Origin of the sequence: Burkholderia sp. AU18528 (assembly GCF_002223215.2) — a bacterium.
GTDB lineage: Bacteria > Pseudomonadota > Gammaproteobacteria > Burkholderiales > Burkholderiaceae > Burkholderia > Burkholderia semiarida.
Genome location: NZ_NKFC02000002.1, coordinates 113,417 through 170,712, shown reverse-complemented (window position 1 = coordinate 170,712; position 57,296 = coordinate 113,417). Strand labels below are relative to the sequence as shown.

General features: G+C 69.0%; 47 protein-coding genes, 1 tRNA gene and 2 riboswitches (2 of these 50 running past the window's edge). Of the genes, 25 read left to right on the top strand and 23 right to left on the bottom strand.

The features are described 5' to 3' along the window. The 3 genes from CFB52_RS00900 to CFB52_RS00885 form a co-directional block, all read right to left on the bottom strand. Window positions 1-2,205: the 5' portion of a tetratricopeptide repeat protein gene (locus tag CFB52_RS00900; RefSeq protein WP_099315943.1), read on the bottom strand. 282 nt of this gene lie to the left of the window's left edge; only the first 2,205 of its 2,487 coding nucleotides appear in the window; it begins with the start codon at window positions 2,203-2,205; the stop codon falls past the left edge of the window. Then, window positions 2,202-4,400: a glycosyltransferase family 41 protein gene (locus CFB52_RS00895; RefSeq protein WP_099315942.1), complete on the bottom strand. Its 2,199-nt coding sequence runs from the start codon at window positions 4,398-4,400 to the stop codon at window positions 2,202-2,204. Before CFB52_RS00895 ends, CFB52_RS00900 begins: the two co-directional genes overlap by 4 nt. A 241-nt stretch (window positions 4,401-4,641) precedes the next feature. Further along, window positions 4,642-6,429: a tetratricopeptide repeat protein gene (locus tag CFB52_RS00885; RefSeq protein ID WP_099315940.1), complete on the bottom strand. Its 1,788-nt coding sequence runs from the start codon at window positions 6,427-6,429 to the stop codon at window positions 4,642-4,644. 405 nt (window positions 6,430-6,834) lie between these two features. On the opposite strand from CFB52_RS00885, the gene CFB52_RS00880 reads away from it, so the two are divergent. The 6 genes from CFB52_RS00880 to CFB52_RS00855 are packed head-to-tail and all read left to right on the top strand — an operon-like array spanning window position 6,835 to window position 14,966. Then, complete coding sequence (locus CFB52_RS00880) at window positions 6,835-7,620, top strand: class I SAM-dependent methyltransferase (RefSeq protein ID WP_059580641.1); 786 nt, start codon at window positions 6,835-6,837, stop codon at window positions 7,618-7,620. After that, window positions 7,617-9,002, top strand: a complete 1,386-nt coding sequence (locus CFB52_RS00875; RefSeq protein ID WP_059580638.1) for an FAD-binding oxidoreductase — start codon at window positions 7,617-7,619, stop codon at window positions 9,000-9,002. Before CFB52_RS00880 ends, CFB52_RS00875 begins: the two co-directional genes overlap by 4 nt. Beyond that, entirely contained in the window at window positions 8,999-9,721 is a 723-nt protein-coding gene (locus tag CFB52_RS00870) for a WbqC family protein (protein ID WP_089464449.1), read from the top strand. The genes CFB52_RS00875 and CFB52_RS00870 overlap by 4 nt, the downstream gene beginning before the upstream one ends. Window positions 9,722-9,731: 10 nt before the next feature. After that, the gene (locus CFB52_RS00865; protein ID WP_099315939.1) at window positions 9,732-10,379 is read left to right on the top strand and encodes a class I SAM-dependent methyltransferase; all 648 of its coding nucleotides are present in this window, start codon (window positions 9,732-9,734) and stop codon (window positions 10,377-10,379) included. Window positions 10,380-10,437: 58 nt separating this feature from the next. Then, window positions 10,438-11,595, top strand: coding sequence for a dTDP-4-amino-4,6-dideoxygalactose transaminase (gene rffA, locus CFB52_RS00860; RefSeq protein ID WP_059580631.1), 1,158 nt, complete (start codon window positions 10,438-10,440; stop codon window positions 11,593-11,595). Window positions 11,596-11,597: 2 nt separating this feature from the next. Beyond that, on the top strand, window positions 11,598-14,966 hold the full coding sequence (locus tag CFB52_RS00855; RefSeq protein ID WP_099315938.1) for a glycosyltransferase: 3,369 nt from the start codon (window positions 11,598-11,600) through the stop codon (window positions 14,964-14,966). Window positions 14,967-15,036: 70 nt separating this feature from the next. On the opposite strand, the gene CFB52_RS00850 is transcribed toward CFB52_RS00855, so the two are convergent. Beyond that, the gene (locus tag CFB52_RS00850) at window positions 15,037-16,581 is read right to left on the bottom strand and encodes a TIGR04222 domain-containing membrane protein (protein WP_060008835.1); all 1,545 of its coding nucleotides are present in this window, start codon (window positions 16,579-16,581) and stop codon (window positions 15,037-15,039) included. A gap of 154 nt (window positions 16,582-16,735) precedes the next feature. Next, window positions 16,736-17,014, bottom strand: coding sequence for a helix-turn-helix transcriptional regulator (locus CFB52_RS00845; protein WP_373680904.1), 279 nt, complete (start codon window positions 17,012-17,014; stop codon window positions 16,736-16,738). 531 nt (window positions 17,015-17,545) lie between these two features. Between CFB52_RS00845 and CFB52_RS00835 the strand changes: the two genes are divergently transcribed. The 3 genes from CFB52_RS00835 to CFB52_RS00825 all read left to right on the top strand — a co-directional run bounded on the left by CFB52_RS00835 (window position 17,546) and on the right by CFB52_RS00825 (window position 18,585). After that, a complete protein-coding gene (locus CFB52_RS00835) occupies window positions 17,546-17,767 on the top strand; it encodes a hypothetical protein (protein WP_099315936.1) in 222 nt (73 codons plus the stop codon). Between the two features lie 226 nt (window positions 17,768-17,993). Then, the gene (locus CFB52_RS00830; protein ID WP_060008842.1) at window positions 17,994-18,308 is read left to right on the top strand and encodes a hypothetical protein; all 315 of its coding nucleotides are present in this window, start codon (window positions 17,994-17,996) and stop codon (window positions 18,306-18,308) included. Then, entirely contained in the window at window positions 18,301-18,585 is a 285-nt protein-coding gene (locus CFB52_RS00825; RefSeq protein WP_039351314.1) for a DNA-binding transcriptional regulator, read from the top strand. The genes CFB52_RS00830 and CFB52_RS00825 overlap by 8 nt, the downstream gene beginning before the upstream one ends. Window positions 18,586-18,688: 103 nt before the next feature. Here CFB52_RS00825 and CFB52_RS00820 read toward each other — a convergent pair. After that, window positions 18,689-18,764 (bottom strand) — tRNA-Arg (locus CFB52_RS00820). A gap of 251 nt (window positions 18,765-19,015) precedes the next feature. On the opposite strand from CFB52_RS00820, the gene CFB52_RS00815 reads away from it, so the two are divergent. After that, window positions 19,016-19,903 carry a cytochrome c5 family protein gene (locus tag CFB52_RS00815; protein WP_059580617.1) on the top strand — a complete coding sequence of 296 codons (888 nt, stop codon included), beginning with the start codon at window positions 19,016-19,018 and terminating at the stop codon, window positions 19,901-19,903. Window positions 19,904-20,014: 111 nt separating this feature from the next. On the opposite strand, the gene CFB52_RS00810 is transcribed toward CFB52_RS00815, so the two are convergent. Next, window positions 20,015-22,102, bottom strand: coding sequence for a UvrD-helicase domain-containing protein (locus CFB52_RS00810; protein ID WP_060008845.1), 2,088 nt, complete (start codon window positions 22,100-22,102; stop codon window positions 20,015-20,017). Window positions 22,103-22,415: 313 nt separating this feature from the next. Here CFB52_RS00810 and CFB52_RS00805 point away from each other — a divergent pair, with 313 nt between their 5' ends. The 8 genes from CFB52_RS00805 to CFB52_RS00770 all read left to right on the top strand — a co-directional run bounded on the left by CFB52_RS00805 (window position 22,416) and on the right by CFB52_RS00770 (window position 32,885). Further along, the gene (locus CFB52_RS00805) at window positions 22,416-23,123 is read left to right on the top strand and encodes an SGNH/GDSL hydrolase family protein (RefSeq protein ID WP_060008848.1); all 708 of its coding nucleotides are present in this window, start codon (window positions 22,416-22,418) and stop codon (window positions 23,121-23,123) included. A gap of 339 nt (window positions 23,124-23,462) precedes the next feature. Next, entirely contained in the window at window positions 23,463-24,515 is a 1,053-nt protein-coding gene (locus tag CFB52_RS00800) for an oxidoreductase (RefSeq protein WP_059580610.1), read from the top strand. A gap of 208 nt (window positions 24,516-24,723) precedes the next feature. After that, entirely contained in the window at window positions 24,724-25,089 is a 366-nt protein-coding gene (locus CFB52_RS00795; RefSeq protein ID WP_027811833.1) for a hypothetical protein, read from the top strand. A gap of 114 nt (window positions 25,090-25,203) precedes the next feature. Further along, window positions 25,204-25,306: riboswitch (glycine riboswitch) on the top strand. 33 nt (window positions 25,307-25,339) lie between these two features. Further along, window positions 25,340-25,473, top strand: a riboswitch (glycine riboswitch). Between the two features lie 83 nt (window positions 25,474-25,556). Next, complete coding sequence (gcvT, locus tag CFB52_RS00790) at window positions 25,557-26,675, top strand: glycine cleavage system aminomethyltransferase GcvT (RefSeq protein ID WP_059638437.1); 1,119 nt, start codon at window positions 25,557-25,559, stop codon at window positions 26,673-26,675. 127 nt (window positions 26,676-26,802) lie between these two features. Further along, a complete protein-coding gene (gcvH, locus tag CFB52_RS00785) occupies window positions 26,803-27,183 on the top strand; it encodes a glycine cleavage system protein GcvH (RefSeq protein ID WP_099315935.1) in 381 nt (126 codons plus the stop codon). Between the two features lie 58 nt (window positions 27,184-27,241). After that, a complete protein-coding gene (gene gcvP, locus CFB52_RS00780) occupies window positions 27,242-30,169 on the top strand; it encodes an aminomethyl-transferring glycine dehydrogenase (protein ID WP_099315934.1) in 2,928 nt (975 codons plus the stop codon). A 154-nt stretch (window positions 30,170-30,323) separates the two neighbouring features. Further along, window positions 30,324-31,466: an alginate lyase family protein gene (locus tag CFB52_RS00775; RefSeq protein WP_059580711.1), complete on the top strand. Its 1,143-nt coding sequence runs from the start codon at window positions 30,324-30,326 to the stop codon at window positions 31,464-31,466. Between the two features lie 30 nt (window positions 31,467-31,496). Then, the gene (locus CFB52_RS00770) at window positions 31,497-32,885 is read left to right on the top strand and encodes an L-serine ammonia-lyase (protein WP_059638442.1); all 1,389 of its coding nucleotides are present in this window, start codon (window positions 31,497-31,499) and stop codon (window positions 32,883-32,885) included. 66 nt (window positions 32,886-32,951) lie between these two features. On the opposite strand, the gene CFB52_RS00765 is transcribed toward CFB52_RS00770, so the two are convergent. From CFB52_RS00765 to CFB52_RS00750, 4 genes are all read right to left on the bottom strand, one after another. After that, window positions 32,952-33,353: a type II toxin-antitoxin system VapC family toxin gene (locus CFB52_RS00765; RefSeq protein ID WP_059580596.1), complete on the bottom strand. Its 402-nt coding sequence runs from the start codon at window positions 33,351-33,353 to the stop codon at window positions 32,952-32,954. Further along, window positions 33,353-33,589, bottom strand: a complete 237-nt coding sequence (gene vapB / locus CFB52_RS00760; RefSeq protein ID WP_059580709.1) for a type II toxin-antitoxin system VapB family antitoxin — start codon at window positions 33,587-33,589, stop codon at window positions 33,353-33,355. The genes CFB52_RS00765 and vapB overlap by 1 nt, the downstream gene beginning before the upstream one ends. 119 nt (window positions 33,590-33,708) lie before the next feature. Then, on the bottom strand, window positions 33,709-33,993 hold the full coding sequence (locus CFB52_RS00755) for a type II toxin-antitoxin system RelE/ParE family toxin (protein WP_060310219.1): 285 nt from the start codon (window positions 33,991-33,993) through the stop codon (window positions 33,709-33,711). Beyond that, window positions 33,990-34,451 (bottom strand): hypothetical protein, encoded by a 462-nt coding sequence (locus tag CFB52_RS00750; protein WP_099315933.1) that lies wholly within the window; start codon window positions 34,449-34,451, stop codon window positions 33,990-33,992. The genes CFB52_RS00755 and CFB52_RS00750 overlap by 4 nt, the downstream gene beginning before the upstream one ends. Before the next feature lie 294 nt (window positions 34,452-34,745). On the opposite strand from CFB52_RS00750, the gene CFB52_RS00745 reads away from it, so the two are divergent. Both CFB52_RS00745 and CFB52_RS00740 read left to right on the top strand, forming a co-directional pair. Beyond that, the gene (locus tag CFB52_RS00745) at window positions 34,746-36,449 is read left to right on the top strand and encodes a thiamine pyrophosphate-binding protein (protein ID WP_059580588.1); all 1,704 of its coding nucleotides are present in this window, start codon (window positions 34,746-34,748) and stop codon (window positions 36,447-36,449) included. After that, complete coding sequence (locus CFB52_RS00740; RefSeq protein WP_099315932.1) at window positions 36,446-37,543, top strand: ADP-heptose--LPS heptosyltransferase; 1,098 nt, start codon at window positions 36,446-36,448, stop codon at window positions 37,541-37,543. The genes CFB52_RS00745 and CFB52_RS00740 overlap by 4 nt, the downstream gene beginning before the upstream one ends. A gap of 230 nt (window positions 37,544-37,773) precedes the next feature. Here the strand turns inward: CFB52_RS00740 and CFB52_RS00735 are convergent, their stop codons facing one another. From CFB52_RS00735 to CFB52_RS00725, 3 genes are all read right to left on the bottom strand, one after another. Further along, window positions 37,774-38,790 (bottom strand): helix-turn-helix domain-containing protein, encoded by a 1,017-nt coding sequence (locus CFB52_RS00735; protein WP_059580707.1) that lies wholly within the window; start codon window positions 38,788-38,790, stop codon window positions 37,774-37,776. 216 nt (window positions 38,791-39,006) lie between these two features. Continuing rightward, the gene (locus CFB52_RS00730; RefSeq protein WP_089464440.1) at window positions 39,007-39,555 is read right to left on the bottom strand and encodes a hypothetical protein; all 549 of its coding nucleotides are present in this window, start codon (window positions 39,553-39,555) and stop codon (window positions 39,007-39,009) included. 178 nt (window positions 39,556-39,733) lie between these two features. Then, window positions 39,734-41,260, bottom strand: coding sequence for an aldehyde dehydrogenase family protein (locus CFB52_RS00725; RefSeq protein ID WP_059580582.1), 1,527 nt, complete (start codon window positions 41,258-41,260; stop codon window positions 39,734-39,736). Window positions 41,261-41,580: 320 nt separating this feature from the next. Between CFB52_RS00725 and CFB52_RS00720 the strand changes: the two genes are divergently transcribed. After that, window positions 41,581-42,009, top strand: coding sequence for a pyridoxamine 5'-phosphate oxidase family protein (locus CFB52_RS00720; protein WP_060966428.1), 429 nt, complete (start codon window positions 41,581-41,583; stop codon window positions 42,007-42,009). Between the two features lie 145 nt (window positions 42,010-42,154). Here the strand turns inward: CFB52_RS00720 and CFB52_RS00715 are convergent, their stop codons facing one another. Then, window positions 42,155-43,768 carry an MFS transporter gene (locus tag CFB52_RS00715; protein WP_099315989.1) on the bottom strand — a complete coding sequence of 538 codons (1,614 nt, stop codon included), beginning with the start codon at window positions 43,766-43,768 and terminating at the stop codon, window positions 42,155-42,157. 154 nt (window positions 43,769-43,922) lie between these two features. On the opposite strand from CFB52_RS00715, the gene CFB52_RS00710 reads away from it, so the two are divergent. Then, a complete protein-coding gene (locus CFB52_RS00710; RefSeq protein ID WP_099315931.1) occupies window positions 43,923-44,807 on the top strand; it encodes a LysR family transcriptional regulator in 885 nt (294 codons plus the stop codon). On the opposite strand, the gene eutC is transcribed toward CFB52_RS00710, so the two are convergent. The 4 genes from eutC to CFB52_RS00690 form a co-directional block, all read right to left on the bottom strand. After that, window positions 44,800-45,597 (bottom strand): ethanolamine ammonia-lyase subunit EutC, encoded by a 798-nt coding sequence (eutC, locus tag CFB52_RS00705; RefSeq protein ID WP_099315930.1) that lies wholly within the window; start codon window positions 45,595-45,597, stop codon window positions 44,800-44,802. The two genes, CFB52_RS00710 and eutC, sit on opposite strands and share 8 nt — an antisense overlap. Next, complete coding sequence (locus tag CFB52_RS00700) at window positions 45,594-46,991, bottom strand: ethanolamine ammonia-lyase subunit EutB (protein WP_099315929.1); 1,398 nt, start codon at window positions 46,989-46,991, stop codon at window positions 45,594-45,596. Before CFB52_RS00700 ends, eutC begins: the two co-directional genes overlap by 4 nt. 100 nt (window positions 46,992-47,091) lie before the next feature. Beyond that, the gene (eat, locus tag CFB52_RS00695) at window positions 47,092-48,504 is read right to left on the bottom strand and encodes an ethanolamine permease (protein WP_099315928.1); all 1,413 of its coding nucleotides are present in this window, start codon (window positions 48,502-48,504) and stop codon (window positions 47,092-47,094) included. A gap of 257 nt (window positions 48,505-48,761) precedes the next feature. Continuing rightward, window positions 48,762-50,225 carry a mechanosensitive ion channel gene (locus tag CFB52_RS00690; RefSeq protein ID WP_099315927.1) on the bottom strand — a complete coding sequence of 488 codons (1,464 nt, stop codon included), beginning with the start codon at window positions 50,223-50,225 and terminating at the stop codon, window positions 48,762-48,764. Between the two features lie 276 nt (window positions 50,226-50,501). Between CFB52_RS00690 and CFB52_RS00685 the strand changes: the two genes are divergently transcribed. Further along, complete coding sequence (locus CFB52_RS00685; RefSeq protein WP_099315926.1) at window positions 50,502-51,383, top strand: GyrI-like domain-containing protein; 882 nt, start codon at window positions 50,502-50,504, stop codon at window positions 51,381-51,383. Between the two features lie 157 nt (window positions 51,384-51,540). On the opposite strand, the gene CFB52_RS00680 is transcribed toward CFB52_RS00685, so the two are convergent. Then, the gene (locus CFB52_RS00680) at window positions 51,541-51,906 is read right to left on the bottom strand and encodes a zinc ribbon domain-containing protein (protein ID WP_099315925.1); all 366 of its coding nucleotides are present in this window, start codon (window positions 51,904-51,906) and stop codon (window positions 51,541-51,543) included. 10 nt (window positions 51,907-51,916) lie between these two features. Continuing rightward, complete coding sequence (locus tag CFB52_RS00675; protein WP_099315924.1) at window positions 51,917-54,469, bottom strand: heavy metal translocating P-type ATPase; 2,553 nt, start codon at window positions 54,467-54,469, stop codon at window positions 51,917-51,919. An 81-nt stretch (window positions 54,470-54,550) separates the two neighbouring features. Between CFB52_RS00675 and cadR the strand changes: the two genes are divergently transcribed. After that, on the top strand, window positions 54,551-54,982 hold the full coding sequence (gene cadR, locus CFB52_RS00670; protein ID WP_059580548.1) for a Cd(II)/Pb(II)-responsive transcriptional regulator: 432 nt from the start codon (window positions 54,551-54,553) through the stop codon (window positions 54,980-54,982). A gap of 68 nt (window positions 54,983-55,050) precedes the next feature. After that, a complete protein-coding gene (locus tag CFB52_RS00665; RefSeq protein ID WP_060966435.1) occupies window positions 55,051-55,623 on the top strand; it encodes a PadR family transcriptional regulator in 573 nt (190 codons plus the stop codon). Between the two features lie 52 nt (window positions 55,624-55,675). Here CFB52_RS00665 and CFB52_RS00660 read toward each other — a convergent pair whose 3' ends face one another. Together CFB52_RS00660 and CFB52_RS00655 are read right to left on the bottom strand one after the other, a co-directional pair. Then, on the bottom strand, window positions 55,676-57,106 hold the full coding sequence (locus tag CFB52_RS00660; RefSeq protein ID WP_099315988.1) for an FAD-binding oxidoreductase: 1,431 nt from the start codon (window positions 57,104-57,106) through the stop codon (window positions 55,676-55,678). A gap of 14 nt (window positions 57,107-57,120) precedes the next feature. Then, window positions 57,121-57,296, bottom strand: the 3' portion of a protein-coding gene (locus CFB52_RS00655; RefSeq protein WP_099315923.1) for an ABC transporter substrate-binding protein. 613 nt of this gene lie beyond the right edge of the window; the window shows 176 of its 789 coding nt (coding positions 614-789); its start codon lies off the right edge, out of view; it ends in the stop codon at window positions 57,121-57,123.

The following is a 57,296-nucleotide window of genomic DNA, read 5'->3' as shown; positions in this document are numbered from 1 at the left end:
GAGCACCGGCACGCCCATCCACAGCGCTTCGGCCGTGGTCGTGCCGCCCGGGTACGGGAACGGGCTCAGCGCGATGTCGATGCGGTTGTATGCGGCGAAGTATTCCGCACGCGGCGAGCCGCCTTCGAGGATCAGCCGGTCCGCGCCGATGCCGTGCCGCGCGAAGCGGTCGAGCGTCGCCTGGTTCACGTCGCCGGCGCCGAGCTCATGCGCCTTCAGCAGCAGGCGCGCGTCCGGCAACGCGTGCAGGATGCGCGACCACAGCGCGACGACCTGGTCGCTGATCTTGATCAGCTTGCCGAAGCAGCCGAACGTGATGCCGCCATGAGCCGCCATCGGCAGCGGGCCGACCGCGACATCGTACGGCGGCGGCGTGAAGCACAGGTAGCTGTCCGGCAGTCGCCACGGCCGTTCGGTGAAGTGATGCGCCTCGTCGGCCGGCAGCGTATACGCATCGCCGATGAAATAGTCGATCGCGCGGCACCCGGTCGTCGCGAAGAAACCGAGCCAGCTCGCCTGCACCGGCGCGGGCTTGTGCCCGAAGATCGGCAGGCCGCTCCAGTTGGTATGGCCCGCCATGTCGATCAGGATGTCGATGCCGTCGTCGCGAATCAGTTGCGCGGCTTCCTCGCGGCCCAGACTGACCACCTTCTTCCAGCTCGCGAAGTTCGGCCTGAGCCGCGCCGTCACATCGTCCTCGCCGACGAACGTCACATAGGCATGCGGCTCGATGCGCGACCGGTCGATCCGCGCGAGCACGCTTTCAAGGAAGATGCCGACCGGGTGCTGCCGCAGGTCGCCCGACACGAAGCCGACGCGCAGCGGGCGCCCCTGCGCCTGCGCGACGCGCTGCGCGCGGTCGTGCTCGAACGGACGCGCGTCGCGCTCGAGATGCTCGCCGTAGCGGCGCGCTTCGGCGACCCACTCCTGCGGCTCGAACGCGGGCGAACTCGACATGTTGAACAGCATCCGCGAGTACGCGCGATGCAGGTCGTGCCGGATCGCCGAGCGGAACGCATCCAGCGCGCCGGCGAGATCCCCTTTCGCCCACAGGATGTCGCCGAGCGTCATCTGCACCTTCAGCGGATCGATGCCGAGCTTCCGCGCGATCTCGGTATGCTTCATCGCCTCGTCGAGCTTCTCGAGCCGAAACAGCGCGGCGGCGAGGTTGTGATGCGCGTCGGCATCGTCCGGGTTCAGGTCGATCGCATGCCGGTGGCTCAACTCCGCGGCGGCCAGCAAGTTGAGGTTGTGATACGCGAAGCCAAGGAAGTTGTATGCGTCGGCCAGTTCGGGATCAAGCTCGATCGCGTGCCGGCACACCTGCACCGCCTGCCCGTATTCGCCCTGCTGGTTGCGCAAATCGCCGAGCCATGCCCATGCCCGTGCATGCGCGGGGTCGATCGCGACCGCTTGCTCGAGCAGTTCGAGCGCCTTGTCGAAATCGCCGATGCGCTGCAGCAGCCTTGCCAGTACGCAGTGCGCGTCCGCGTCGCCCGGATCGAGTCCCTCGCGCGCATGGTCGACCGCCCCCCGCAGATCGCCTGCCGCGCGCAGCGTCGCGCTCAACCCCTGGTGCGCGACGCGCAGGCCCGGTTGCAGTGCGATGGCGCGACGATAGGCATCCGCGGCCTCGTCGAATTTCTCCTGCGCATGCAGCGCGTTGCCGAGATTGCAGTACGCCTCCGCGTATTGCGGCTGGTGCGCGACCGCCTTGGCGTAGCTCGCCGCCGCCGCCTCGTGCTCGCCCAGATCCTGCAGCGCGTTGCCGAGGTTGTTGTACGCCTGCGCGTAGCCGGGGCGCAGCTCGATCGCGCGCGCGCAGCTTTCCATCGCGGCCGTCGGTTCGCGCGCGTCGCGCAACGCGTTGCCGAGGTTGTTGTGCGCTTCCGGATAGTCCGGCCGCAGCGCCACCGCGCGCCGATAGTGCGCGATGGCGTCGTCGAGCCGCCCGCTTTCGCGCAGCATGTTGCCCAGATTGTTGAAGTACGACGCGTCCGGCCGCTCGACGAGCGATTGCTCCATCAGTGCGAGCCCCGCGTCGTACTGCTTCAACTGGCACGCCAGCAGTCCGAGGAAATGCAGCGCGTCCGGCTGGCCGGGCTGCGCGGTGAGGATCGCGTCGTACAGCGTCTTCGCTTCCGCGAGACGCCCCGCCTGATGATGCGCCAGCGCGGACTGCAGCGTGTCGTGGATATCGTTCATGCTTCCTGCTCCGAGTTCGTATAGCGTTGCCACATGGCGACGAACGCCGCTTCGAGATGCGCGGCGAACCGGCGCGCGTCGCACAACGGCGATGCGAGCAACTGCGCGCGCAGCCCGGCGCGCAGCGCCGCGAGCTGCTCGCGATCGCGCATCGCCGCGATCGCCTTCGCGACATAGGCGTCCTCGCCGTCAGCGACCCATTCGCCCATGCCCGCCGCGTGCAGCACGCTTTCGCAAATGTGCGTGACGAACCGGCTGCCCTTCATCCCGAGCACCGGCACGCCCATCCACAGCGCTTCGGCCGTGGTCGTGCCGCCCGGATACGGGAACGGGCTCAGCGCGACGTCGATGCGGTTGTATGCGCCGAAGTATTCCGCGCGCGGCGAACCGCCCTCGAGGATCAGCCGGTCCGCGTCGATGCCATGCCGCGCGAAGCGCGCGACGGTCGCATCGCGCACGCCGTCGCGGCCGAGCTCGTGCGCCTTGAGCAGCAGCCGCGCGTCCGGCAGCGTGTGCAGGATCCGCGACCACGCGCGCACGACGTCGTCGCCGATCTTCACGAGCTGGCCGAAGCAGCCGAACGTCGGATGGCCGCTCGCCGCCATCGGCAGCGGGCCGACCTCGACGTCGCAGGCCGGCGGCGTGAAGCACAGGAAGCTGTCCGGCAGCCGCCACGGCTTCTCGACGAAGTGATGCGCTTCGGCATCCGGCAGCGTGTAGCGGTCGCCGATGAAGTAGTCGATCGCGTCGCAGCCGGTCGACGCGAAGAAGCCGAGCCAGCTCGCCTGCACCGGCGCGGGTTTCCAGCCGAACACGGGAAGCCCGCTCGACTGCGTATGGCCCGCGAGGTCGACGAGGACGTCGATCTCGTCGTCGTGAATCATCCGCGCGGCCGCCTCCGGACCCAGCGCGGCGATCGAGCGCCAGCCGTTCGCGTGCGGCTTCAGTTTCGCGGTGATCGCGTCCTCGTCGTCCGTGGTCACGTACACGCGCAGGTCGATGCGCGTGCGCTCGAGGTGCGCAAGCACGCTTTCCAGGAAGATCCCGACCGGGTGCAGGCGCAGGTCGCCGGACACGAAGCCGACGCGCAGCGGCCGCCCTTGCGCGCGCGCGGCCCGCTCGCGCGGATCGTGCGCATGGCGCGTCGAACGCGCGGCCAGGTGCCGGCCGTAGCGCCGCGCGTCGGCCAGATAGTCGGCGGGGTTCACGCAAGCGGACGCCGCCGCGCTGAACAGCAGCCGGTTCAGCACGGTCGCCGCGACGTCGTCGGCGTCGTCGCGCACCAGCGCAAGCGCATCGCGATACGCGTGGACCGCGGCATCGACGTTGCCCTGCGCGCGCAGGATGTCGCCGAGATTGACGTGCATCAACACGGCCGGCGGGCCGGCCTGCAACGCCTGCCGGCAATACACGAGCGCCTCGTCGAGCCGCTGCAGCTTCAGCAGCACGACGGACAGGTTGTGGCACGCGCCGGCGTCCGCCGGATTCAGCGCGACCGCCGTGCGATGGCACGCTTGCGCGTCGTCGAGCCGGTTCAGTCCGTGGTACGCGTTGCCCGCGTGGTTGTGTGCGTCGCCGAGGTTCGGCGCGAGCCGGATCGCGTCCAGCGCATGCGCGAGCGCCTCCGCGCAGCGCAATTGCTTGTGACGCACGGCGCTCAGGTTCGCGTGGGCCATCGCCATCGACGCGTCCAGCTCGATCGCGCGGCCGTAATGCGTGGCGGCGCCGTCGAGGTCGCCCAGATCCTGCAGCGCGTTGCCGAGGTTGTTGTACGCCTGCGCGTAACCGGGGCGCAGCTCGATCGCGCGCACGCAGCTCTGCATCGCGGCCGTCGGTTCGCGCGCGTCGCGCAACGCGTTGCCGAGGTTGTTGTGCGCTTCCGGATAGTCCGGCCGCAGCGCCACCGCGCGCCGATAGTGCGCGATGGCGTCGTCGAGCCGCCCGCTTTCGCGCAGCATGTTGCCCAGATTGTTGAAGTACGACGCGTCCGGCCGCTCGACGAGCGATTGCTCCATCAGTGCGAGCCCCGCGTCGTACTGCTTCAACTGGCACGCCAGCAGCCCGAGGAAATGCAGCGCGTCCGGCTGGCCCGGCTGCGCGGTGAGGATCGCGTCGTACAGCGTCTTCGCTTCCGCGAGACGCCCCGCCTGATGATGCGTGAGCGCCGCCTGCAATGCCTGTCCTGTTCCGTCCATCTCGTCTGCTCTGCTCAATAGGGATGCGGTGCGCGTCCGAAGTCGATCAGCCTGCCGCCGTGCCCGATCGTCACGGCCGGCGCCGCCATCCCGTCGCGCGCCATCCCGACGACGGCGTCGCGCACGCGCCGCCAGTCGGAACGACGATCACGCCGGCCGACGCGATGTTCGGCGCGACGGGTACCATGTTCCGCTTGCCGCCGGCGTGGAAATGACCCCGCACGTCACGTCGTGCGCGGCCTCACACGGATGCGCCCGCCGCAGCTTCGACGTGCTGCGCCCACATGCCGTGCAGTGCGTCCTCGAAGTGGCGCGCGAAGCGGGGCGCGTCGCACAGCGGCGACGCGAGCACCTGCGCGCGCAGCGTCGTGCGCAGCGCCGCCAGCCCGGCGGGCTGGCCGACCTGCACGACCGCCTTCGCGACATACGCGTCGTCGTCGTCCGCGATCCACTCGGGCAGCCGCGCCGAATGCAGCAGGCTCTCGGCGATGTGCGACAGGAAGCGCTCGCCGCGCCGGCAAAGAACGGGCACGCCCATCCACAGCGCTTCGGCGGTCGTCGTGCCGCCCGGATACGGGAACGGGCTCAGCATCAGGTCGACGCGCCGGTAGGCGGCCAGGTATTCGGCGCGCGGCGAGCGGCCTTCGAGGATCAGGCGCCGCGCATCGATGCCGTGCGCCGCGAAACGTGCGGCAAGCGCCTGCTGCTCGCGCAGATCGTCGAGATGCTCCGCCTTCACGAACAGCTTCGCGCCCGCGACCGATTGCAGCACGCGCGACCAGACCGCGACGACGTGAGCGGTGATCTTCGCGAGCTTGCCGAAATAGCCGAAGGTCGGATGGCCGTTCGCGAGCATCGGCAGCGCGCCGACGTCGACAGGCTCGGCCGGCGGCGTGAAGCACAGATAGCTGTCCGGCAGATGCCACGGCCGCTCGGTGAAGTGCGCGGCCTCGGCGGGCGGCAGCACGTGACGGTCGCCGATCACGTAGTCGATCGCGCGCACGCCGGTGCTCGCGAAATAACCGGGCCAGCTCGCCTGCAGCGGCGCCGGCTTCCACGCGAACAGCGGCAGGCGGTTGTAGACCGTGTGGCCCGCCGCGTCGAGCAGCACGTCGATGCGGTCCGCACGGATGCGCGCGGCCGCCGCTTCGTCGCTCAGGCCGGCAATGCAGGTCCACGTCGCGAAGGCCGGCTTGATGCGGGCGGTCACGTCGTCCTCGACGTCGCGCGTCGGGTACGCATGCATCTCGATCCGGTTCGCGTCGAGATGCTTGAGCATGCTCTCGATGAAATAGCCGACCGGATGCGCCTTCAGGTCGCCAGACACGATGCCGACCTTGAGCGGCCGCCCGGCGCGCGGGGTCAGGTCGACGAGCCAGTCCGTCCACGGCGTCGCGCAGCGCGTGACGACTTCGTCGTAGCGCGCGGCCTCGGCGAGATAGGCGTCGTGGTCGAACGCTTCGCTGCAGTGGCTCGCGAACAGCAGGTTGCTGCGCGGCTCCGGCAGCTCGGGGCGCAGCGCCACCGCGTGCCGGTAAGCCTCGAGCGCGGCCGGAATCTCGTTCACGTCGAACAGCGCATTCGCAAGGTTGTTGTAGGCCTGGCCGTTGTCCGGCTTCAGCGAGATCGCGTGGCAGAACGCATCGACGGCCGCGCGGGCGTCGCCGGCGAGCCGCAGCGCGTTGCCGAGGTTGTTGTACGCATCGACGTAGTCGGGCCGCAGCTCGATTGCGAGACGGAAGCACTCGGCGGCGGCGGCGTGACGATTGTCCGCCTGCATGACGTTGCCGAGGTTGTAGTAGTACATCGCGTCCGGCCTGATCTCGATCGCCGCCATGATCAGGTCGGATGCCTCCTGATAGCGCCCGTACCGATGGCCGATCAGGCCGAGCAGGTGAAGCGCGTCCGCGTGCCGGGGATCGGTGTCGAGGATCTGCCGGTACAGCGTCTCGGCCTCTTCCAGCCGATCGGCCTGATGGTGTGCCAGCGCCTGTTCGATCGTGGCGGCGGCGGGGGAGGTGGGCATCATGAGCTATGTCGTCCTGGTAGCCAATACGGATTCGAATCGCGGCCGGCTCCGCTGCGTCGGCGCACGCCTTCGCCCGCGGACGCACGCACCGACGGTCTCCGACGTGTCCGAATTCTCCTCGCGCACGCCGCGTTCCAATCTGGCGAGCAAGTGCTGGAATTGGTCGCTATTCCCGCTACTGCGAGCCACGCCCGCGGGTGCCCCGAATTCGCGCCGGACAGCCGCGAATCCATCGAAATGCGGGGTGAAACCACCCGCTAATCCGACATTCGATCCTGGCGGCGCTCGCTAGACTTGATCGCAGAAAGATGTCCGACCTGCGACGCTCGGACGGCTGCGCATTCCGATGCCGCCGCGCCGACGCGCGCTCGTCCGGTCACACCCTTTGTGCCTGGAGCCCTGTGTATGCACGAATCAGCGATCATCACCAACGCAGATGGCGATCAGCTCGCGGCGCGCCGCGAACTGTTCGACCTGATGCAGACCTACCCCGCGACGCGCGAGGAACTGGAACGGTCGCTCGGCCTGTTCGTGCGCGGCTCGCTCCTCGCACGCATTCTCGCGACCTTCGAGATCTATCAAAAAATCGTGCCGCTGCCGGGCGCGATCCTCGATCTCGGCACGTGGCGCGGACAGACCGCCGTGCTGTGCGAGAACTTCCGCGCGATTCTCGAACCGCTGAACTTCCAGCGCCGCATCCACGCATTCGATACGTTCACGGGCTACACGGGCTTCGCCGAGCACGACACGCGCGACCGCAAGCTGTTCTCCGACGGCACGTACTCGCTGTCCGGCGAGTACGCGGACCTGCTGCGCAAGCTGCTGAACCTGCACGAGCGCAGCAACGCGATGGGGCACGTGCATGACAAGCACCACGTGTGGGAAGGCGATTGCCGCGACACGCTGGCGGCGTTCGACGAAGCGCATCCCGGCGAGATGGTCGCGCTCGCGTGGTTCGACCTGAACGTGATCGAGCCGACCCGGCACGCGTTCGACGCGGTGATGGAGCGGCTGGTGCCCGGCGGCGTCGTCGCGTTCTGGCAGCTTACCCGCGGCGGCCAGCTGCCTGCGGAAGGTATCCATTACCTGCGCGACCTGCTCGGCAACCGTCCGCACCAGATCCACAAGGCGGCGGCCTATCCGTCGCTCTGCTACCTGTCATTCCCCGAAGGCGGGGGCGCACGCAAATGAAGATCGCGATCCTCGGCAACGGCATTCTTGGCCTGATGACGGCCCGCGCATGGCAGCAGGCCGACCCGGGCGTCGAGCTCGTGATCGTCGGCCACGCGCATCGGCCCGGCTCGGCCACGCGCGCCGCGGCGGCGATGCTCAATTCGTTCACCGAACTGGAAGGCGATTCGCTCGGCACGCCGATCGACCGCTTCAAGTTCGAACTGAGCCGCGGTGCGACGGCAGCCTGGCCCGCCGTATTCGCCGAAATCTGCACGCCGGAGCGCGCGATCGCGTACGGCTTCGGCACTTTCGTGCTGAACAACGCGGCGACCGACGCACTCGACGACGAGAACTTCGCGGCCATGCAGCGGTTCTGCCGCGAATTCGAGGAGCCCTGCGAGGCGGTCGATCCGTCAGGCATCCCGAACTATCATCCGGACCCGCGCTATCGCGCGCTGAAGGCGGTCTTCCTGAAGCGCGAGGGCTGGGTCAATCCGAAACAGTTTCTCGACGCGCTGACCGAGTCGGTCGCGCGAGCCGGCAACGTGCGCTTCATCGACGCCGAGGTCGAGCGGCTCGAGACCGCGGCCGGACGCGTCACCGGGGCGCGCCTGTCCGATGGTGGCGTGCTCGGCGCGGACCGCTTCATCCTCTGCAACGGCGCCAACGTGACGCGCGTGCTGCAGGCGAGCCTGCCCGAGTTGCCGGTGCAGCGGATGTTCTATGGCATCGGCATGTCGATCGAACTGCAGAGCGCGGAGAACGTGCACACGCACTGCGTGCGCACGACCAACCGCGGCCTCGCGTGCGGCGTGTATTCGGCGCCGTACGGGCCCGACCGGACCCTCGTCGGCGCCAGCAACTACATCAGCCCGGTGCCGCACGAGCACGGCCACGCCGGCAGCGCGTACACGCTGCTCAAGTCGGCGATGGACCAGATCAACACCCGCTTCTCGCGCGCGAACCTGGTCAACGTCAACGTCGGCTGGCGGCCGACGACGTCCGACCTGTATCCGCTGTTCGGCGAAACCAGCGTGCGCGACCTGTGGATTCTCGGCGGCACCAAGCGCGACGGCTTCCACCTGTCGCCGGTACTGTGCCGCGATCTCGTCGCGGCGATGCGCGGCGAGCCGATCGATCCGCGCTACGCGGAACTGGCGCCCGAACGCCCGCTGATCCGCAACATGACGCGCGAGGCCGCGATCGCGAAGACGGTGCGCCATCAGATCAATGCCGCGTACCAGCACGACTTCGTGCCGGCGCGCAACCGCATGGTCGACCAGCTCCGGAACGCGATGCGCGCGGACCTGGAGGCGCTGCACGACAAGCTGGGCGCAACGGACTGGGGCATTCCGCCCGAGCTCGTCGACATGTACCGGTACGGCCACATTCCGGCATGAGCGGTGCGACCATGAACCGCGACGCGAAGCGGGTGGCGATCGTCCAGTCCAACTACATTCCGTGGAAGGGCTACTTCGACCTGATCGCCGCCAGCGACGAGTTCATCCTCTACGACGACGCGCAGTACACGCGCCGCGACTGGCGCAACCGCAACCAGATCAAGACGCCGCAGGGCGTGCAATGGCTGAGCGTGCCGGTGAAGGTGAAGGGCAAGTATCACCAGTCGATCCGCGAAACCGAGATCGACGGCGCCGACTGGGCGCCGCTGCACTGGAAGGCCCTGCAGCAGAACTACGCGCGCGCGCCGCACTTCGCGCGCTATGCGGACGAGCTCGAGGCACTCTACACCGGCCGCACCTACGGGATGCTGAGCGAGCTGAATGTCGCGATGCTGACGTGGGTCCTCCGGCAACTGGAGATCGGCACGCGCGTGTCGTCGACGTCGGACTATGCGCTGCACGGCGACCGCACCGAGAAGCTGCTGAACCTGTGCGTGCAGGCGGGCGCGACCGAGTACCTGTCCGGCCCGGCCGCGCGCAGCTACCTCGACGAGAACCTGTTCGCCGATGCCGGCATCGCGGTGCGCTGGTTCGACTATCCGGCCTATCCCGAGTATCCGCAGCAGTGGGGCGATTTCGTCCACGGCGTGACGGTGCTCGACGTGCTGTTCAACTGCGGTCCCGAAGCGCGCCGGTACGCGCTGACCTCGAAAGATTGAGGTGATGTCCATGAGCGAATCCCGGCATGCGAGCCTGCTGGAAGAAGTGGCCGCGTACTACAGCGCGCGGCTGGCGGAGCACGGCGCGACCGCGCGTGGGGTCGACTGGAACGGCGAATCCGGCCAGTTCCTGCGCTTCGAACAACTGACCAGAATCCTGCCCGCGTCCGGCGGACACTCGGTGAACGATATCGGCTGCGGCTACGGCGCGCTGGTCGATTTCCTGAAGGCGCGCGCGCTGCCGGACGGCTTCGCGTATGCGGGCTACGACATCTCGTCCGACATGGTCGACGCCGCGCGGCAGCGCTACCGCGACGACGCGAACGTCACGTTTCATGTCGGCGCGCAGCCGCAGGCCCCGTCGGACTACGGGATCGCATCCGGCATCTTCAACGTCAGGCGCGGTCACGGCGACGACGCGTGGCTCGACTACATCCACGCGACGCTCGACACGCTGCACGCGACGAGCCGGCTGGGTTTCGCGTTCAACTGCCTGACGTCGTATTCCGATCCGCCGTTCATGCGCCCGGACCTCCTGTACTACGCGGACCCGTGCGCGCTGTTCGATCGCTGCAAGCGCCGCTTTTCGCGCCACGTCGCGCTGCTGCACGACTACGGCCTGTACGAATTCACGATTCTCGTCCGCAAGGACATCTGAGCGGTGCCGCGCGCAAGCTGCGCGGCCGAACGTCCCACCCTTACCGCGGAGCCTGACCATGTTCGGCCCACCCAATCTCGACAGCATTCCGTTCGGCCGCCCGTTCGTGGTCGGCAAGGAGCTCTACTACATCGCGAAAGCGGTCGAGCAGGGCGGCCTCGCCGGCGACCAGGCGTTCACGAAGCTCTGCCACCGCTGGCTGGAAGCGCGCATCGGCTGCCAGCGCGCGCTGCTCACGCACTCGTGCACGGCCGCGCTCGAGATGGCCGCGATCCTCGCCGACGTGCAGCCCGGCGACGAAGTGATCATGCCGTCCTACACGTTCGTGTCGACCGCCAACGCGTTCGTGCTGCGCGGCGCGACGCCGGTGTTCGTCGACATTCGCCGCGACACGCTGAACCTTGACGAGACGCAGATCGCCGCCGCGATCACCAAGCGCACGCGCGCGATCGTGCCGGTGCACTACGCGGGCGTCGCATGCGACATGGACGTGATCGGGCAGCTCGCGGCGGACCATGACCTGTGGGTGATCGAGGACGCCGCTCAGGCGCTGCAGTCGACGTGGAACGGCAAGCCGCTCGGCGGCCTCGGCCACCTCGCGTGCCTCAGCTTCCACGAGACCAAGAACGTGATTTCGGGCGAAGGCGGCGCGCTGCTGGTCAACGACCCGCGCCTCGTCGAGCGCGCGGAGATCATCCGCGAGAAGGGCACCAACCGTAGTCAGTTCTTCCGCGGGCAGGTGGACAAGTACACCTGGGTCGACGTCGGCTCGTCGTTCCTGCCGGGCGAGCTGATCGCGGCGTTCCTGTACGCGCAGTTCGAGCACGCGGACGTGATCACCGCGCAGCGGCGCACGACCGTGCAGCGCTACCAGGACGCGCTGCAGCCGCTGCACGCGGACGGGCTGATCGAGCTGCCCGCGATTTCGCTCGCCGAGCGCGGCAACGGCCACATGTTCTATTTCCTCGCACGCGACCTCGCCGAACGCACCGCGCTGCTGCAGCAGATCCGCGCGGTGGGCGTGAACGCCGTGTTCCACTACGTGCCGCTGCACAGTTCGCCGGCCGGCCAGCGCTACGGGCGCTGCGGGTCCGGCATGGCGGTGACGGACCTCGTCGCCGACCGGCTCGTCCGGCTGCCGCTGTACCACGACATGACCGAAGCCGAACAGGATCGCATCCTCGACGTGGTCTTCGATTTCTACCGCACCCGATAACGATGACGATTCCCCAATCTGGCCTGGCGCACGGCGGTTCGCGCATCTTTACGCGACTCGACCACCCGTACTACATACTCGCGCCGAATTTCCGGCAAACCTCCGGCGGGATCCGCGCGATGCACTACCTGTGCCACGTGCTGAACCTGCTCGGCCACGAAGCGTACGTCTGCACGCCGGTCGTGCATCCCGACCTGCGCACGCCGCCGCTGACCAACGACATCGTACAGGCGCACGCCCGCGCGAATCGCAGCCCGATCGTCGTCTACCCGGACGTCGTCACCGGCAATCCGTTCAACGCGCGCTGCGTCGTGCGCTACCTGCTGGCCGAGCCCGGCCGCATCAACGGCGAACCGATCGCCCTGCAGCCGGACGACCTCATCTTCACGTTCGGGCCGTCGCTGGTGCCCGAAGAATGGAACGCGGACCTGCTGCGCATGCCGCTGGTCGACACGCGCATCTTCAACAGCGACGGTGTCGACGACGCCCGCCGCAACGGCACGGCCGTCTTCATCAATCGCCACCTGCGGCGCGGCGGCACGCTGCATCCGGTCACCGCCGAGTCGATCGAAATCTCGACCCGCGTGCCGGAACGTTCGGCGCACGAACTCGCGGCGCTGTTCCGACAGGTCGAGTGCTTGTACACGTACGAATGGTCCACCGCCGTGTTCGAAGCGCTGCTGTGCGGCTGCCCGGTCGTGTGCATCATGAATGACGCGTCGCTGTCGGAGCCGACCCGGTGGGTGATGGACGGCAAGGGCATCGCGTGGGGGCTCGACGAACACGAGATCGCCCATGCGAAGGCCACGGTTCACGAAGCGCGCAGCGTCTACCTGAAGGAAGAGGAGACGTTCTGGCAGCAGTTGCAGAACTTCGTCGAGCGAACCCAGGCCCACGCGGACAAGCTCGATGCGCGGGCCGTCGCGCCGGGCGCCGCCGCCCGGGAACAGGCCGCGTCCGCGCCGCGCTCGTGCATCGCGGTCGTCACCGCGGAACCGGCCGACCACGCGCGCGCCAGCCTGCGCTTCGCGCAGCCGTTCGCGCGGCTGGACCGCGAATGGGCACTGACGTTCCCTGTCACGCCAGCCGGCATCGATCCCGACGCGCTGCAGCGCGCGGACCTGATCGTGCTGCAGGGCGACACGCCGGGCCTGCTGTCCGCCGCCACGCTGGAACACCTGTTCTCGCTCGGCAAGCCGGTCGTCCTCGAGATCGACGCGCCGCTCGACACGCTGCTCGCCGACATCCCCGGCGCGGCCGACAACGCGCGCCGCAAGGCGGGCATCCGCAGCGCCGTGCAGCGCGCGCATGCGCTCGTCGTGCCGTCGGAAACGCTGGTGCGGGAATACCGTCACGTCAACGCATCGGTCCACGTGCTGCCGACCGGCGTCGATCTCGAGCGTCTGCACCGCGCGGCGCCCGGCGTGCGCGACCACGTGAACCTCGCGGTTTCCGGCACCGGTCTCGACGGCGAGCGTCTCGAGCAGGTCCGCCTGGCGCTGGCCGAGCTACGCCGCCGATTTCCGGGGAAGCTCCGGGTGTCGTTCGTCGGCGCGGCGCTGCCGGCCGGCTGGGACGGTGAACCGGACGTCACGCTGATCGTGGAGCCTGCCCCTTACGACAGCTACGCCGACGCGCTGAAGCGCGCGGACCTCGACATCGCGCTGGTCGCGGCGCCGGTCACGTTGCGCGACGATGCGCCGCCGCGCGCATGGCTCGAATGTTCGGCGGCCGGCGCGGCCACGGTGCTCGTCGCCACGCCGGCCGAAGGCTGCCCGGTTGTCCACGGCCGCACGGGCTGGCTCGTCGCCGACACCGCCGACGCGTGGGTCGACGCGATCGCGCACCTGATCGAGCATCCGCACACCCGCTCGCAACTCGCCGCGGCCGCGCAGGATGCAATCCGCGCGCAGCACGACATCGGCCGCAACGCCGCGCGCCACGGTGCGCTGTACGCGCGGCTGCTGGCGGAGAACCGCACGCTGGCGCCCGTCGCCGCGACCGCGGACGCCGCACCGCGCCGCAAGCGCCTGATCGTGTATTCGATCGATCCGGACGCATGCGCGTCGTCGCGAATTCGCCTCACGCTGCCGTTCGGTCTGCTGAGCGACGAATGGGAACTCGTTCCGGGCATCCGGGACGGCCAGATCGACAGCAGCGTGCTGGCCACGGCCGACGCCGTCCTGCTGCACCGGCTAACGCCCGGCCTGCTGACGGGCAACGACCTGTACACGATCTTCAAGCATGAAAAGCCGGTGATCTACGAGACCGACGACCTGCTGACCGACCTGCCGCCCGCGCATCCGCTCGCCGCCCAAGGCGGGATGGCCCGCGCGGGGATCGAGCTCATGCTGCGCAACGCAGACGCCGTGATCGTATCCACGCCGTTCATCGCCAGCCGCTACCGGCTGTCTCATCCGCGCGTTCACGTGCTGCCCGACAGCGTGGACTTCGACCGGTTCTACCGCCCCGTGACGGCGCGCGACGACGACTGCGTGACGATCGGCATCGCCGGTGCGTCGCTGCGCGCCGACAACTTCGCGCTCGTCGACGCGGCGCTGCACGCGATCTGCGCACGCCATCCCGGCAAGGTCAGGGTGAGTTTCGTCGGCGCGGACGTCCCGCCGGGCTGGGCCGGCCACCCGGCCGCCGGGTGCGAGCCCGAGCTTCACGACTACGACGCGCACGCACGACGCCTGCCGGAGCGGCGCTGGGACATCGCGCTGCTGCCGCTCGCCGACCATGACTACAACGCCTGCACGAGCACGATCCAGTGGCAGGAATACGCGGCGGCCGGCATCGCGTCGATCGTCAGCGACCGGCCAGCCTATCGCTTCGCGCTGCACGACGGCTGCGACGGCCTGCTGGTCCCGGATGCGCCGCAGGCCTGGGTCGACGCGCTCGACCGGCTGATCGCGAATCCGGCACTGCGCCGCGGGCTCGCGCGCACGGCACAGGCGAAGGTCCGCAAGCATCACGCGCTGCAGCAGGCGCTGCCGCGCTATCGCCATGTGTATCAGCAGTGCATCGACAAAGGCGCGGTCGGCAACCCGCCCGGCCGGCCGGATGCGCCGATCGCCGGCGCGCTGATTCTGGACGCCGAAGGCGACCTCGACAAGGTCCGGCTGAGCCTGCTGGAAATCGCGAGGCGGCCGGAACAGGATCTGCTGGCGGTCGTGCTGACGACGTCGCAGGCGCCGCTTCCCGAATGGACCGACAAGGTGCGCTATCTGCACGCGCCCTTGCACGAGTACACGGCCACCGTCGAGCACCTCTGCGCACTGCCGGCGTTCGACTGGACGCTGATCGTCGAGGCGGGGGACGGGCGCGCTGAGCAGGCACGAACGTCTGCGGATGCCGCGATCGCGTAGTTCGGCGCGCGCCGTGCCGCTTGCCCGATGCTGGCGGCCCGGCGCGCTGCCCCGGCAGTGCGCCCTGTGCTCAGTTGCTCGAACAGCCGCCGCAACTGCTCGAGCTGCATGAGCTCGACGAACTGCAAGAACTCGAACTGCTGTCCCCGGCGCCCGAGTCGAACGAACCGCTCGACCCGCCGGTTTTCACCGCGACGGGCGGCGGCGCCATCAGCACTTTCGAATGCGCGGCCCACACGGTGTCGGCCAGCGCGCCGGCGCCGAACAGCGCGGCCGTCCACAAGAGCCCGTCCGGAGTCGCGCGCTCGCCCCGGCGTTCGTCGCGGTGCGCGTCGAGCGCCGCCTCGCCGCCGCGCGTCATGCCGCCGCGCCCCAAGCCGGGCAGGCGTCCGACCATGCAGTGGTACGCGACGATGAACGCCGTCATGAAAATCATCAGCAGCAGCACGGGTCGGCCCCGGGTGAGGCCGACCGCGAGCTTCGCCGCGCCCGCGCCCAACACGAGCAGCAGGATCGCGCGCGCGGCCATCCGCGTCGCCCGCATCTCGCCCGGCGCCCAGAGCAAGCCTTTGCGCTGCAACGCTGCGACGCAGTCGGCTTCGCGCCACGCGAGACGCTGATGAAACGCGTGGCAGCTCGTCTCGCCACCGGGTTGCCTCCTCAGCCATTCCCAGTCGGCGCCATAAGCGCCTGCGTGTCGCGGATCGTCGATCCGCACCCGCGCGCCGTGGACCTTGCTCATCCGCAGTTCGATCGCACCGGCATGCGCGAGCGACAGCATCGCGACCTGCGCCATCCGCGCACCGCCGCCCGCGAGATACGCCGCCTCCTCCGCGCTCAGGTCGGGCGACGATTCGGGGGCGCGCGTTCCCCATGCACGATGGCGGTATTCGAGCCACTGCAGGCCGGCGATCAGCAGCAGCGCGGCGATGCAGAGCGGCACGTAGAACAATCCGAGAAAGTCCGGCCCCGAGAAGTCCAGCACATTGAAATCGCTCGCGCTCGCGCAGGTCGCCGCGACGCTGATCGCCGCCGTCGGCCACGCGAACTTCGCGAAGCGCCGCCAGCGTCGCGGGCGCGCGGCCGGCCCGCTCGACGGGTCGTCGCGCGGTTCTGCGCGCTGCACCGGGGCATCGGCGGGCACAGCCGGCTCGGCCACGGGGCGCGGCCAGATCGCTTCGGGCGGCTCGCAGCCGAACAGCCTGCGGTAGCTGTCGAGCGTCTGCCGGTAGTGCCGCGCGTACTGCGCGGCCTCGTCGGGCGCGCCCGCGCCCGGCACGTGATGCAGCGGCGCGCGCAGCACGTCGGCGCAGAACACGTCCCAGTATTCGCGCGTGTATTGCAGGTGCAGGTGCCAGGCGGCGTCGACGGCATGCGACGGCGTGACCGGATGGCCGGCTTCCTGCGCGAGGAACGCGAAGCGCTTGTATTCGTCGATCACGGCCAGCGCGTGCGCATGCGACCAGCGCTCGGCTTCGGCAAGGCGCCGGCTGTACGGCAGCGGCGCGGTCGGGTTGTCGGGGGAATACGTGTGCAGACGCGCGAGCAGCGCCTGCTGTGCATCGGTCAGCGCGCGGGCATCGACTGCGGTCGAGGTAGACAGGATGGCAGCCATCGGAAGTCGGCGCGATGCGCGGACGGCCGCCGCGATCGTCGCTTGGAGTGGTCGTTGCGGGCGATTCTCGCACAACGGCGAGGCAACACGACATCGGCACACCGGCTGCGGCCCGGGGCGCTCGGCATGCGCGGCGCGCTCGCCGCCCCGTGCGTCAGAAGTCGAGTTGCGCCAGCGTGATGCCCAGCGCTGCCGCGATCTTCCGGCGCAGCGGCTTGCGCAGCTTCTCGCGCGTCTCGCGCGTCTCGCGTTTTGCGTAGTCCGGGCGACCGATGCCGAGCCGCTGCGCGACCTCGGCCCGCGTCAGCCCGAGATATTCGCGCCACGCACGTGCGGGCGAACTGCCGTCGAACACGGCGCGCGTCACGACTTCATGCGGAACCGGAGCGGGCGTGACCCGCTGCTGCGCGACATAGTCGGCGTGCGGAACCACGACGAAGGCCGGTGTGGCATCCGGCCCATTGATGAACTGAATGGGGGAGTGATTTGCTCATGCGGTGATCGCCGCCCATGGCGCGACGCGGCGATTTGCCGTTTCGGTCGACACTGTTACTCAGTGTTTTCAGATGGGTTTCGCGCACCTTGAACCGGATCGATAAACGACTGAGCCGGATCGGATGCCACGCGATCCAAAGCCGCCAACCGGCCGGGATATTACTGCACACGGGAAAACGACGAGGCGGCGCAACCGCGGAGTACCTGAACAGGCATGTTTTGGCGCGCCCGGCTGGGATCGAACCAGCAACCCCTGCCTTCGGAGCTTTATCGACACCCCACGATCCCTTATAAATCAATTCCTTGCGCGGCTCGCAAACTGCAAAACCAAGGCTAGCCGAGGTCAATCAAGGCTATCCAAGCCGGCCAAAACTGAAATTTCACTGTAGTTGCTGCGCTAGGAAAACGTCTACGCTCCCGTGAAAAATTGCCCGCTACGATCGCTGCTCCACTCATTCAAGGAACACGCATGCCAGCGAAATCCCTCCGCCTCCCCGGCCTCGTGCAGTGCCGCAACCCGCAATGCGCGCGCTGGCTGAACCTCTCCGAATACCGCATCGACTTCGTCCGTGATTGGGATACGCATTACTGGTCCGCGCCCGCGCTCGCCGGAGTTCGTGTCTCATGCACCTGCGGCCACCACACGCAGCACTACGATCCGGCCGACCCGCCGGCCGAGCTGAAAACGTAGAGACTGCTAACCAAGGCGCATAAGCATAAAAGTGCATATAAGAACGCCCGTCGAGCGCCACGCGGCCTGTGCAGGCGTGCTTAAAAACCACTCGTTTTGGCGGGCAGGTGTGGAGCGAGTACAACTGCGCGCCCCCTCTCTGCAATCTTGCTCTCCCGCACTATCAGACTCCATATCCACATGAATTCGCGTTGCGCGATATACGGCATTGCCGTACAATCCGCCCATGTACACGGTCATCGAAACGGAAGTATTCCAGCGGTATGCCACTGACATCTGGCGCGACGGTGAGCGAGAAGCCTTCATCGTCTGGCTGGCCAACAACCCGCTCTCCGGGGACGTCATTCCCGGGAGCGGCGGATTGCGCAAAGTTCGGTGGTCGCGCGCCGGCATGGGTAAACGCGGTGGAGCCCGAGTCATCTATTACAACGTGCTCGACGATGGATGTATCTGGCTGTTGATCGCCTACACGAAGGCGAAATTTGACAATCTGCCGGTGGACTTACTCAACCGGCTACGTGAAGAGGTCGAAAATGGATAAGGAACTCGAACAGTTTCAGGCCGACCTGCTGAAGTCGGTTAGCGATATGAAGGCGGGAAAACGCGCACGCGTCACCAAGGTGGAACCGACCGTAGCATCGTTGGCACGCACGAAAGTAGGCCTGTCGCAGAGCGCTTTCGCTTTACTGCTCGGGGTGTCGGTACGGACGCTGCAGGATTGGGAACAAGGGCGCCGCGAACCAACCGGCGCCGCGCAGACCTTGCTGCGAATCGCGGCGCTTCATCCCGAAGCGCTACGCGATTTGCAAGCAGCCTGACCGCAAGGTACGCAGGCCAATAGCCTGCCACTGGCTAGCTGTATTTTCGCTGTACCGGGGAAAAACGATGAAGTAACGAAACCGCTGGAAGCCTGACTAGGCTTGGCGCGCCCGGCTGGGATCGAACCAGCAACCCCTGCCTTCGGAGGGCAGTACTCTATCCATTGAGCTACGGGCGCGTGAGACAGTGAAACGACCCCATATACAGGCCGTCCACGATTGGCAAGACGGCAAGGATACCCGGTTTCCCATGACGCGTCCACCTTGCCCAACGAATCGGCGTCAGAGCGCGATCCGTGCGGGTAAACACGCGCCATCGCGCCGCTCGCCGTGATGTAAACGTTCCGTCTATAATCGTCCGTGCTTCATTGGACTGCCATTTTGCCGTTGCACCGCGCTCACAATTCCTATTCACGGAGACGAGGCAAGCATGAGCGAAGCACCCCACGAATCTCCCGTCAAAACCCCCGGGCAGCTGATTGCCGTCATCATCGCGTCGTTCGCGATTCCGATCGTCCTGATCGTCCTGTTCGCCAATTACGCGAACCATGCATTCCGTTCCGGCGCCGGCACGGACGCGCTGTCCGACGAGCAGGTCGCCGCCCGTATCGCGCCGATCGCGAAGGTCGACGTGAAGGACGCCAACGCACCCCGCACGTACAAGACCGGCGAGGAAGTCTACAAGGCCGTCTGCGTGACCTGTCACGGCACCGGCGCCGCCGGCGCGCCGAAATTCGGCAACAAGGACGACTGGGCGCCGCGCATCTCGCAAGGCTTCGACACGCTGCTGAAGACGGCCCTCGCGGGCAAGGGCGCGATGCCGCCGCGCGGCGGCACGAGCCCCGACGACGTCAGCGACTATGAAATCGCCCGCGCGATCGTCTACATGGCGAACAACGACGGCGCGAACTTCCCCGAACCGGCCGCGCCGGCCGCCAACGCGGCGCAACCCGCCAGCGGCGCACCCGCGTCGGGCGCCGACGCATCGAACGCGCAGGCCGCCGCGGCCATGGCCGCGATCGCCGCGATCCCGAAGGCCGGCGAAAAGCCCGCGGCCGCGCCGACCAGCGCCGACGCCGCATCGGCCGGCAAGGCACTGTATACGCAGGTGTGCCAGGCTTGCCACGCGGCCGGCGTGCTCGGCGCGCCGAAGTTCGGCAGCAAGGAAGACTGGGCGCCGCGCCTGAAGGAATCGATGGATACGGTCTACAACTACGCGCTCCACGGCAAGGGCGCGATGCCGCCGAAGGGCGGGTCGAACGCGTCGGATGCCGACGTGAAGGCGGCCGTCGACTACATGGTCAACGCGTCGAAGTAACGCCTCACCCGGCCATCCGTAAAAAACCCCCGCGGCGCCTGCGCGTCGCGGGGGTTTCGTTTTCGGGTTGCCGGTTCGCCGCGCCCTCGTGCGCGCGGCAGCGCCGCCGCGTCACTTCTGCAGCAACGCCTTCAGGCTGGCGAGCCGATCCTTCGGCGACATCGGCGCCTCTTCCGGCGTCGGCGGCGGCGCCTCGTCGAGCCCCATCTCGGGAATGAAGCGCGACGGTTCGCACACGACCGTCTCGCGCGCCCGCTTGCGCTTCTTGCACCAGTTCAGGTGCAGGCTGCGCTGCGCGCGCGTGATCGCGACATACATCAGCCGGCGCTCCTCCTCGATCCGCTCGTTGTCGATCGGGCCATCGTCCTCGCTGCCGCCGCGGTGCGGCATGATGCCTTCCTCGACGCCGACCAGGAACACGTGCGGATACTCGAGCCCCTTCGACGCATGGACGGTCGACAGCCGCACGGCGTCCGGGTCCTCGTCCTTGCCCTCGAGCATCGACATCAGCGCGACGGTCTGGATCAGGCCGAGCAGGTTCTTGCCCGTATCGGCGAGCCCGTCCGCGTTGTGGAAGCCGTCGGCCTCGCCGTCGACGGCCTCCGTCTCCGGCTTGGTGCCCTTGCGCTTCAGCCATTCGAGGAATTCGAGCACGTTCTGCCACTTCGATTGCGCCTGCCGCTCGTCGAACGCGTCGTACAGGTACGCCTCGTAGTGGATCGCCTCCATCATGTCGTCGAGCACGACGGTCGCGGGCTCCTTGTCCGCGCGTTCGGTCAGGCGCTGGATGAAGTCGCAGAACATCCGCAGCGGCTCGATCTGGCGCGCCGACAGCCGCGCCTCGATCCCGCCCATGTACACGGCCTCGAACAGCGACACCTTCGCCTGCCCCGCGAACGAGCCGAGCGCCTCGAGCGTCGTGTTGCCGATGCCGCGGCGCGGCGTCGTGACGGCACGGATGAACGCGGGATCGTCGTCGGCGTTCGCGATCAGGCGCAGGTACGCGCACAGATCCTTGATCTCGGCCTTGTCGAAGAACGACTGCCCGCCCGACAGCACGTACGGGATGCGCTCGCGCCGCAGCACCTGTTCGAAGATGCGCGCCTGGAAGTTGCCGCGGTACAGGATCGCGTAGTCGCGGAACTGCGCGCGCCGCTCGAACTTGTGCGCGGACAGCCGGAACACGACCGATTCGGCCTCGTGTTCCTCGTCGTTGCACGCCGTGACGGTGATCGAATCGCCCATTCCGTGCTCGGACCACAGCTTCTTCTCGAACAGCTTCGGGTTGTTCGCGATCACGTTGTTCGCGGCGGTCAGGATCCGCACCGTCGACCGGTAGTTCTGCTCGAGCTTGATCACGTGCAGCTTCGGGAAATCCTTGCCGAGCTGCGCGAGGTTCTCCAGCGTCGCGCCGCGCCAGCCGTAGATCGCCTGATCGTCGTCGCCGACCGCCGTGAACGCGGCGCGCGGGCCCGCGAGCAGCTTCAGCAGCTCGTACTGGCACGCGTTGGTGTCCTGGTATTCGTCGATCAGCAGGTAGCGCAGCTTGTTCTGCCAGCGGTCGCGCACCTGCTCGTTCTTCGCGAACAATTCGGCCGGCAGGCGGATCAGGTCGTCGAAGTCGACCGCCTGGTACGCGTGCAGCGTCGCCACGTAGTTGCGGTAGACCAGCGCGGCCTGATGCTCGTCCTCGTTGGCCGCGATCGCCATCGCCTCGTCGGGCATGATCAGGCCGTTCTTCCACAGCGAGATGATGCTCTGGATCTTGCGGATCAGCCCCTTGTCGGTCGTGCCCAGTTGCTCCTGGATCATCCCGAAGCAGTCGTCCGAATCCATGATCGAGAACTGCGGCTTCAGGCCGACGTGCTCGGCCTCCTGGCGCAGGATCTGCACGCCGAGCGAGTGGAACGTGCAGACGGTGAGCTGGTTGACGGGCACCTTGCGGCCTTCCTTGCCCGGCGTGGTGAGCGTCTTGCCTTCCAGCAGCTTCGACACGCGCTCGCGCATTTCGGCGGCCGCCTTGTTCGTGAACGTGACGGCGGCGATGTGGCGCGGCTCGAAGCCTTTCGCCTCGATCAGGTGCGCGATCTTCTGCGTGATCACGCGGGTCTTGCCGCTGCCCGCGCCGGCGAGCACGAGACAGGGACCGTCGAGATAGCGCACCGCTTCGTTCTGAGCGGGATTGAGGCCTGCTGACATGATGGCGGATGGTGTTGCGGGTTGACGGCGGAACGCCGGGAGGATGCCGTGCGCGGCAGGCTGGCGAAGCAGGCGGACACGCAGGCAGGACGCGCATGTTAACACGTCGGCGGCGTGTATTTCGGGCGCGCCGCCGGACGGGGCGCGCGCGGGCTTGCCGGGCGGGCGCCCCCTGTCCGTTCGGCGTGGTCGTGGCTGGCCGCTCGGCCAATCGGGCCCTGTCGGCGCCGTGATCGGACACAATAGGCCCTCCTCCGGCGCCACCTCGCGCCGCGCCGCTTCGACGCACTTGAACCCTCACCGGATCGACCTCATGGGATACCCGTTCGCCACCGCCGCCCTCGGCCCGCTACTGTTCGCGCAGGGGCGCTATGTGCGCCGCGTCACGCCGCGGCTGCCCGAGGCGGCCGGCCCGCGCAGCGGCGTGGCGGGCGACGGCCCGCCGCTGCGCGTGCTGGTGGTCGGCGATTCGGCCGCCGCGGGCGTCGGCGTCGCGACGCAGCACGATGCGCTCGCCGGGCAACTGGCGAACGCGCTGGCGGCCACGCACCGCGTGAGCTGGAAACTGCTCGCGCGCACCGGCCTGACCACGCGGGAGCTGGTCGACTGGCTCGCCATCGAGCCGGCCGAGCCGTTCCACGTGGCGGTCACGTCGCTCGGCGTCAACGACGTGACGGGCGGCGTGCCGCCCGCACGCTGGATCGCGCAGCAGACCGAGCTGGTCCGGCTGCTCGGCACGCGCTTCCAGGTGAAGCACGCGATCCTGTCGGCGGTGCCGCCGATGGAGCGCTTCCCGGCGCTGCCGCAGCCGCTCGCGTGGTATCTCGGGCGGCGCGCGCGGCGGCTCAACGCGGCGCTCGCGGCTTGGGCCGGCGGGCAGCCGCACTGCACGTTCCTGCGGGTCGACCTGCCGCTCGAACGCCATCTGATGGCCGCCGACGGCTTCCATCCCGGCGCATCCGCGTGCGCTGTGTGGGCCGCCCAGGTCGCGGCCGCCGTGCGCCAACGGGTGGGCGGATGATGTGGCACGCGCTGGGGCCGCTGGCGGCTCGGAGCGCCGAGCCGCGCCGCGCCGAGCCCGGAGCCCGGAGCCCGGAGCCCGGAGCTGGAGCTGGAGCTGGAGCTGGGAGCTGGGAGCTGGGAGCTGGGAGCGGAAGCGGGCAGCCACGACCCGGTCAGCCGTACCGCACTGCGCCCCGTCCCGCGCAAAATGCCGGCATTCCTTGCGCAAGCGTCGCTCTGCCTCGCGCGTTTCGCCCGACACGTCTGTGCAAGCGGCGCCGCCATGCCAAAATAGCCGGTCGTCTTCGCGCCGCTCCGGCGCGCCATCCTTTAGTTTCCTTCGCAGCCAGGAATTGCCATGTCGTCATTGCTCAGGATTGGTTTGATGGGTTTCGGTTTCGCCGGCGCGACGTTTCACGCGCCCGTGATCGCCACGAGCGGCCGCACTGAAGTCGCGGCGATCGCGACGGGTCAGCCCGATCGCGCGCACGCCGCGTATCCGGGCGCGCGCATCGTCCCCGACCTCGACGCGCTGCTCGGCCTCGACGACATCGAATGCGTGGTGATCGCCACGCCGAACGACACCCACTTCACGCTCGCGCGCCAGGTGCTCGAAGCCGGCCGCCACGTGGTCGTCGACAAGCCCGTGACGCTCACCGCCGACGAGGCGCTCGCGCTCGCGCGGCTCGCGAACGCGCGCAGCCGGCTGTTCGCGCCGTTCCACAACCGCCGCTGGGACGGCGATTTCCTCACCGTGCGCCGCATCGTCGAATCGGGCGAGCTCGGCCGCCTCACCTACTTCGCATCGCACTTCGACCGCTTCCGGCCGACGCCGCGCACGCGCTGGCGCGAGGAGCCGGCCCGCGGCGGCGGCCTGCTGCTCGATCTCGGCCCGCACCTGATCGATCAGGCGCTCGCGCTGTTCGGCACGCCGGAAACGGTGAGCGCCACCGTCAAGACGCGCCGCGACAACGGCACGGCGCCCGATTTCGTGCACCTGCTGCTCGGCTATCCGGACAAGGACGTCGCGCTCCATGCGAGCGCGCTGTCGGCGATCGAGCCCGCGCGCTTCACGCTGCACGGCACGCGCGGCAGCTATCAGAAATTCGGGCTCGACACGCAGGAAGACCAGCTCAAGGCCGGCCTCACCGCGGACGACGTCGAATTCGGCGGCGGCAATCCGCCCGGCCTGCTGCGCGTGCTCGACGGCGAGGTCGAGGTCGAGCGTCCGGTGCCGACGCTCGACGGCCAGTACGCAGAGTTCTACCGCGCGCTCGCCGCGTCGATCCGCGACGGCGCACCCTTCCCCGTCACCGCGCAGGACGCGGTCGACGTGATGACGATCATCGAGCTCGCCGCGCAGAGCGAACACGACGGCCGCCGGCTGCCGTTCGTGCGCCGCATCGTCTGACGGGCGCCGGCCGGGGCGGCACCGGCCCGGCCGCCCATCGCGCCACGCCGCCACGCGCCGGCGGCGGCGCTGCCGTCTGCCGCCGCCCGCCCCACCGGCACGGCCGGAACATTCCGTTACAAATGGTGCGGGAACGAAAGTCAGCGGTCGTCCGGTCTGACGCGTTTCTCAAAAAGTCGATTCGACACCTATCCGTCAGGAGAATGTGATGCAACGGTTGATTCGCGCAGCGGCATGCTGCGTCCTGGTTTCCTCGCTCGCGGCGTGTATCGTGCAGCCGCAGCGGCCGGCCCGGCAGGCGCCGCCGCCGCCGCGACCGAATCCGCAGGTCGTCGCGAACGACCGCATGCAGGAGGTCCAGGGCCGGATCGATAACCTGCATCGCCGCATCGACGCGCGCGTGAACGGCGGCTACTACCCGCCGCCTTACGGCGCGCAGCTTCACCACCGCCTCGACGTGATCCGCCAGGAAGCGAACGACATGTCGGCCCAGCACAACGGCGGCCTGTCCGGCGACGAGCAGCGCGTGCTGAACCAGGAACTCGACACGGCCGCGCGCGCGATCGGCGAATAACGCGCCGGCGCCTGCCGGAGCGAAGAAAAGCGGCGGCGCCCGTTGCCGCCGCTTGTCGCGAAGCGACATTCTTTTGCTCAAATTGACAACGCCCACCCGCTCGCGTACAGTCGCCCGCACGCGTCGGGAGAGCGTGTGACCGGGTGTTCCGACACCGGTTGCGCCGCCGAAGGGGCACACCCGCAAACTCTCAGGCAAAAGGACCGACCGCGTCGGGGAATCGCGTCCGCGCACTGCGCGGGCCATACGCTCCCCGCACTCTGGAGAGCGGCAGTAGCCCGCAGCGCATCGGCTGCGCGGGCAAGCTGCCCACCGAAGGGGCGCGCGTTCGCCGGGCTTGGCCCGCAGCGCAATCTCTCAGGTATCGAGGACAGAGGGGCATGTACCGGATCGCTCGAGGCCATCGGCCGCGGCGGTCGGCACATGGCCGTTCTGATCCGCGCGCAAGCGCCTTGCCTGAGGCCTCGATGACTGCACTGAATCACACCCCGCTCAACGCCGCGCACCGCGCGCTCAACGCCCGCATGGTCGACTTCGGCGGCTGGGACATGCCCGTCAACTACGGCTCGCAGATCGAAGAACACGCGGCCGTGCGCACCGACGCCGGCATGTTCGACGTGTCGCACATGTGCGTCGTCGATTTCACCGGCAGCCGCGTGCGCGCGTTCTTCGAGCATGCGATCGCGAACAACGTCGGCAAGCTCAAGACGCCCGGCAAGGCGCTCTACTCCTGCCTGCTCAACCCGCAGGGCGGCGTCATCGACGATCTGATCGTCTATTACTTCACCGAAGAATTCTTCCGCGTGGTCGTCAACGCCGGCACCGCCGAGAAGGACATCGCGTGGTTCAACCAGCTGAACGAGCAAGGCGGCTACGGCCTGACGATCGCGCCGCGCCGCGATTTCGCGATCATCGCCGTCCAGGGTCCGAACGCCCGTGAAAAGGTCTGGGCGACGGTGCCCGCCGCCCGCGCCGCCACCAGCGAGCTCAAGCCGTTCAACGCCGCGCAGGTCGCCGGCACGCCGTTCGGCGATCTCACCGTCGCCCGCACCGGCTACACCGGCGAAGACGGCTTCGAAGTGATCGTCCCGGCCGTGCACGTCGAAGCGCTGTGGCATGCGCTGCAGCAAAACGGCGTGCGCCCGTGCGGGCTCGGCGCGCGCGACACGCTGCGCCTCGAGGCCGGCATGAACCTGTACGGCCAGGACATGGACGACACCGTGTCCCCGCTCGACGCGGGCCTCGCGTGGACGGTCGACCTCACCGCGCCGCGCGACTTCGTCGGCCGCGCCGCCCTGGAAGCCAACGGCACGCGCGCCGCGTTCGTCGGCCTGATCCTGCAGAAGGAAAACGGCAAGGCGGGCGGCGTGCTGCGCGCGCATCAGAAGGTCGTCACGCCGCATGGCGACGGCGAGATCACGAGCGGCACGTTCTCGCCGTCGATGCAGGAATCGATCGCGTTCGCGCGCGTGCCGGCAGCCGTCCAGATCGGCGACACCGTCCAGGTGCAAATTCGAGACAAGCATCTTCCCGCACGCGTGGTAAAACTGCCGTTCGTGCGCAACGGCAAGGTCCTCGCTGCGTAACGACCGAGAAGCGGCCCGGCAGGCCGCCTCCCGGCAAGCCGGGAGATGGCGCCCGGCGCAACCCCATCCGGCGCACCATGGCGGCGCGCCAGCAGAACGAACAAACCCTTTTATCCAGGAGCATCCGATGAGCAACGTCCCGGCCGATCTGAAGTACACCGACGAACACGAGTGGATCCGCACCGAGGCGGACGGCACGCTGACGGTCGGCATCACCGATCACGCGCAGAGCACGCTCGGCGACATCGTCTTCCTCGAGCTGCCCGAAGTCGGCAAGTCGGTGAGCGCGGGCGACGCCGTCGGCGTCGTCGAATCGGTGAAGGCGGCATCCGACATCTACTCGCCGGTGTCCGGCGAGATCGTCGCCATCAACGAAGCCGCCACCGATGCGCCCGAAGAAGTGAACGGCGACGCGTACGGCATGTGGCTCTTCAAGATCAAGCTCGCGGCCGGCGCATCGACCGACAAGCTGATCGACGCCGACGCCTACAGCAAGCTGATCGACTAATTTCCCTACCCGAACCGCGCGGCGCCGGCCTCGGCGCGCGCGGGACCAGAGTCACGCCATGAAGCTCGAACACCCGGACCGTCTGATGAACCGCACGCCCCTCTCGCTCGCCGCGCTCGAAACGCACGACGCGTTCGCCGAACGCCACATCGGCCCCGACGCCGCCAGCCAGCAGGCCATGCTCGACACGCTCGGCTTCGCGTCGCGCGCCGCGCTGATCGACGCCGTGATCCCGGCGTCGATCCGCCGCGCCGACACGCTGCCGCTCGGCCCGTTCGCGCAGCCGAAGAGCGAGGCCGAAGCCCTCGCCGCGCTGCGTGCGCTCGCGGACAAGAACCAGGTGTTCCGCTCGTATATCGGCCAAGGTTATCACGACACGCACACGCCGGCCGTGATCCTGCGCAACGTGCTCGAAAACCCGGCGTGGTACACGGCCTACACGCCGTACCAGCCCGAAATTTCCCAGGGCCGCCTCGAGGCGCTCCTGAACTTCCAGCAGATGGTGGCCGATCTCACGGGCCTCGCGATCTCGAACGCATCGCTGCTCGACGAAGCCACCGCCGCGGCCGAAGCGATGACGCTGCTGCAGCGCACCGGCAAGCCGAAGTCGAACGTGTTCTACGTCGCCGACGACGTGCTGCCGCAAACGCTCGAAGTGATCCGCACGCGCGCGCTGCCGATCGGCATCGAGGTCAAGACGGGCCCGGCCGCCGACGCCGCGCAGGCGAACGCGTTCGGCGTGCTGCTGCAGTACCCGGGCGTGAACGGCGACGTGCGCGACTACCGCGCGCTCACCGAAGCGATCCACGCGGCCGGCGGCCACGTGGTCGTCGCGGCCGACCTGCTCGCGCTGACCGTGCTGACGCCGCCCGGCGAATGGGGCGCGGACGTCGCGATCGGCAACACGCAGCGCTTCGGCGTGCCGATGGGCTTCGGCGGCCCGCACGCCGCTTACATGGCCGTACGCGACGAATTCAAGCGGCAGATGCCGGGCCGCCTCGTCGGCGTGACGGTCGACGCGCAGGGCAAGCCCGCGCTGCGTCTCGCGCTGCAGACGCGCGAACAGCACATCCGCCGCGAGAAGGCGACGTCGAACGTGTGTACCGCGCAGGCGCTGCTCGCGATCATGGCGAGCATGTACGCGGTCTACCACGGCCCGCACGGCCTGAAGACGATCGCGCTGCGCGTGAACCGCATCGCGGCGCTGCTCGCCGCCGGCGTGAAGCAGCTCGGCTTCGCGACCGTCAACGACACGTTCTTCGACACGCTGACGATCGACACCGGCGCGCGCACCGCGCAGATCCACGAATTCGCGAAAGCCAGGCGCATCAACCTGCGCCGCGTGAGCGACACGCAAGTCGGCGTGTCGGTCGACGAAACGACGACGCGCGACGACCTCGCCGATCTTCTCGACGTGTTCGCGCAGGCCGCGGGCGGCACCGCGCCGGCCGTCGACGCGCTGGACGCGGGTCTCGCCGGCATCGCCGCGCTGCCGGCCGGCCTCGAGCGCACGAGCGCGTACCTGACGCACCCGGTGTTCAACCGCCACCATTCCGAAACCGAAATGCTGCGCTACCTGCGCAGCCTGTCGGACAAGGATCTCGCGCTCGACCGCTCGATGATCCCGCTCGGCTCGTGCACGATGAAGCTGAACGCGACGTCGGAAATGCTGCCCGTCACGTGGCCCGAGTTCGGCGGCATCCATCCGTTCGCGCCGGCCGAGCAGACCGTCGGCTACCGCGAGATGATCGACCAGCTCGAACAGATGCTCGTCGCGGCCACCGGCTACGCGGCCGTGTCGCTGCAACCGAACGCGGGCTCGCAGGGCGAGTACGCGGGCCTGCTGATCATCCACGCGTACCACGCGTCGCGCGGCGAAGGCCATCGCGACGTGTGCCTGATCCCGGCGTCCGCGCACGGCACGAACCCGGCGTCCGCGCACATGGCCGGCATGAAGGTCGTGGTCGTCGCGTGCGACGCGCAGGGCAACGTCGACATCGACGACCTGAAGGCGAAGGCCGAGCAGCATTCGGCGAACCTCGCGGCGATCATGATCACGTATCCGTCGACGCACGGCGTGTTCGAGCAGAACGTGCGCGAGATCTGCGAGATCGTCCACGCGCACGGCGGCCAGGTGTACGTCGACGGCGCGAACATGAACGCGATGGTCGGCCTGACCGCGCCCGGCCAGTTCGGCGGCGACGTGTCGCACCTGAACCTGCACAAGACCTTCTGCATCCCGCACGGCGGCGGCGGCCCGGGCGTCGGCCCGGTGGCGGTCGGCGCGCACCTCGCGAAGTTCCTGCCGAACCAGCGCTCGACCGGCTACGCCCGCGCGGAAGACGGCATCGGCGCGGTGTCGGCCGCGCCGTACGGCTCGGCGTCGATCCTGCCGATCTCGTGGATGTACATCGCGATGATGGGCGCGAAGAACCTGACCGCCGCGACCGAAACCGCGATCCTCAACGCGAACTACATCGCGAAGCGCCTCGCGCCGCATTACCCGGTGCTGTATTCGGGCCCGGGCGGGCTGGTCGCGCACGAGTGCATTCTCGACCTGCGTCCGATCAAGGAAACGAGCGGCATCACCGTCGACGACGTCGCGAAGCGCCTGATGGACTACGGCTTCCACGCGCCGACGATGAGCTTCCCGGTGCCGGGCACGCTGATGGTCGAGCCGACCGAATCGGAATCGCAGGAAGAACTCGACCGCTTCATCGCCGCGATGATCGCGATCCGCGAGGAAATCCGCGCGGTCGAGGAAGGCCGCGCCGATCGCGAGGACAACCCGCTGCGTCACGCGCCGCACACGGCGGCCGTCGTCACCGCGAACGAATGGCCGCACGCGTACTCGCGCGAGCAGGCCGCGTACCCGGTCGCGTCGCTCGGCACGAACAAGTACTGGCCGCCGGTCGGCCGCGCGGACAACGCCTATGGCGACCGCAACCTGTTCTGCTCGTGCGTGCCGATGTCGGACTACGCATAACGCACGTCTCGCACCGGAGCGTCCGACCGTGACCACCCCGCACGCAGCCACCGGTTGCGTGCGGTTTTTACGTTCGCCGCCCGGCCAACCGTTTCACGCTTGCGCGCCAATCCGGCTAACATCACACGCGATCCAGCCAATGAAGGAGTTCCGCATGGTGCGTCCGATGTTTCCGGGCCATGGCGCAACCGCGCGGCGGCCGCGCGTGCGCGCGGGCCGCTACGTGCCGATGCTCGTCGCATCGCTGTCGCTGGCCGCCGCCGGCCTCGGCGTGTCCGGCAGTGCGCGCGCGGCAATGAATTTCTGCGCGGCGCCCGCACTGCAGGCAAGCGAGACGACGCAGGCCGAGCCGGGCGTGCAGGCGCTGATCCGCAGCGTCGACGCACGCATCGGCGAGCAGCCGAAGGCGATGGCGCGCGTGCATACCGAGGGCACGCTGCCGCATGAAGGCATCCACGACCAGAGTGAAGCCGCGCTCAAGGACATGGACCTGATGCGCGATGCGGCGCTCGCGTGGCGCGTGACGAACGCGCCGCGCTATCTGCAGCTCGTCGACCGCTTCCTGTCCGCGTGGGTCTCGACCTACCAGCCGAGCTTCAACCCGATCGACGAGACGCGCTTCGACAGCCTGATCGTCGCGTACGACATGACCGCGAGCGCGCTGCCGGTGAAAACGCGCAACGCGACGGCCGCGTTCATCGCGAAGCTCGGCGCCGGCTACGTCGCGCAGGTCGACGCGCAGAAACGCCCGCTCACCGGCATCTGGCGCAACAACTGGCAGAGCCACCGGATCAAGCTGATCGCGTTGTCCGCGTTCACGCTCGGCGACCGCAAGATGATGAACGCCGCACAGCGGCTGTTCGTCGAGCATCTCGCCGACAACATCGGCCCGGACGGCAAGACCTGGGATTTCGAGGAACGCGATGCGCTGCATTACGCGGTCTACGATCTCCAGCCGCTGGTGACGGCCGCGCTCGCCGCGCGCCGCTTCAACCGCAACTGGCTGCGCGAGCGCGGCGCGAACGGCGCGACGCTCGCGGCCGCGCTCGACTGGCTCGTGCCGTACGCGCTCGGCGAGAAAACCCACGAGGAATTCGTGAATTCGCCGGTGCCGTTCGACGCGAAGCGCCGCGAGGCCGGCTTGCCGGGTTATACGGGGCAGTGGGACCCGAAAAACGCCACCGAACTCTTTCATCTGGCCGTGCGGCTCGACGGGCGCTATGCCCGCGTCGCGCAGCAGCTTTCCCCAACGCCGCCCGCATGGCTCGCCGCGTGCCTGCCATTGCAGGCGCGCTAGCACCATTCTTACAGCAAGGCAGGTATCGAAATGGCAGTCAGCGTGTTTGACCTCTTCAAGATCGGCATCGGTCCGTCCAGTTCGCACACGGTCGGGCCGATGCGCGCCGCGCTGATGTTCGTCCAGGGCCTCGAGCGCGACGGGCTGCTCGACGCGACGGCTCACGTGAAGGTCGAGCTGTACGGCTCGCTCGGCGCCACCGGCAAGGGCCACGGCACCGACCGCGGCGTGATGCTCGGCTTGCTCGGCGACGCGCCCGACACCGTCGATCCCGACACGATCGACGCGCGGCTCGAAGACGTCCGCAAGACGAAGCAACTCGCGCTGCTCGGCACGCACCCGGTGCCGTTCGTGCTGAAGGAGCACATCGCGTTCTACCGCCAGGCGCTGCCCGAACATCCGAACGGGATGAAGCTGCGCGCGAGCGACGCGAACGGCGCGGTGCTGGTCGAGCGCACGTACCTGTCGGTCGGCGGCGGCTTCGTCGTGACGGCCGGCGCGCCGAACACGAAGGTGCTGAGCGCGGCCGAGCAGATGACGCACCCGTTCCGCACCGGCGCGGAGCTGCTCGCGCTGACCGCGTCGACCGGCAAGTCGATCGCGCAACTGATGTGGGAAAACGAGCGCGCGTGGCACACCGAGGAAGAAACGCGCGACGGGCTGCTGAAGATCTGGGCCGTGATGCAGTCGTGCGTGTCGCGCGGGTGCGGGATCGGCAACCCGGACGCCGACGGCAACCTGCCCGGCCCGTTCCAGGTCAAGCGCCGCGCGCCGCAGTTGTACCGCACGCTGACGGGCAGCCCCGAACGCGCGCTGCAGGATCCGCTGTCGATGATCGACTGGATCAACCTGTACGCGATCGCGGTCAACGAGGAAAACGCGGCCGGCGGCCGCGTCGTCACCGCGCCGACCAACGGCGCGGCCGGCATCATCCCGGCCGTGCTCCACTACTACACGCGCTTCACGCCCGGCGCGAACGAACAGGGCGTGATCGACTTCCTGCTGACGGCCGCCGCGATCGGCATCCTGTACAAGCTCAACGCATCGATCTCGGGCGCGGAAGTCGGCTGCCAGGGCGAAGTGGGCGTTGCGTGCTCGATGGCGGCCGGCGCGCTCGCGGCCGTGCTCGGCGGCACGCCCCAGCAGGTCGAGAACGCGGCCGAGATCGGGATGGAGCACAACCTCGGCCTGACCTGCGACCCGGTCGGCGGGATGGTGCAGATCCCGTGCATCGAGCGCAACGCGATGGCGTCGGTGAAGGCCGTCAACGCGGCGCGCATGGCGCTGCGCGGCGACGGCTCGCACTACGTGTCGCTCGACTCGGTGATCAAGACGATGCGCGAGACGGGCGCCGACATGAAGACCAAGTACAAGGAAACGTCGCGCGGCGGGCTGGCGGTGAATATCGTCGAGTGCTGATGCGGGACCCGGCGGCAATGCGAGGCCCGTCGGCCGACGTATTGCCGCCGGGCTCGACACCCGGCACTAATCGTTCAGCCAGTTCTCCACGCGCAATCCCGGATAGCTGACGAAATCCCGCTCGTTGTTGGTCACCAGGACGACATCGAGCGACACCGCATGCGCGGCGATCAATTTGTCGAGGTGATCCTTCTTCCGTTCGCGGGTGGCCTCGCGGATCGGACCATACGCTTGCGCGGCCGGGGCGTCGAAAGGCGCGACGGGAATATCCTCGATCAACGCCGCGAGATTGCGGCGCTCCCGGGCAGGGCTCGTGCATGCGGTCACGCCGTACTCGAGCTCCGCATAAGTGACCGCCGACATGACGACGTCGCCCGTGTAGCACTGCGCAAATCGTCTCGCGACCTGCTCCGGCTGATTTTTCATCAGATAGATGCACATGTTGGTGTCGAGCATGAAGCGCGGCATCACAAGCCCTCACGTTCGGCCTGTTCATGGTCGCCACGCCCTTCGGTCATGAAGTCCGGCCCGAATTTCGCGAATTTCTCGAGTACGTTGGTCAGAGGCCGCCGCATCGGCCGAATGCGGATTTCGTCACCGACCCGCTCGATTTCCAGTTCGATATCGCTGCGTTCATAGGCAAGGTCCGCAGGAATACGCACGGCCTGCGAGTTGCCGTTTCTGAATACCCTCGTGGTATGCATGTCGATCTCCGCCCGGATGTACATTGTATGTACATTATCCGATGCGGGCCGAGATGTAAATCCATGTGTGTACATAACAGGTGTTCCTTCGGCTGACGAGCCGGCAGTGAATACGCGCGTCACGGCCATTGCCGTCGCGCATGCAGCACGCGGAGGATCTCCACGATGCCCTCGGCCGGCCGGATGCGATACACGAGCACATAGTTCGGCGCGACCACCAGCTCACGCGTGCCGGCCACCCGCCCTCGCCGATACAACTCGGCATGGGCCGGTAACGCCGCCGCCCTTTCTTCCAGCAGTTCGTCGAGTTCGAGGGCGGCCAGCGGGTCGTCCTCGGCGATGGTGTCCATGATCGCGGCGCGATCCTCGTACGCCTTCGGATTCCAGTGCAACGCAAGGGTCAAGAAGCATCCCCGCGCTTGCCGGCAAGCCGGTCACGCAGCGCCGCACGTCGCGACGCGAAGTCGGCGCTGACTTCGGCATCCGGAATCGACGCACGCGGGTCGTCCAGCGCCTGCTGCACCTGCTCGCGAAACCAGCGATCGTGGGCCGCCGCCTCGTGTGCCGCCTTCAGCGCCGCCGCGCGATCGGGCCGGGTCGCCCGGCCGGCCGCATCCGGGTCGAATGCCGACGCGTCCACATCGAATCGGCTGATACCGATATCGCGCAGAAGGCCGACCAGCGTTTCAAAACGGCGAAACACCCGAACGTCGCCGCGCTTGGCCGACAGGAAGCGTTCGTGTGCGCCGCACCGGGCCGAGAACGCCCAACCGTTGCCGCAACCGACCACGCGGGCCGCACGCACCGCGCCGGCTGCGACCAGTTCCGTCAGCGTCTTTTGATCAATCGTTTCGGTCGTCATGGCGATTCTCGCCCCCTTTCTCCACGCATTCGCTGAAATTTTACTATTGAGCGGCATCCCAATTTATTGTTATTTGGGATGCCCGCTCCGGATCGAGACAAGCGTCCGCCCGCCATCCATAGCACTCACTTTCCGCCGTCGCGCCAGTCTGCACAAGCTGGCCGGTCGGCCAACCGAAGGCGGTGCGCCCTCGCGGAACCGCCCGGCGTTCCGACACTTTTCATCGTCCGCCGTACCGGCACGCCGCCAACCGGCGTAAGCTGTACGTCCCGCTACCCAGGGAGACGGCAGCCCATGTCGCATTCCAAGGATCTCGAGCCGCGCGCCACCACCGGTGCGCGCTTGCTCGTCGATGCGTTGCTCGCCAATCACGTCGAACGCGTGTTCTGCGTGCCGGGCGAGAGCTTCCTCGCCGTGCTCGATGCGCTGGCGGACGACACCGCCCGCATCCAGACGGTCGTCTGCCGCCACGAGGCGGCCGCCGCGAACATGGCCGAGGCGGTCGGCAAGCTGACCGGCCGCCCCGGCGTCGCGTTCGTCACGCGCGGGCCCGGCGCGACCCATGCGTCGATCGGCGTGCATACCGCATTCCAGGATTCGACGCCGATGATCCTGTTCGTCGGCCAGTGCGCGCGCGAGCACCTCGACCGCGAAGCCTTCCAGGAAATCGACTACCGCCGGATGTTCGGCCAGATGGCGAAATGGGTCGCGCAGATCGACGATCCGCGCCGCATTCCCGAATACCTGAGCCACGCATTCCACGTCGCGACGTCCGGCCGGCCCGGCCCGGTCGTGCTCGCGCTGCCGGAGGACGTGCTGTCCGACGCGTGCGCGCCGCAGCCCGTCGCGCCAGCCGCGAAACGCATCGCGGCCGCGCCGTCGGCCGCGCAGATCGACGAGTTGCGCGAGCGGCTCGCGCGCGCGGAACGGCCGTTCGCGATCGTCGGCGGCAGCGGCTGGACGCCGGACGCCTGCGCGAACCTGCGCACCTTCGTCGAACGCTGGCAACTGCCGGTCGCGTGCGCGTTCCGCTTTCAGGACACGATCGACAACGCGCACCCGAACTACGCGGGCGACGTCGGGCTCGGAATCAACCCGGCGCTCGCGAAACGCATCCGCGACGCCGACCTGCTGCTCGTGATCGGGCCGCGCCTCGGCGAAGCGACGACCGGCGGCTACACGCTGCTCGACATCCCGAAGACACGCCAGACGCTGGTCCACGTGCACCAGGGCGCGGACGAACTCGGCCGCGTGTACGCCGCCGACCTGCCGATCGTGTCGGGCATGCCGGAGATCGCCGCGCCGCTGGCCGCGCTCGAACCGCCCGAGCGGCCCGCGTGGGCCGGTACGGCCGCCGACGCGCATCGCGCATACCGCGAATGGCATGCGCCGCTGCCGATGCCCGGCGACGTGCAGCTCGGCGACGTGATGGTGCAGTTGCGCGAGCGCCTGCCGCACGACGCGATCCTGACCAACGGCGCGGGCAACTATGCGATCTGGCTGCATCGCCACTTCGCGTACCGGCACTTCCGTTCGCAGCTCGCGCCGACGAGCGGCGCGATGGGCTACGGGCTGCCGGCCGCGCTCGCCGCGAAGTCGCTGTATCCGCAGCGCGCCGTCGTCGCGCTCGCCGGCGACGGCTGCTTCATGATGGCCGGCAACGAGCTCGCGACCGCGATGCAATACGGGCTGAACATCGTCGCGATCGTCGTCAACAACGGCCATTTCGGCACGATCCGCATGCATCAGGAGCGCAACTACCCGGGCCGCGTGCACGGCACCGGGCTCACGAACCCGGATTTCGCGGCCTATGCGCGTGCGTTCGGCGCGCATGGCGAGACGGTCGAGCGCACCGCCGATTTCGCGCCCGCGCTCGAACGCGCATTGACGTGCGGGCTGCCCGCGGTGATCGAGATCCGCATCCCGCAGGACGCGAGCACGCCGGCCGCGACGCTTGAGCAAATCCGCGAGCAAGGCCGCCGCGCGCGCGGCGCATGACGGCGATGGACATGCACGCCGCACCGCCCGCCGCCGTGCTGTCGCACGACGACGCGCTGGCCTGCCCCGGCACGCTGCTCTCGCCCGACGGCACGCTCGTCGCGCCGTACGATCTCGAGCATGGCGACGAGCGCGCCGACGGCTACGTGCCCGCCGCATCCGCGCTCGGCCTGCTGCACGCCGCGCACCGGCCGTTCCGGCTCGATTACGGCGACGCGCGGCACGTGCACGTGATCAACGGGATGGGCGTCGCGCTCGGCGATTCGGTGATCGGGCTGACGGCCGTCGCCGCGCTGCGTGCGGCCCATCCGGGCCTGCGCTTCACGCTGTACCGGCCCGCGCGCGCGCCGCGCTACGTCGAGGCGCTGTATGCGCTCGCGGCCGACGTCGTCGCGCCGTCGCGCGCGCTGCCGTGCCCCGCCGACGCGCTGCCCGCCGACGGGCAGTGCATCGACGTCGGCAATCACCTGTACTGGCCCGCATTCGCGCGGCTGCCGATGATCGACTTCTTCCTCGATGCGCTCGGCGTCGATCCGGCCGCCGTGCCGGCCGCCGCGAAACGCAACCGCTGGCTCGCGCGGCTGCCGCTGCCCGCGCTGCCGGCCGAATGGCGGCGGCCTTACGTGCTGTTCTGCCCGAATGCGAGCACCGCGGTGCGCAGCGTGCCGCCCGCGTTGCGCGTCGCGTTCGTGGAACGGCTCGCGCAACGTTACGGGTTGCCGGTGGTCGGCTTCGGCCCGATCGCGCATCCGGCTTACGTGGACGTGAGCCGCCACGCGACCGACACCGCGCGCTTCATCGCGTGGATCAAGGGCGCGAGCCTGCTGTTCGCGCCGGACACGGCGGCGCTGCATCTCGCCGACGGTTTCGACGTGCCGACGCTCGCGTGTTTCACGACGATCGGGCCGGCGCTGCGCGTGCGCGACTATCCGCATTGCGTGCCGGTCACGCTCGACGTGCCGGCCGAATTGCACGGGCTGCATCGCAGCGAACAGCCGGACGATCTGGCGGCGGTCGACGCCGCTTACCGTGCAATCGACTGGGACGCGCTGGCGTGGCCCGCGCCGCGCGACGCGGCGGCAGCGGCCACCTGAGCGAAGTGGGCGCGTCGGCGAGCGTGGCGATCGAATCGGCAGCGGCACACGCACCGCGCCGGCACGGGCGCCGCTTCGGCTGCCCGGCTGATCCCGCCAGGCTCGCACCGGCCGCCTGAGCGAAGCCGGCGCGGCGGCGAGCGGAACGATCGAACCGGCAACAGCGCGCGCACGGCACCACCACCGCCGCGAGCGCCGCGCCGGCCGCCCGGCTCACCGCGCCGAACGCGTCACGCGCGATCGCGCAGCGTCTCGGATGGCCGTTTGCCGAACAGGCGCCGGTAATCGGTCGCGAACTGGCTCAGATGCCAGAAACCCCACGCCTCCGCGACGTCCTGCACCGAGCCGGCCGCGCGCCCGCACAGGTCGCGCCGCGCGCCGTTCAGCCGCAGCGTGCGCAGGTAGGTCGCGGGCGCCATCCCGAGCACGTCCTGGAAGCAGTATTGCAGCGTGCGCCGGCTCACGTGCAACTGTTCGCACAGCTCGGGCACGCCCACCGGGCGCGTGCGGTGCGCGAGCACGTAGTCGCGCGCCTGGTCGACGATCCAGCGGCGCGTCGACGGCGCGGCGCCGCTGCCGTCGTCGGCCGGTTGCGCGCACGCATCGAACAGCGCGGCCAGCACTTCGGCCTGCAGATCGTCGCGCTGCGCATCGGGCAGCGGGCCGGCCATCGCCACCGCGCCGTCGAGCCGGCGGCCGAGCAGCGCGCACAGATGCGCGAGCCGCGCGTCGCCGACCTGCATCACGCGCTGCGTGAACAGCCGCTCGTCGAGCGCACGGTGCTCGACTTCCTCCGCGTAGCGGCGCAGCACGTCGCCGCGCACGACGACGCCGTAGATCGAGAACTGCGCGGGCGTCACCAGTTCGAATTCGACGTTGCCGGGCCGGAACGCGAGCGCGCCGGGGCCGATGCGGCACGCATCGACGCGCGCCGAGCCGTCGCACACGAGCGGGATGCCGAACCAGTACGCATCGCCGCGCACTTCGCAGGCCTGGCGCAGCAGGTGGCTGGTCGATTCGCGGAACAGCTTCATCGTGTCGAGCGGCAGCTCGGTCAGCGTGCCGACGAAGCGGCCGGCCGCGAGCTGGTCGTAGGTCTGCCGCCAGCCGATCAGGTTGCGCGCCTGCTCGTCCGCATCGTGCGCGACGCTGACGACGGCCTGCCCGGCGAACGCGTCGTCGCCCTGCGCGCTGCGCCGCGTGTCTTCGGCGGTCGGCTCCTCCGTACACGCCACATGTCGATTCATCGTGTCCTCCCTCACCTGCGCGGAACCCTGCGTATCACGCAAGTCCCGTGCCGAACCGCACGGCCCGGCGAACCATCCGCCATTGCACGCTGTCCGGCCGATGGGCGCCATGCGGGCGCACCCGAACGCGGCATGCCGCGCACGCCGCCGGTGCGCTCCGCGCGGCCACCGCGCATGCGCGCCGCCGCCCGCATACGCAGGCCGGTAGCGGGCCGGCTACGGAGCCGGCCTCAGCCGCACGACCCGCGTGCCGCAATTGCCGTATGCCTGCGCGATCGCCAGTTCGACGATCGCGCTGCCGGCCGCCCACGGCGCCGCGTCCGCTTCCGGCAGATCCGCGCGCAGCGTGGCGCGACCGTTGATCCGGTAGCGCAGGCCGCGCACGAAATCGACGAACAGCAATCCGACGCCGCGGCCGTCGCAGGCGGCCGCGTCGATCCGGGCGCCGTCGCCGTCATGCGCGGCGGGCAGCGCGAAGCGCAGCGTCTTCGTGTCGATGACGCGCACCACCGGCAGCAGATCGCCGTTCGCGTCGCGCCGGCTCTGCACGATGTCGCAGGTCATCGGCGCACCGGCGCCCGATGCCATGCCGACGAACATGAACGGCTGCGATTCGACGAACTGCCGCACGCCGACGCTCAGCCGCGTGGTCACGGCGTCGCTCATCCGCTCGGCTTCGTCGGCGACGCCGAAGCGGTGCTGCGCGTCGAGTTCGCCCGGATGGAATACCGGGTGACGCGGAAAGGATCGGGGCGGTTCTGCCATGCTGGGAGCGGTTGCATGCATCGGCGCACCGTGCCGCCGCGAACAGGCGGCAGCCGGCGGCGTTGCCGGTGCCGGCCGTGCAGGGAAACGCAGCCGGCGCCGACTGTCGAACAGGGAAATCGAACCGGGCGACGTGCCGGGCCCGACCGGCCACGACACGTCGCCACGGCTTCGGCGATCAGAAGAACCCGAGCGCCTCGGCCTGATAGCTGACCAGCAGGCACTTCGTCTGCTGATAGTTCGACAGCGCCATCTTGTGCGTCTCGCGGCCGATGCCCGACTGCTTGTAGCCGCCGAACGCCGCATGCGCGGGATACAGGTGATAGCAGTTGGTCCACACGCGGCCGGCCTCGATCTCCCGGCCCATGCGGTACGCACGCGTGCCGTTGCGGGTCCACACGCCCGCGCCGAGCCCGTAGAACGTGTCGTTCGCGAGCTCGATCGCTTCCTGCTCGTCCTTGAACGTCATCACCGACGCGACCGGCCCGAAGATCTCTTCCTGGAACACGCGCATCTTGTTGTTGCCGAGCAGCATCGTCGGCTTCACGTAGTAGCCCGTGCCGAGTTCGGCGGCCGGCGCCGTGCGCTCGCCGCCCGTCAGGCATTGCGCGCCTTCGCCGCGGCCGATGTCGATGTACGACAGGATCTTGTCGAGCTGCTGCTGCGACGCCTGCGCGCCGATCATCGTCTGCATGTCGAGCGGGTGGCCGGCCTTGATGCGCTCGACGCGCGCGACGGCCTTCTCGATGAAGCGGTCGTAGATCGATTCCTGGATCAGGATCCGCGACGGGCACGTGCACACTTCGCCCTGGTTCAGCGCGAACATCGCGAGCCCTTCGAGCGCCTTGTCGAGGAACGCGTCGTCCTGGTCGAGCACGTCGGCGAAGAAGATGTTCGGGCTCTTGCCGCCCAGTTCCACCGTCGACGGGATCAGGCTTTCGGCCGCCGCGCGCAGCACGTGCTTGCCGACCGGCGTCGAGCCCGTGAACGCGATCTTCGCGATCCGCTTGCTGGTCGCGAGCGCTTCGCCCGCTTCCTTGCCGAAGCCGTTCACGATGTTGATCGCGCCGGCCGGGAACAGGTCGCCGATCAGTTCCATCAGCACGAGCACCGATGCGGGCGTCTGCTCGGCCGGCTTCATCACCACGCAGCAGCCGGCCGCGAGCGCGGGCGCGAGCTTCCACGCGGCCATCAGCAGCGGGAAATTCCACGGGATGATCTGGCCGACCACGCCGAGCGGCTCGTGGAAGTGGTACGCGACGGTGTTGTCGTCGATTTCGGAGATGCCGCCTTCCTGCGCGCGGATGCAGCCCGCGAAGTAGCGGAAGTGGTCGATCGCGAGCGGCAGGTCGGCCGCCATCGTCTCGCGCAGCGGCTTGCCGTTGTCGATCGTCTCGGCCACGGCCAGCAGCTTCAGGTTCTTTTCCATCCGGTCGGCGGCGGCGAGCAGCAGGTTCGCGCGCTCGGCAACCGACGTCTTGCCCCACTTGCGGCGCGCGGCATGCGCGGCGTCGAGCGCCAGCTCGATGTCGTCGGCGCCGGAGCGCGGCACGCGGCAGAACGGCTGGCCGTTGATCGGCGACACGTTCTCGAAATACTCGCCCTTCACGGGCGCCACCCACTTGCCGCCGATGTAGTTGTCGTATTGCTGGCGGTACGGGTATTCGACGTCGAGGCCCAGTTGTTTCAGGTCAAACGGGTTCATACATGTCTCCTGTTCATCGTGCTTGTGTGAGTACAGCGCCGGTTGGAATGCGCTGATCCCGTTTACGCAACATGCGTGCCAAACGGAACGGGAGCATGTCGATCGCGGCCGGCGCGCGTGCGCACCGTGCGGTGTTCACGCAAGCAACACGACGGGTGTACCGATTCTGAACACCGCGGTTGCGCAGCGCTGCGGCCGGTGTTCGGAATTTCCACAGTGCGCGGCTGGGCGCTGCACGCGGAGAACGCCGCGTCGCGTGGCATGTCGCTTGCGTGCGCGTGACGGATCCACACGCCACGGCGCTCGCGCCGACCGACACCATGAACGATCGCGGCCCCCTGACCGACGACGCCATCGCGTTCATCCGCGAGCAGGCTTTCCTGATCGTCGCGACCGCCGACGCGGCCGGCAACGGCGACTGTTCGTATCGCGGCCGCCAGCCGCGCGCCGACGGTTCGTTCACGCCGCTCGTCGATATCCCGGACCGCCGCACGCTGGTGCTGCCCGACTTCGCGGGCAACAACCTGCTCAACACGATCGGCAACCTGCTGGTGAATCCGGCCATCGCGTTGCTGTTCGTCGATTTCGTGCGCCAGACGACCTGGCTCGTGCAGGGCCGCGCGACGCTCGACGAGGATCCGCGACGCCACGCGGACCTGTGGCCGGATGCGCTGCGCTGTCTGGTGATCGACGTGGAATGCGCGCAGGCGCGAACGGATGCGGACTTGCCGCCGCTCGTGCTGGCGTGATGCGCGGCGGGTGACGCGCTCATCGACGGAGGACCATGCGGGTACGGCGGCTGGGTCGACCGATGTGCTGATGTGCTGATACGCCGATGCGCCGATGAGTCGATGGGCCGACCCGCCGACCCGCCGAATCACCGGGCTGCAACGCTCAACGCCCATGCGTCTCCGCACCGGCCGGCGCGACGCGGCCGCGCGCCGACGTATCGGCCTGCGCGTGGCCGTCCGCCTCGTCACCCGTTTCTTCGCCCGCCGGCCGCCCGCCGAGGAACCCGAACACCACCACCGCGCACAGCACCGTGACGACGGCCAGCCCGGTCAGCAGCCGGTCGAAGGCGTGCGTGTAGCTCGCGATCAACGCGGCACGGCCGACACCCGGCAACGCGGCAGCCGCGCCCGCGAGATCGCCGGTCGCAAGCCGCGCGGCGGCGCGCAGCGTCGCGTCCGGCGCGCCGACAGCTCCTGCCGCCTGCGCGAGGCCCGTTTGCGCGAGTGCGGCCAGCACCGCGCCGACGATCGCCAGCGCAATCCCCTCGCCGGCCACGCGCGTCGTGCTGAAAATGCCCGTCGCCATCCCCGCGCGCTCCTTCGGCACGACGCTCACCGACAGCCCGTCCATCAGCCCCCACGGCATGCCGGCGCCGACGCCGATCGCGAGCATCGGCGCGATCGCCGCCGGCCCCGCGCCGCCGCGCAGCGCGATGCCGAGCCACACGAGCCCGCCCGCCGCGACCAGCAGCCCGAGCCCCGAAATCACGCCGGCCGACAGCCAGCGCGTGAGCGTCGCCGCGACGAGCGGCACGAAGAGCATCGGCGCGGAGATCGCGAGCATCAGCCAGCCGGCGTCGATCTCGCTGAAGCCGTCGATGCCGATGAAGCGCAGCGGCAGCACGACGAGCAGCACGATGTAGCAGCAGCAGGTCGACACCGGCAGCACCTGCACGCCGACGAAGCGCGCGATGCGAAACAGCGACAGGTCGAGCATCGGCCGCGCGACGCGCGTCTCGATCGTCACGAACGCGCACGCGCCGAGCGCCGCGCCGGCCAGCAACGCGATCACGAGCGCGCTCGACCAGCCGCGCGCGGGCGCTTCGATCACGCCGAACGTGAACAGCGTCAGCGCGGCCGTGAACGCGGCCGTGCCGGGCCAGTCGAGCCCCGTTGCGTGCGGGTCGCGCGACTCGTGCATGCGCGGCAGCCCGAACGCGAGCGACAGCACGCCGGCCACCGCGCTCGTCACGAAGATCGCGCGCCAGCCGTAATGCCCGATCAGCCCGCCGGCGAGCACGGGCCCGAACGCGAGCCCGATCCCGAAGGTCGTGCCGAGCAGGCTGAACGCACGCGTGCGCGCCGCGCCGTCGAATTCCTGCGCGAGCGCGGCCGTGCCGCCGGCCAGCGCCGCGGCCGCCGCGAGCCCTTGCGCGGCGCGCAGCAAGTCAACGGCGAGCATCGACGGCGCGAACGCGAGCGCGACCGACATCAGCGTGAAGCCGCCGACGCCGATCGCGAACAGGCGCTTGCGGCCGAACTGGTCGGCCAGCGCGCCCGACGCCATCAGAAAGCTGCCGAACGCGAGCATGAACGCGTTGGTGATCCAGTTCATCGCGACCGGGCTGCCGTGCAGGTCGCGGCCGATCGCCGGCGTCGCGACCGCACCGCCGGAAAACGACAGCGGCAGCGCGACGGCGGCCATGCAGACGGCGGCCAGCACCCATGCGCGCCGGCGCGCGGCCATGGCTGCAGCAGTGGAAACAGGGTGATCCATCATCGCTCCTCGAAAAGCCGGCGCGGATGCGCCATCAGAGCGACAGAAGATAAATCGGATTCAATCCGCGAAAAACCACGCAAAGCTCCGCATATAACGGACTAAAATTCCGCAATTGACCCGCTGGCGTGCGTCGCCGCACGCCCCTCATTCGATGGAAAACCTCACCGGCATCGTCGCGTTCGTCCGCACCGCCGAAGCGCTGAGCTTCGTCGCGGCCGGCCGCACGCTCGGTATCTCGGCGTCGGCGGTCGGCAAGACGATCGCGAAGCTCGAGCAGTCGCTCGGCGTGCGCCTGTTCAACCGCACGACGCGACGCGTGACCCTCACCGACGAGGGACGGCATTTCTACGAGCGCTGCCAGCGGATCCTCGAGGATTTCCGCGACGCGGAGGCGACCGTGACGGCGTCCGCGCAGCGCCCGCGCGGCAAGCTGCGCGTGAGCCTGCCGGTGATCGGCTACCGCTTCCTGCTGCCGGTGCTGCCCGAATTCCGGCGGCGCTATCCGGACGTCGAGCTCGATCTCGATTTCAACGACCGAATGGTCGACGTGGTCGAAGGCGGCTTCGACGCGGTGATCCGCAGCGGCACGCTGTCCGATTCGAGCCTGATGTCGCGGCGGCTCGGCCCGTTCGCGTTCGTGCTATGCGCGACGCCCGCGTATCTCGCGCAGGCCGGCACGCCGCGCACGCCGCGCGAACTCGAAGCGCACGACTGCGTGCGCTACTGCTTCCCGACCACCGGCAAGCTGCAGGACTGGGCGCTCGCGGCCGACGACGGCACGCCGCTCACGCTGCGCACCGCGATGACCTGCAACAACATGGAGGCGCTGCGCGGCGCCGTGCTCGCGGGGCTCGGCATCGGCTACATGCCCGACTTCCTCGCGCGCGACGCGCTCGAACAGGGCGCGCTCGTCACCGTGCTCGACGCCTACCGGATCGCGCCGGGGCAGTTCTCGATCGTGTGGCCGTCGAGCCGGCAGTTGTCGCCGAAGCTGCGCGTGTTCGTCGATTTCCTGTGCGAGCGGCTGTTCAGGTAGTCGCCCCGATCCGCTCCGCCTGCGCCGGCGGCAGCAGCGCGTCGCTGTCGTCCTTCAGCCCGACGCCCGTCAGCCCGAGCCTGCGCGCATGCGTCATCAGGTAATGCAGCTTGTGCGCGGCGGTCGCGTGCGGCAGCCCTTCGGGCCGTACGTTCGAGATGCAGTTGCGCAGCGCGTCGTGACAGCCGACCTTCGGCGCCCACGTCAGGTACACGCCGAGGCTGTCCGGCGAGCTGAGCCCCGGCCGTTCGCCGATCAGCACCGCGACCACCTTCGCGCGCAGCAGCTCGCCGATCTCGTCGCCGAGCGCGACGCGCGCCTGCGTCGCGACCACCACCGGGCCGATCCGCCAGCCGTCCGCGTCGAGCCGCGGCCGCACGGCCTGCAACAGCGGCAGCGCCTGCTTCGCGGCCGCGAACGCCGACAGCCCGTCGCCGACCACGAACACGACGTCGGGCGCCTCGTCGAGCGCCGCCCCGTAGCCGGCCAGCAGCCCGCGGCTGTCGTCCGACAGCTTGCGGCCGAGATCGGGCCGGCGCAGGTAATGGTCGCGATCGGGCGCGGCGCTCTGCACGCGCAGCGTCGGCAGCAGGCCGGCCGCCTCGATCTCGCGCCGCAGCGCATCCGCGTCGAGCGGCTGGTGCACCGCGTCGCGCGCCTGCGCATGCGACAGGTTGAAGGCCAGCAGCGGCGCGGTCGGCAGGCTGTTGCCCGCACGGCCGAGCGCGATCCGCGCGTTCGTGAACGACTTCAGTTGCGCCCACGGGTTCTTCTCGACGGCGTCGCTCATGCGGAAATCCCCATCCAGTCGTTCGCGCCCGCGAGCAGCGGCACGCGTGCCGACGCCGCGCGCAGCGCGCCGTGCGCGTCGGCGATCTCCATCGTCTCCAGCCATTCCTCGAATTCGGGCGCGCGGCGCAGGCCGAGCACCTCGCGCACGTAGAGCTGGTCGTGGAACGACGTGCTCTGGTAGTTCAGCATCACGTCGTCCGCGCCCGGAATCCCCATGATGAAGTTGATGCCGGCCGCGCCCAGCAGCGTCAGCAGCGTGTCCATGTCGTCCTGGTCGGCTTCCGCGTGGTTCGTGTAGCAGATGTCGCAGCCCATCGGCACGCCGAGCAGCTTGCCGCAGAAGTGATCCTCGAGGCCCGCGCGAATGATCTGCTTGCCGTCGTACAGGTATTCGGGCCCGATGAAGCCGACCACCGTGTTCACGAGGAACGGCTCGAACTTGCGCGCGACCGCATACGCGCGCACTTCGCAGGTCTGCTGGTCGACGCCGAAATGCGCGTTCGCCGACAGCGCGCTGCCCTGTCCCGTCTCGAAGTACATCAGATTGTCGCCGACCGTGCCGCGCTTCAGCGCCAGCGCGGCCTCGCGCGCCTCGCCGAGCAGCGCGAGCGAGATCCCGAAGCTCGCGTTCGCCTTCTCGGTGCCCGCGATCGACTGGAACACGAGATCGACCGGCGCGCCCTTCTCGATCGCCGCGATCGTGTTGGTCACGTGCGTGAGCACGCACGACTGGGTCGGCACGCCGTAGCGTTCGCGGAAACCGTCGATCATCGCGAGCAGCTTCACGATCGCCGCGAGGCTGTCGGTGGCCGGGTTGATGCCGATCATCGCGTCGCCGCAGCCGTACATCAGCCCGTCGAGCATCGATGCGGCGATGCCCTTCACGTCGTCGGTCGGGTGGTTCGGCTGCAGCCGCACCGACATCCGGCCGGCGAGCCCGACCGTGTTGCGAAAGCGCGTGACCACGCGGCGCTTCCTCGCGGCCGCGATCAGGTCCTGGTTGCGCATCAGCTTCGACACGGCCGCGACCATCTCCGGCGTGAGCCCCGGCGCGATCCGCTCGAGCGCCGCGCCGTCGGCCGCGGGCGACAGCAGCCAGTTGCGGAAATCGCCGACGGTGAGGTGCGAGATCTCCGCGAACGCGTGCGCGTCGTGATCGTCGACGATCAGGCGCGTGACCTCGTCGTCTTCATACGGGATCACCGCTTCGTTCAGGAACGCCTTCAGCGGCACGCCCGCGAGCGCGATCTTCGCGGCGACGCGCTCCTCCTCGCTCGCCGCCGCGACGCCGGCGAGCTGATCGCCGGAACGCAGCGGGCTCGCCTTCGCGAGCAGCGTCTTCAGGTCCGCGAAGCGGTACGTGCGCGGACCGATCGTCTCCGTATAGGACATCGTTCGAATCTCCTTGCCAAAAGCCGACGGCGCGCCCGTTCGACGGGGCGCGCCGGATGCCGTCAGGAACGGCCTTTCACGTTCACCGTCGTCATCCTGCTCACTCCTCCAGCAACGCGTCGCCGGGGGCGCTCGCGCGCTGCGAACGGGTCGCGAGGAAGTACGCGTAGCCGACCGCGAGGAAGCCGACGAACACCAGCGCGACCAGCCCGTTGAAATACACCATCGTACCGAGGCAGACGAGCGCCGCCAGGATCGCGAACGCCGGGAAGATCGGGTACATCGGCGCGCGGAACGGCCGCGCCATGTTCGGCTGCGAGCGGCGCAGCTTGAACAGCGCCGCCATGCTCACGATATACATCACGATCGCCCCGAACACCGACATCGTCACGATATTCGCGGTGAGCGTCTGCCCGCCGAACTGGATCAGCTCGTCGCTGTAGATCGCGGCGATCCCGACCACGCCGCCGGCGAGGATCGCGCGATGCGGCGTCTTGAAGCGCGGATGCACCTTCCCGAGCCATTCGGGCAGATAGCCTTCGCGGGCCAGCGCGAAGATCTGGCGCGAATAGCCGAGGATGATCCCGTGAAACGACGCGACGAGCCCGAACAGCCCGAGCCACACCAGCATGTGCATCCAGCCGCTGTTCGCGCCGACGATGTACTTCATCGCCTGCGGCAGCGGGTCGTTGATGTTCGCGAGCTTGGTCCAGTCGCCCGCGCCGCCGGCGAACACCATCACGCCGATCGCGAGCGCCACGAGGGTCAGGATCCCGGCCACGTACGCGATCGGAATCGAGCGCTTCGGGTTCTTCGCTTCCTCGGCGGCCATCGCGACGCCCTCGATCGCGAGGAAGAACCAGATCGCGAACGGAATCGCCGCGAACATCCCGTGGAACGCGCCCAGGCTGAAATGGTCGGCGCCCGACCAGCCGCCCTTCGTGAAATTGCTCCACGCGAAGCCCGGCGACACGACGCCCATGAATACCAGCAGCTCGAAGATCGCGAGCAGCGTGACGACCAGCTCGAAGGTCGCCGCGATCTGCACGCCGACGATGTTCAGCGCCATGAACACGAGATACGCGCCCATCGCCGCGTGTTTCGGTTCGAGCCCCGGAAACTGCACGTGCAGGTACGCGCCGATCGCGAGCGCGATCGCGGGCGGCGCGAACACGAACTCGACGAGCGTCGCCGCGCCGGCCAGATAGCCGCCGGTCGGGCCGAACGCGCGGCGCGCATACGCGAACGGGCCGCCCGCGTGCGGGATCGACGTCGTCAGCTCGGTGAAACTGAAGATGAAGGTGGTGTACATCGCCGCGACGAACAGCGCGGTGATCACGAAACCCAGCGTGCCCGCGCTCGCCCAGCCGTAGCTCCAGCCGAAGTATTCGCCGGAAATCACGAGGCCGACCGCGATGCCCCACAGTTGCCAGGTCCCGAGCGTCTGCTGCAGCGCGGGCTGGCCGGCGGACTTGGCGCCGGCGGCGGGCCGGCCATTCGACTCTGCTTTCATCGGACTCTCTCCTCAAGGGCGCCGGGCCTGCGGGCCCGCGCGACTGAGAATCGATGCTAGAGAGTCATTAAACGACGTGTTATCGAAATTCGGCAAAGATCGCGGCTGACATTTCGCTTGCGGAAATGCTTTCGGAAACGCTCGCGGTAACGCTCGCGGTAACGCTCGCGGTAACGCTTGCGGTAACGCCGGCCGCGCGCGTTGCCACGCCGATCCGGGCCGCGCGATGCGGGCCGGATCGGCCGTGTCGAGTGGCCTTACTGGCCGCCGCCGCGCTGGTTGAACCAGCGGTCGAGCAGCTTGCCGGCCGCTTCCCGGCCGCCGAGGCCGAACGACAGCGCAACGGCCACCGCGATCGCGCCAAGCACGAGGCCGAACGCGAGCTGGACGATTTCGTTCGCGATGCCCATCGCGCGCAGCCCCATCGCGAACACGAGGCCGAGGATCGCGAACTGCGCGATGCGCGCGAACAGCACGCTGTGCTCGCGGTCGGCCTGCTCGATCACGCGGCGCGCGAGCCCGGCGAGCCATACGCCGATCACGAGGATCACGCCGCCCATCAGCACGTGGCCGCCGAATTCGATGAACAACGTGACGACGTCGCGCACCTGCGTGAAGCCGAGCCGGTTCGCGGCCTCGACCGACGCGAACAGCATCGCGAAGAACACGATCAGCCGCGCGACCAGCACCGACGGCTGCAGGATCCCCGAGAACACGCGCTCGACGCCGAGCACGGCCGGCAGCCCGTCGACGCCGGCCGCTTCCAGCAGCTTCTGCGCGAGCGACGCGACGAAGCGCGCGAAGTAGAACGTGACCAGCACGATCACGATCGCCGCGACGATGTCCGGCACCGCGCCGAGGAACTGGTTCAGCATGTTGGTCGCGGGGATCGAGATCGCGTCGATCTTCAGCGCGTCGAGCGCGGAGATCAGCGTCGGCACGAACACGAACACGTAGACGATCGTGCCGATCAGGCTCGACACGCGCACGGGCGTCGGGCTGTCGATTCCTTGGGTGAGGCGGTCGGCGCCGGCCGCGACCAGCAGGTTCGTCACGAGGCCGCGCAGCACGCGCGCGACGACCCAGCCGACGAAGCCGATCACCGCGGCCGCGAAAAGGTTCGGCACGATCGCGAGCAGCTTGTCGACCATTCCCTGCACCGGCGACAGCAGGCCCGACAGCGCGAACGAGCCGAGGATCGCCGGCAGGAACATCAGGATCACGAGCCAGAACAGCACGTCGCCGAGATAGCCGCTCATCGGCTGCATGCCGGCGCTTTCGGACAGCGTGGCGTCGACCTTGCTCGCCTTCAGCGCGCGGTTCGCGAGGCTGCGCAGCAGCGACGCGATCAGCCACGCGATCAGCGTCAGCGCCGCGCCGCCGATCAGGTTCGGCAGGTAGTTGACGATGTGCGTGACGAGCAGCGAGAACGGATTGGATACCGCGTACAGGTTGAGCACGTTGAAGATGCCCACCGCGGTGACGAGCAGCACGAGCCAGAACAGGCCGCCGGCGATGATGCGTTCGACGCACGCGCCCTGGCCGGTGCTGTCGGTGATCCGCTGATCGACCTTCAGCGCGTTGAGCAGCCGGAGCGCGCCGGCCCGCACCGCGACGGCGATCAGCCAGCCGATCACCAGGATGCCGATCGCGCCGGCGATCTTGGGCAGGTATCCGCCTAGCGTGGCCTGCAGCGACGTGATGAAGCTGGAAGCATCCATTTCTTCTTCTCCCGAAAAACGTGGCGTTGCGATTGAACATCGACGAACTACCTGCGTACTTCGAAATGCGTGCTGCCCCGTCCGAGCAACTTACCCGAGAAAAATGACGCGTTCATCCGATTTCACCGTCTTTAACTTTAGTCATAGATCGCGGAGGGACAAGACCCCATTTCGTTGAAATAAAAAGGGGACGGAATTCGGACGGCTACGCATTTCCGCAAGATTTGTCCATTCGGCCCGTGCTACCGTGGCGTCGGTTCCAGCCCGGACACGCCGATGCCCCCAGCCGACACGAAAACCGATCCGCCCGCGTGGGCTCGCTACGCGGCCAGCGTGGCGCGTGTTCACGCATACATCGGCGCGCATCTCGACGGCCCGCTCGACCTGAACCGGCTCGCCGAAGTCGCGTGCCTGTCGCCGTATCACTGGCAGCGCGTCTACCGCGCGCTGTACGGCGAATCGATCGTGCTGACGGTGCGGCGGATGCGGATCGTGCGGGCGTCCGAGGATCTCGTCTGCACCGCGCGGCCGCTCGACGAGATCGCGCGGCGCGCGGGCTACGGGTCGACGCACGCGTTCGCGCGGGCGTTTCGCGACGCGTACGGCGTGCTGCCGGCGGAGCATCGCCGCACGGGCACACACCGGCCGATTTATCCACTACAGCGAGGAGAGGAAGACATGTTCAAGCATGAAGTCGAGATCCGGCGTCTGCCGGAACTGCGCGGCTACGCGGTGGCGCATACCGGCGCATACCTGAAGGTCGGCGACGCGTTCGGCCGGATCGGCGCGTGGGCCGGGCAGCACGGGCTGATCGGCCCGGGCGCGAAGATGATCGGGATTTTCTACGACGATCCGGACACGACGCCCGAAGCACAATTGCGCGCGAAAGCGTGCATCATGCCGGCCGACGGCGTGCCGGACGTCGCGCCCGTGCCGCCGGTCGAGCGTGCGACGATCGCAGGCGGCGAATACGCGGTGCTGCTGCATACCGGGCCGTATGCGGACCTGAAGACGGCCTACCAGTGGCTCTACGGCGACTGGCTGCGTCACTCGGGCCGCGAAGCCGCCGACGCGCCGCCGTTCGAGCTGTACCTCAATACGCCGATGGACACGGCGCCGGCCGACCTGCGCACCGAGATTCATCTGCCGTTGCGCTGACTAAACGGTGCGTCGTGGAGCCGTATCCTGACGGACCGCGACGATATTGCCGGCGCGAGCATGCCGGGGACGACATCGGGCATGCCGGTGCGCCGGCCGTCGAACGAAGCGTGCCGGCCTGTGCTCATGCGCAGCCGGCACGAACGCGCGGAAATCTTCAAGCCGCCTGCGTTCCGCAGCCGGGACAGAACCGCGCGTCGGCCGCCAGCGCCGCGTGACAGCGGCTGCAGGCCTTGCCGCGTTGCGCCGCGCCGCACTGCGCGCAGAAGCGTGCATCGGCCGCGTTGAGTGAGCCGCAGCCCGCGCACGCGAGCTGGCTCAGCGCCAGATTGCCGCCCTGGCCACCGTTGCCCACATCGGCCGGCGCCTGCCAGCCCCAGCCGTGGCGATCGCGGCCGCGCGCATCGTGGCCGCCGTTTCCGCCCTGGCGCGGCCCGCCGTGATGCCCGCCGCCGTGACCGCCGTGGCCGCTATTGCCGTGCCCGCCGCCGTGGCCGCCGAAGATCCGTTTCAGAAAACTCATCGCCCGCTCCTCAACGCTTGGCCGGTGCGCCGCCGAACGCCCCGGAGGACGACAGCAGCCGCAAGCCGTTGGCCACGACGATCAGGCTCGCGCCCGCGTCCGCGAAGACCGCCATCCACATCGTGCCGAGCCCCGCGACGGTGAGCCCGAGAAAGACGACCTTCACGCCGAGCGCGAAGCCGATGTTCTGTACCAGCACGCGGTGCGTCGCGCGCGACAGCCGCACGAACGCGGGAATCTTGCGCAGGTCGTCGTCCATCAGCGCGACGTCGGCCGTCTCGATCGCCGTGTCGGTGCCCATCGCGCCCATCGCGAAGCCGATGTCGGCGCGCGCGAGCGCCGGCGCATCGTTGATCCCGTCGCCGACCATCCCGACCGCGCCCGCGCCGCCCGCGGACAGTTCCTCGACCGCCGCGAGCTTGTCTTCCGGCAACTGGTTGCCGCGCGCGTCGTCGATGCCCGCTTGCTTGGCGATCGCCTGCGCGGTGTGCGGGTTGTCGCCCGTCAGCATCGCGGTGCGGATGCCGAGCGCATGCAGATCGGCGATCGCGGCGCGGCTCGTGTCCTTGATCGTGTCGGCCACCGCGAAGATACCGAGCACGCGCGTTTCGTCGACCAGCACGACGACGCTCTTGCCCTGCCGCTCCAGCGCGTCGAGCTTCGTCTCGAGTGCCGCCGAGCAGCGCTCGAGCTCCTCGACGAGGCGGTGGTTGCCGAGCCAGTAGCGCGCGCCGTCGATCGTGCCGCGCACGCCGCGCCCGACGATCGCTTCGAAGTCCTGCACGTCGGCGAATGCCGTCGTGCCGGCGTCGCGCGCCGCGGCGGCAATCGCCTGCGACACCGGGTGATCGGAGCGCGCCGCGAGGCTCGCGCCGAGGTGCCGCACGCGCGCCGCATCGGCATCGTCCGCATGCACGTCGAAGTCGGTCTGCACCGGCTTGCCGTGCGTGATCGTGCCGGTCTTGTCGAGCGCGAGCCACGCGAGCTTGCGCCCTTCCTCCAGATAGACGCCGCCCTTCACGAGAATTCCGCGCCGCGCCGCGGCCGCGAGCCCCGACACGATCGTCACCGGCGTCGAGATCACCAGCGCGCACGGGCACGCGATCACGAGCAGCACCAGCGCGCGGTAGATCCAGTCGTGCCACGCGCCGCCCATCACGAGCGGCGGCGCCACCGCGACCAGCAGCGCGACCGCGAATACGATCGGCGTGTAGACCCGCGCGAACTGGTCGACGAAGCGCTGCGTCGGCGCCTTCGCGCCCTGCGCTTCCTCGACCGCGTGGATGATCCGCGCGAGCGTCGAGTGGGCCGCGACGGCCGTCACGCGGTATTCGAACGAACCGGATTCGTTGATCGTGCCCGCGTACACGGCATCGCCGCTCGCCTTTTCGACGGGCAGGCTCTCGCCGGTGATCGGCGCCTGGTTGACCGTCGAGCGGCCCGCGACGACTTCGCCGTCCAGCCCGATCCGCTCGCCCGGCTTCACGCGCACGACGGCGCCAAGCGCGACCTGCGCGGCCTCGATCGTGCGCCACGAGCCGTCGGCCTGCTGCACGGTCGCGGTGTCCGGCGCGAGCTGCATCAGCCCCTGGATCGCATTGCGCGCGCGGTCGAGCGACTTCGCCTCGATCAGCTCGGCGATCGTAAACAGCACCATCACCATCGCGGCTTCCGGCCACTGGCCGATCGCCATCGCGCCCGTCACCGCGATGCTCATCAGCGCGTTGATGTTCAGGTTGCCGTTGCGGATCGCGATCCAGCCCTTCTTGTACGTGGTGAGCCCGCACGCGAGCACCGCGGCGAGCGCGAGCGCCGCCGACAGCCACACCGGCAGCCCGGCCCACGTCGCGCCTTCGGACGCGATCGCGGCGACGCCGGCGAGTGCCAGCGGCCACCACGGCTTCGCCGGCGGCGGCGCGGTGGGCGCCGACGGCGCATCGGCCGTCGCGGCCTCCGGCGTCATCCCGAGCGTGCGGATCGCGCCTTCGATCGCCGGCTGCGCGCCGGGCACGTGCTCGACGGTCAGCATCCGCTGCATCAGGTTGAATTCGAGCGCCGACACTTCGCTCATCCCGCCGAGCTTCTTGCGGATCAGCGTTTCCTCGGTCGGGCAGTCCATCTGCATGATCCGGAACGCAGAGCGCACGTGGCCCGACGCGGTCGCCTGCGCGACCGGCAGCGGCGCGAGCGTCAGCGCGGCCGGCGCGCAGCAGTCGCCGGCCGCGTGGTCGTGGTCGTGGTCGTGGTCGTGGTCGTGGTCGTGGTCGTCGCCGACATGGTCATGCGCGGGGTGGTCGTGCGAACACGTGGCGCCATGCTGATGCGTATCGTCACGCGCGTCGTCGTGATCGTGGTCATGACCCGCGTCGCCGTGTGCGGCGTGATCGTGCCCGTGGTCGTGGCCATGATCGCGATCGCGGTCATGGCCGTGCGCGCGCGCGCCGGCCGCCGGCACCGCATCGGCCACGGCCGCCGTCTGCGTGTCGCGCGCATCGGCGCAGCACGCATCGGCGCCGCCGGCATGACGGTGTCGTGGGTCGGGGGTGCGCTTGGCGTCGGTCATGACAACCTCCTTTGTGGCTTGACGGTGTAGAGTTAACACCCTGAAGCCACTACAAGGTCAACCCTTGGACGGGAGAAAGGCATGAAGATTGGCGAACTGGCCAAAGCGGCCCGCTGCACGCCCGAGACGATCCGTTTCTACGAGAAAGAGGGTCTGATGCCGGACGCGGAGCGCACCGATTCGAACTACCGCAACTACACCGACGTGCACGTCGAGCGGCTGCGCTTCATCCGTAACTGCCGCGCGCTCGACATGGCGCACGACGAAATCCGCGCGTTGCTGCGGCTCACCGATACGCCGGCCGACCGCTGCGATTCGATCAATTCGCTGCTCGACGATCACATCGGACACGTCGATGCGCGCCTCGCCGAACTCACGCATCTGCGCAACCAGCTCACCGAATTGCGCCGCCAGTGCGTGGGCGAGCATTCGGTCGAGGATTGCGGCATCGTGCACGGTCTCGCGACGATGGAAACCGTCGCGCCGGCCGCGAAGCGCTCGCACCTCGGCTGAAACCCTTGTCAAACCAGATAGTCTATTCGAGAATAGTTATATTATTACTAGACATACTTTAACTATTCATGTCCACGAGCCGCCCGTCCCCACTCGCGCTGGCCGTCCTCGCGACGCTCACCGAAGCGCCGATGCATCCGTACGGGATGCTGCAGCAACTGAAGGCCCGCGGGTACGACGAAGTCGTCAACGTGCGGCAGCGCACGAGCCTCTACCAGACGATCGACCGCCTGCTGCGCGACGGGCTGATCGCCGTGCACGACACCGAGCGCGACGGCGCGTTTCCGGAGCGCACCGTGTATGCGCTGACGGAAGCCGGGCACACGGCGGGGCAGGCGTGGCTGCATGCGCTGCTCGCGGAGCCCGCGCGTGAATTTCCGGCATTCGGAGCCGGTCTCGCGTTCCTGCCGCTGCTCGATGCCGAGGATGCGCGCCACCAGCTCGAATTGCGTATCGCGCGTCTCGACGCCGAGCGCGAGCGGCTGGAAGCGCTGCGCGCCGCCGCGCAGGCCGACCAGGTGCCGCGCCTGTTCCTGCTGCAGAACGAACATGCGCTCGTGCTGCTCAATGCGGAGCTCGACTGGGCGCGCAGCGTCGTCGAACACCTGAAGATCGGCGCGCTGCGCTGGGTGGACGGTTGACGCGTCGCGCCGGCCGTTTTCCGCCGGCGGCGGGCGACGGGCGCCGGCCGCGTCACAGCACCTTGCCGGGATTCAGGATGCCGCGCGGGTCGAGCGCGGCCTTCAGGCGCCGCATCAGCCCGATTTCCGCGTCGCTGCGCGTGTGCGCGAGATAAGGACGCTTGAGCGCGCCGATCCCGTGCTCGGCCGACACGGAGCCGCCCATGTCGCGCACCACCGCATACACGCAGTGATCGAGCGCGTCGGCGTCCGCGTCGGTCATGTCGGTCAGCGACACGCCGATATGCACGTTGCCGTCGCCGACATGGCCGAAGAACAGGCACGTGAGCGCCGGCCAGCGCGCCCGCAACGCCGCCTCGCAGCGTTCGGCGAACGCGCCGAGTTCGCCCGTCGGCAAGCTGACGTCGAAATTGACGAGATTGGGCAGCGCATCGATCGCGAGGCCTTCGCGCAGCGTCCACAAGTCCCGCGCCTGCCGCTCGGAAGTCGCGAGCACCGCATCGTCGACGAGCCCCGCATCGAACCCCGCACCCAGCTCCGTTTCGAGCGCCTGGTGCGCATCGCCGCCCGGCGCGCTCGTCGCGCATTCGATCAACACCACGAAACCGCCAGCGCCGACGAACGGCGCCGACACCCCGGGTGTATGGCGCGCGACGTAGTCGTAGAACGCCGGCCACATCGCCTCGAAGCTGACGACTTCCGGCAGCGTGCGGACACGATTCCACAGCGCGACCACCGTCTCGTAGTCGCGCACGCGGCAGAGCGCCGTGGCCGGCGCCGCGAGCAACGGATGCAGCCGCAGCACCGCGCGCGTGACGACGCCGAGCGTCCCTTCGCTGCCGATGAAGAGCTGCTTCAGGTCGTAGCCCGCGTTGTTCTTCAGCATCCGGTTCATCGACGACACGACCGTGCCGTCCGCGAGCACGGCCTCGAGCCCGAGCACCTGCTCGCGCATCATCCCGTAGCGGATCGCGCGCGTGCCGCCCGCATTGGTCGCGAGCATGCCGCCGATCTGGCACGAGCCGCGCGCGCCGAGATCGACGCCGAACGTGAAGCCCGCCGCTTGCGCGGCTTCCTGCACCGTCTGCAGGGGCGTGCCCGCGCGCACGGTGATCGTGCCGGCCGCCGCGTCGAGCGCGTCGATGCCCGCGAAGCGCTCCATCGACAGCACGACCTCGCCGCCCAGCGCGACCGCGCCGCGCGCGAGCCCCGTCAGTCCGCCTTGCGGCACGACCGGCTGGCCGAGCCGCGTGCACAGCGCGAGCGCGCGCGACACGTCGTCGACGCTGCGCGGGCGCACCAGCGCACGCGGCCGCACGCCGGCCGGCTCGTTGTACGCGGTGAAGTAGCGCGGATCGATATCGGCCGCGCGCGTGACGAGCGCGTCGCCCAGTTCGGCGGCGAGCACGGCATCGACGGCCTCGTCCGGCGGCGGCCTGCCGCCCGGTTCGCTGCCCGTGGCGCCCGGGTTCGGGATCGGCATCGTGCGCGGCCCGCTCACTTCGTCGAGATGTCGATATCGCCGAAATACTTCAGGCCGAGCGACTTCACCGTGCCGTCAGCCTTCAGCTTGTCGATCGCCGCGTCGAGCTTCGCCTTCAGCGCGTCGTCGCCCTTGCGCAGGCCGAACGCGATGCCGCTGCCGAGGATCTTGTCGTCGTGCACCGGCTGGC

Coding starts and splice junctions, on each gene's coding strand:
- CFB52_RS00895 (WP_099315942.1), bottom strand. CDS start 4,400: ATGGACGGAACAGGACAGGCATTGCAGGCGGCGCTCACGCATCATCAG.
- CFB52_RS00885 (WP_099315940.1), bottom strand. CDS start 6,429: ATGATGCCCACCTCCCCCGCCGCCGCCACGATCGAACAGGCGCTGGCA.
- CFB52_RS00880 (WP_059580641.1), top strand. CDS start 6,835: ATGCACGAATCAGCGATCATCACCAACGCAGATGGCGATCAGCTCGCG.
- CFB52_RS00875 (WP_059580638.1), top strand. CDS start 7,617: ATGAAGATCGCGATCCTCGGCAACGGCATTCTTGGCCTGATGACGGCC.
- CFB52_RS00870 (WP_089464449.1), top strand. CDS start 8,999: ATGAGCGGTGCGACCATGAACCGCGACGCGAAGCGGGTGGCGATCGTC.
- CFB52_RS00865 (WP_099315939.1), top strand. CDS start 9,732: ATGAGCGAATCCCGGCATGCGAGCCTGCTGGAAGAAGTGGCCGCGTAC.
- rffA (WP_059580631.1), top strand. CDS start 10,438: ATGTTCGGCCCACCCAATCTCGACAGCATTCCGTTCGGCCGCCCGTTC.
- CFB52_RS00855 (WP_099315938.1), top strand. CDS start 11,598: ATGACGATTCCCCAATCTGGCCTGGCGCACGGCGGTTCGCGCATCTTT.
- CFB52_RS00850 (WP_060008835.1), bottom strand. CDS start 16,581: ATGGCTGCCATCCTGTCTACCTCGACCGCAGTCGATGCCCGCGCGCTG.
- CFB52_RS00835 (WP_099315936.1), top strand. CDS start 17,546: ATGCCAGCGAAATCCCTCCGCCTCCCCGGCCTCGTGCAGTGCCGCAAC.
- CFB52_RS00830 (WP_060008842.1), top strand. CDS start 17,994: ATGTACACGGTCATCGAAACGGAAGTATTCCAGCGGTATGCCACTGAC.
- CFB52_RS00825 (WP_039351314.1), top strand. CDS start 18,301: ATGGATAAGGAACTCGAACAGTTTCAGGCCGACCTGCTGAAGTCGGTT.
- CFB52_RS00815 (WP_059580617.1), top strand. CDS start 19,016: ATGAGCGAAGCACCCCACGAATCTCCCGTCAAAACCCCCGGGCAGCTG.
- CFB52_RS00810 (WP_060008845.1), bottom strand. CDS start 22,102: ATGTCAGCAGGCCTCAATCCCGCTCAGAACGAAGCGGTGCGCTATCTC.
- CFB52_RS00805 (WP_060008848.1), top strand. CDS start 22,416: ATGGGATACCCGTTCGCCACCGCCGCCCTCGGCCCGCTACTGTTCGCG.
- CFB52_RS00800 (WP_059580610.1), top strand. CDS start 23,463: ATGTCGTCATTGCTCAGGATTGGTTTGATGGGTTTCGGTTTCGCCGGC.
- CFB52_RS00795 (WP_027811833.1), top strand. CDS start 24,724: ATGCAACGGTTGATTCGCGCAGCGGCATGCTGCGTCCTGGTTTCCTCG.
- gcvT (WP_059638437.1), top strand. CDS start 25,557: ATGACTGCACTGAATCACACCCCGCTCAACGCCGCGCACCGCGCGCTC.
- gcvH (WP_099315935.1), top strand. CDS start 26,803: ATGAGCAACGTCCCGGCCGATCTGAAGTACACCGACGAACACGAGTGG.
- gcvP (WP_099315934.1), top strand. CDS start 27,242: ATGAAGCTCGAACACCCGGACCGTCTGATGAACCGCACGCCCCTCTCG.
- CFB52_RS00775 (WP_059580711.1), top strand. CDS start 30,324: ATGGTGCGTCCGATGTTTCCGGGCCATGGCGCAACCGCGCGGCGGCCG.
- CFB52_RS00770 (WP_059638442.1), top strand. CDS start 31,497: ATGGCAGTCAGCGTGTTTGACCTCTTCAAGATCGGCATCGGTCCGTCC.
- CFB52_RS00765 (WP_059580596.1), bottom strand. CDS start 33,353: ATGCCGCGCTTCATGCTCGACACCAACATGTGCATCTATCTGATGAAA.
- vapB (WP_059580709.1), bottom strand. CDS start 33,589: ATGCATACCACGAGGGTATTCAGAAACGGCAACTCGCAGGCCGTGCGT.
- CFB52_RS00750 (WP_099315933.1), bottom strand. CDS start 34,451: ATGACGACCGAAACGATTGATCAAAAGACGCTGACGGAACTGGTCGCA.
- CFB52_RS00745 (WP_059580588.1), top strand. CDS start 34,746: ATGTCGCATTCCAAGGATCTCGAGCCGCGCGCCACCACCGGTGCGCGC.
- CFB52_RS00740 (WP_099315932.1), top strand. CDS start 36,446: ATGACGGCGATGGACATGCACGCCGCACCGCCCGCCGCCGTGCTGTCG.
- CFB52_RS00735 (WP_059580707.1), bottom strand. CDS start 38,790: ATGAATCGACATGTGGCGTGTACGGAGGAGCCGACCGCCGAAGACACG.
- CFB52_RS00730 (WP_089464440.1), bottom strand. CDS start 39,555: ATGGCAGAACCGCCCCGATCCTTTCCGCGTCACCCGGTATTCCATCCG.
- CFB52_RS00725 (WP_059580582.1), bottom strand. CDS start 41,260: ATGAACCCGTTTGACCTGAAACAACTGGGCCTCGACGTCGAATACCCG.
- CFB52_RS00720 (WP_060966428.1), top strand. CDS start 41,581: ATGAACGATCGCGGCCCCCTGACCGACGACGCCATCGCGTTCATCCGC.
- CFB52_RS00715 (WP_099315989.1), bottom strand. CDS start 43,768: ATGGATCACCCTGTTTCCACTGCTGCAGCCATGGCCGCGCGCCGGCGC.
- CFB52_RS00710 (WP_099315931.1), top strand. CDS start 43,923: ATGGAAAACCTCACCGGCATCGTCGCGTTCGTCCGCACCGCCGAAGCG.
- eutC (WP_099315930.1), bottom strand. CDS start 45,597: ATGAGCGACGCCGTCGAGAAGAACCCGTGGGCGCAACTGAAGTCGTTC.
- CFB52_RS00700 (WP_099315929.1), bottom strand. CDS start 46,991: ATGTCCTATACGGAGACGATCGGTCCGCGCACGTACCGCTTCGCGGAC.
- eat (WP_099315928.1), bottom strand. CDS start 48,504: ATGAAAGCAGAGTCGAATGGCCGGCCCGCCGCCGGCGCCAAGTCCGCC.
- CFB52_RS00690 (WP_099315927.1), bottom strand. CDS start 50,225: ATGGATGCTTCCAGCTTCATCACGTCGCTGCAGGCCACGCTAGGCGGA.
- CFB52_RS00685 (WP_099315926.1), top strand. CDS start 50,502: ATGCCCCCAGCCGACACGAAAACCGATCCGCCCGCGTGGGCTCGCTAC.
- CFB52_RS00680 (WP_099315925.1), bottom strand. CDS start 51,906: ATGAGTTTTCTGAAACGGATCTTCGGCGGCCACGGCGGCGGGCACGGC.
- CFB52_RS00675 (WP_099315924.1), bottom strand. CDS start 54,469: ATGACCGACGCCAAGCGCACCCCCGACCCACGACACCGTCATGCCGGC.
- cadR (WP_059580548.1), top strand. CDS start 54,551: ATGAAGATTGGCGAACTGGCCAAAGCGGCCCGCTGCACGCCCGAGACG.
- CFB52_RS00665 (WP_060966435.1), top strand. CDS start 55,051: ATGTCCACGAGCCGCCCGTCCCCACTCGCGCTGGCCGTCCTCGCGACG.
- CFB52_RS00660 (WP_099315988.1), bottom strand. CDS start 57,106: ATGCCGATCCCGAACCCGGGCGCCACGGGCAGCGAACCGGGCGGCAGG.